52 protein-coding genes (2 of these 52 cut by a window edge) are annotated in these 57,671 nt (G+C 54.7%); 35 read left to right on the forward strand and 17 right to left on the reverse strand.

Annotated elements, in window-relative coordinates:
- The 5 genes from agaR to ogt all read left to right on the forward strand — a co-directional run.
- Positions 1–158: the 3' portion of a transcriptional repressor AgaR gene (gene agaR, locus N6G83_RS34665; RefSeq protein WP_024530976.1), read on the forward strand. 613 nt of this gene lie to the left of the window's left edge; the window shows 158 of its 771 coding nt (coding positions 614–771); its start codon lies beyond the left edge, outside the window; its stop codon occupies positions 156–158.
- Between the two features lie 415 nt (positions 159–573).
- Positions 574–1,737: an SIS domain-containing protein gene (locus tag N6G83_RS34670; protein ID WP_211135769.1), complete on the forward strand. Its 1,164-nt coding sequence runs from the start codon at positions 574–576 to the stop codon at positions 1,735–1,737.
- 9 nt (positions 1,738–1,746) lie between these two features.
- Positions 1,747–2,601 (forward strand): tagatose bisphosphate family class II aldolase, encoded by an 855-nt coding sequence (locus N6G83_RS34675; RefSeq protein WP_024486999.1) that lies wholly within the window; start codon positions 1,747–1,749, stop codon positions 2,599–2,601.
- A 342-nt stretch (positions 2,602–2,943) separates the two neighbouring features.
- Positions 2,944–3,255, forward strand: coding sequence for a hypothetical protein (locus N6G83_RS34680; RefSeq protein ID WP_211135768.1), 312 nt, complete (start codon positions 2,944–2,946; stop codon positions 3,253–3,255).
- Between the two features lie 211 nt (positions 3,256–3,466).
- On the forward strand, positions 3,467–3,991 hold the full coding sequence (ogt, locus tag N6G83_RS34685) for a methylated-DNA--[protein]-cysteine S-methyltransferase (RefSeq protein WP_074029120.1): 525 nt from the start codon (positions 3,467–3,469) through the stop codon (positions 3,989–3,991).
- Here the strand turns inward: ogt and N6G83_RS34690 are convergent.
- Entirely contained in the window at positions 3,988–4,935 is a 948-nt protein-coding gene (locus tag N6G83_RS34690; protein WP_024530141.1) for a sugar-binding transcriptional regulator, read from the reverse strand. The two genes, ogt and N6G83_RS34690, sit on opposite strands and share 4 nt — an antisense overlap.
- Positions 4,936–5,123: 188 nt before the next feature.
- Here N6G83_RS34690 and dalD point away from each other — a divergent pair, with 188 nt between their 5' ends.
- From dalD to uspE, 5 genes are all read left to right on the forward strand, one after another.
- On the forward strand, positions 5,124–6,509 hold the full coding sequence (dalD, locus tag N6G83_RS34695; protein ID WP_211135767.1) for a D-arabinitol 4-dehydrogenase: 1,386 nt from the start codon (positions 5,124–5,126) through the stop codon (positions 6,507–6,509).
- Between the two features lie 12 nt (positions 6,510–6,521).
- Entirely contained in the window at positions 6,522–7,985 is a 1,464-nt protein-coding gene (gene xylB, locus N6G83_RS34700) for a xylulokinase (RefSeq protein ID WP_260524109.1), read from the forward strand.
- A 57-nt stretch (positions 7,986–8,042) separates the two neighbouring features.
- A complete protein-coding gene (locus N6G83_RS34705; protein WP_024486037.1) occupies positions 8,043–9,332 on the forward strand; it encodes an MFS transporter in 1,290 nt (429 codons plus the stop codon).
- Between the two features lie 409 nt (positions 9,333–9,741).
- The gene (locus N6G83_RS34710) at positions 9,742–10,506 is read left to right on the forward strand and encodes an FNR family transcription factor (protein WP_021177882.1); all 765 of its coding nucleotides are present in this window, start codon (positions 9,742–9,744) and stop codon (positions 10,504–10,506) included.
- A 125-nt stretch (positions 10,507–10,631) separates the two neighbouring features.
- Positions 10,632–11,594 carry a universal stress protein UspE gene (gene uspE / locus N6G83_RS34715; protein WP_024530144.1) on the forward strand — a complete coding sequence of 321 codons (963 nt, stop codon included), beginning with the start codon at positions 10,632–10,634 and terminating at the stop codon, positions 11,592–11,594.
- A 65-nt stretch (positions 11,595–11,659) separates the two neighbouring features.
- Here the strand turns inward: uspE and fabV are convergent, their stop codons facing one another.
- Both fabV and N6G83_RS34725 read right to left on the reverse strand, forming a co-directional pair.
- Entirely contained in the window at positions 11,660–12,853 is a 1,194-nt protein-coding gene (gene fabV / locus N6G83_RS34720; RefSeq protein WP_021177880.1) for an enoyl-ACP reductase FabV, read from the reverse strand.
- Between the two features lie 155 nt (positions 12,854–13,008).
- Positions 13,009–13,827 (reverse strand): IclR family transcriptional regulator, encoded by an 819-nt coding sequence (locus N6G83_RS34725; protein ID WP_024530145.1) that lies wholly within the window; start codon positions 13,825–13,827, stop codon positions 13,009–13,011.
- 374 nt (positions 13,828–14,201) lie between these two features.
- Here N6G83_RS34725 and N6G83_RS34730 point away from each other — a divergent pair, with 374 nt between their 5' ends.
- The 12 genes from N6G83_RS34730 to araD all read left to right on the forward strand — a co-directional run bounded on the left by N6G83_RS34730 (position 14,202) and on the right by araD (position 26,677).
- Complete coding sequence (locus N6G83_RS34730; protein WP_211134622.1) at positions 14,202–15,743, forward strand: sugar ABC transporter ATP-binding protein; 1,542 nt, start codon at positions 14,202–14,204, stop codon at positions 15,741–15,743.
- Entirely contained in the window at positions 15,733–16,818 is a 1,086-nt protein-coding gene (locus N6G83_RS34735) for an ABC transporter permease (protein ID WP_074029130.1), read from the forward strand. Before N6G83_RS34730 ends, N6G83_RS34735 begins: the two co-directional genes overlap by 11 nt.
- 14 nt (positions 16,819–16,832) lie before the next feature.
- Positions 16,833–17,933, forward strand: coding sequence for a substrate-binding domain-containing protein (locus N6G83_RS34740; protein WP_024530148.1), 1,101 nt, complete (start codon positions 16,833–16,835; stop codon positions 17,931–17,933).
- A gap of 13 nt (positions 17,934–17,946) precedes the next feature.
- Positions 17,947–18,795 (forward strand): SMP-30/gluconolactonase/LRE family protein, encoded by an 849-nt coding sequence (locus tag N6G83_RS34745; protein ID WP_074029132.1) that lies wholly within the window; start codon positions 17,947–17,949, stop codon positions 18,793–18,795.
- 256 nt (positions 18,796–19,051) lie between these two features.
- The gene (yiaK, locus tag N6G83_RS34750; protein ID WP_024530149.1) at positions 19,052–20,050 is read left to right on the forward strand and encodes a 3-dehydro-L-gulonate 2-dehydrogenase; all 999 of its coding nucleotides are present in this window, start codon (positions 19,052–19,054) and stop codon (positions 20,048–20,050) included.
- A 10-nt stretch (positions 20,051–20,060) separates the two neighbouring features.
- Positions 20,061–20,540 carry a YhcH/YjgK/YiaL family protein gene (locus N6G83_RS34755; protein WP_024530150.1) on the forward strand — a complete coding sequence of 160 codons (480 nt, stop codon included), beginning with the start codon at positions 20,061–20,063 and terminating at the stop codon, positions 20,538–20,540.
- Between the two features lie 61 nt (positions 20,541–20,601).
- On the forward strand, positions 20,602–21,582 hold the full coding sequence (locus N6G83_RS34760; protein WP_211134621.1) for a DUF4862 family protein: 981 nt from the start codon (positions 20,602–20,604) through the stop codon (positions 21,580–21,582).
- 96 nt (positions 21,583–21,678) lie between these two features.
- Positions 21,679–22,977, forward strand: coding sequence for an MFS transporter (locus N6G83_RS34765; RefSeq protein WP_211134620.1), 1,299 nt, complete (start codon positions 21,679–21,681; stop codon positions 22,975–22,977).
- The gene (locus N6G83_RS34770) at positions 22,974–24,467 is read left to right on the forward strand and encodes an FGGY-family carbohydrate kinase (protein WP_211134619.1); all 1,494 of its coding nucleotides are present in this window, start codon (positions 22,974–22,976) and stop codon (positions 24,465–24,467) included. Before N6G83_RS34765 ends, N6G83_RS34770 begins: the two co-directional genes overlap by 4 nt.
- Entirely contained in the window at positions 24,464–25,120 is a 657-nt protein-coding gene (gene ulaD, locus N6G83_RS34775) for a 3-keto-L-gulonate-6-phosphate decarboxylase UlaD (RefSeq protein WP_074029137.1), read from the forward strand. Before N6G83_RS34770 ends, ulaD begins: the two co-directional genes overlap by 4 nt.
- Before the next feature lies 1 nt (position 25,121).
- Positions 25,122–25,982 (forward strand): L-ribulose-5-phosphate 3-epimerase, encoded by an 861-nt coding sequence (locus N6G83_RS34780; protein ID WP_211134618.1) that lies wholly within the window; start codon positions 25,122–25,124, stop codon positions 25,980–25,982.
- Positions 25,976–26,677, forward strand: a complete 702-nt coding sequence (gene araD, locus N6G83_RS34785) for an L-ribulose-5-phosphate 4-epimerase (RefSeq protein ID WP_211134617.1) — start codon at positions 25,976–25,978, stop codon at positions 26,675–26,677. Before N6G83_RS34780 ends, araD begins: the two co-directional genes overlap by 7 nt.
- A 170-nt stretch (positions 26,678–26,847) precedes the next feature.
- Here araD and pntB read toward each other — a convergent pair whose 3' ends face one another.
- Positions 26,848–28,239 carry a Re/Si-specific NAD(P)(+) transhydrogenase subunit beta gene (gene pntB, locus N6G83_RS34790; RefSeq protein WP_021177867.1) on the reverse strand — a complete coding sequence of 464 codons (1,392 nt, stop codon included), beginning with the start codon at positions 28,237–28,239 and terminating at the stop codon, positions 26,848–26,850.
- Between the two features lie 12 nt (positions 28,240–28,251).
- Positions 28,252–29,778, reverse strand: coding sequence for a Re/Si-specific NAD(P)(+) transhydrogenase subunit alpha (gene pntA / locus N6G83_RS34795; protein WP_024486776.1), 1,527 nt, complete (start codon positions 29,776–29,778; stop codon positions 28,252–28,254).
- 538 nt (positions 29,779–30,316) lie between these two features.
- Here pntA and ydgH point away from each other — a divergent pair.
- Entirely contained in the window at positions 30,317–31,267 is a 951-nt protein-coding gene (gene ydgH, locus N6G83_RS34800; protein WP_211134616.1) for a DUF1471 family protein YdgH, read from the forward strand.
- A 229-nt stretch (positions 31,268–31,496) separates the two neighbouring features.
- Positions 31,497–32,888 carry an amino acid permease gene (locus tag N6G83_RS34805; protein WP_024530158.1) on the forward strand — a complete coding sequence of 464 codons (1,392 nt, stop codon included), beginning with the start codon at positions 31,497–31,499 and terminating at the stop codon, positions 32,886–32,888.
- Positions 32,889–32,918: 30 nt separating this feature from the next.
- Here N6G83_RS34805 and N6G83_RS34810 read toward each other — a convergent pair whose 3' ends face one another.
- Positions 32,919–33,335: a hypothetical protein gene (locus tag N6G83_RS34810; RefSeq protein WP_024530159.1), complete on the reverse strand. Its 417-nt coding sequence runs from the start codon at positions 33,333–33,335 to the stop codon at positions 32,919–32,921.
- 120 nt (positions 33,336–33,455) lie between these two features.
- On the opposite strand from N6G83_RS34810, the gene folM reads away from it, so the two are divergent.
- The 7 genes from folM (at position 33,456) to N6G83_RS34845 (ending at position 40,496) form a co-directional block, all read left to right on the forward strand.
- Positions 33,456–34,178, forward strand: a complete 723-nt coding sequence (gene folM, locus N6G83_RS34815; protein WP_024530160.1) for a dihydromonapterin reductase — start codon at positions 33,456–33,458, stop codon at positions 34,176–34,178.
- A 71-nt stretch (positions 34,179–34,249) separates the two neighbouring features.
- Positions 34,250–34,978 carry a two-component system response regulator RstA gene (rstA, locus tag N6G83_RS34820; RefSeq protein ID WP_199062585.1) on the forward strand — a complete coding sequence of 243 codons (729 nt, stop codon included), beginning with the start codon at positions 34,250–34,252 and terminating at the stop codon, positions 34,976–34,978.
- Positions 34,975–36,279 carry a two-component system sensor histidine kinase RstB gene (rstB, locus tag N6G83_RS34825; RefSeq protein ID WP_211134615.1) on the forward strand — a complete coding sequence of 435 codons (1,305 nt, stop codon included), beginning with the start codon at positions 34,975–34,977 and terminating at the stop codon, positions 36,277–36,279. Before rstA ends, rstB begins: the two co-directional genes overlap by 4 nt.
- 46 nt (positions 36,280–36,325) lie before the next feature.
- Complete coding sequence (locus N6G83_RS34830; protein ID WP_074029152.1) at positions 36,326–37,822, forward strand: carboxypeptidase M32; 1,497 nt, start codon at positions 36,326–36,328, stop codon at positions 37,820–37,822.
- Between the two features lie 71 nt (positions 37,823–37,893).
- Positions 37,894–38,694: an MBL fold metallo-hydrolase gene (locus N6G83_RS34835; RefSeq protein ID WP_211134614.1), complete on the forward strand. Its 801-nt coding sequence runs from the start codon at positions 37,894–37,896 to the stop codon at positions 38,692–38,694.
- Positions 38,695–39,090: 396 nt separating this feature from the next.
- Positions 39,091–39,381 (forward strand): acid resistance repetitive basic protein Asr, encoded by a 291-nt coding sequence (gene asr / locus N6G83_RS34840; protein WP_024530164.1) that lies wholly within the window; start codon positions 39,091–39,093, stop codon positions 39,379–39,381.
- A gap of 293 nt (positions 39,382–39,674) precedes the next feature.
- Positions 39,675–40,496 (forward strand): trypsin-like serine peptidase, encoded by an 822-nt coding sequence (locus tag N6G83_RS34845; RefSeq protein WP_199062592.1) that lies wholly within the window; start codon positions 39,675–39,677, stop codon positions 40,494–40,496.
- Here the strand turns inward: N6G83_RS34845 and N6G83_RS34850 are convergent.
- The 7 genes from N6G83_RS34850 to N6G83_RS34880 all read right to left on the reverse strand — a co-directional run bounded on the left by N6G83_RS34850 (position 40,479) and on the right by N6G83_RS34880 (position 46,907).
- A complete protein-coding gene (locus tag N6G83_RS34850; protein WP_211134613.1) occupies positions 40,479–41,201 on the reverse strand; it encodes a nucleoside/nucleotide kinase family protein in 723 nt (240 codons plus the stop codon). The two genes, N6G83_RS34845 and N6G83_RS34850, sit on opposite strands and share 18 nt — an antisense overlap.
- Positions 41,179–41,706 carry an MltR family transcriptional regulator gene (locus N6G83_RS34855; RefSeq protein WP_211134612.1) on the reverse strand — a complete coding sequence of 176 codons (528 nt, stop codon included), beginning with the start codon at positions 41,704–41,706 and terminating at the stop codon, positions 41,179–41,181. The genes N6G83_RS34850 and N6G83_RS34855 overlap by 23 nt, the downstream gene beginning before the upstream one ends.
- A 16-nt stretch (positions 41,707–41,722) precedes the next feature.
- The gene (glpX, locus tag N6G83_RS34860) at positions 41,723–42,694 is read right to left on the reverse strand and encodes a class II fructose-bisphosphatase (RefSeq protein WP_211134611.1); all 972 of its coding nucleotides are present in this window, start codon (positions 42,692–42,694) and stop codon (positions 41,723–41,725) included.
- A 6-nt stretch (positions 42,695–42,700) separates the two neighbouring features.
- Positions 42,701–43,969 carry a zinc-binding dehydrogenase gene (locus tag N6G83_RS34865; RefSeq protein WP_199062596.1) on the reverse strand — a complete coding sequence of 423 codons (1,269 nt, stop codon included), beginning with the start codon at positions 43,967–43,969 and terminating at the stop codon, positions 42,701–42,703.
- On the reverse strand, positions 43,966–45,360 hold the full coding sequence (locus N6G83_RS34870; protein ID WP_074029158.1) for a PTS mannitol transporter subunit IICB: 1,395 nt from the start codon (positions 45,358–45,360) through the stop codon (positions 43,966–43,968). The genes N6G83_RS34865 and N6G83_RS34870 overlap by 4 nt, the downstream gene beginning before the upstream one ends.
- Before the next feature lie 25 nt (positions 45,361–45,385).
- Entirely contained in the window at positions 45,386–45,832 is a 447-nt protein-coding gene (locus N6G83_RS34875) for a PTS sugar transporter subunit IIA (RefSeq protein WP_024530171.1), read from the reverse strand.
- Positions 45,833–46,118: 286 nt separating this feature from the next.
- Entirely contained in the window at positions 46,119–46,907 is a 789-nt protein-coding gene (locus N6G83_RS34880; protein ID WP_211136728.1) for an AraC family transcriptional regulator, read from the reverse strand.
- Between the two features lie 94 nt (positions 46,908–47,001).
- On the opposite strand from N6G83_RS34880, the gene N6G83_RS34885 reads away from it, so the two are divergent.
- A complete protein-coding gene (locus N6G83_RS34885) occupies positions 47,002–48,138 on the forward strand; it encodes an MFS transporter (protein ID WP_248006701.1) in 1,137 nt (378 codons plus the stop codon).
- Here N6G83_RS34885 and hrpA read toward each other — a convergent pair.
- On the reverse strand, positions 48,123–52,010 hold the full coding sequence (gene hrpA, locus N6G83_RS34890; protein ID WP_211136727.1) for an ATP-dependent RNA helicase HrpA: 3,888 nt from the start codon (positions 52,008–52,010) through the stop codon (positions 48,123–48,125). The genes N6G83_RS34885 and hrpA overlap by 16 nt on opposite strands.
- 313 nt (positions 52,011–52,323) lie before the next feature.
- Here hrpA and azoR point away from each other — a divergent pair, with 313 nt between their 5' ends.
- Positions 52,324–52,929 (forward strand): FMN-dependent NADH-azoreductase, encoded by a 606-nt coding sequence (gene azoR, locus N6G83_RS34895; RefSeq protein ID WP_024530177.1) that lies wholly within the window; start codon positions 52,324–52,326, stop codon positions 52,927–52,929.
- Between the two features lie 118 nt (positions 52,930–53,047).
- On the opposite strand, the gene N6G83_RS34900 is transcribed toward azoR, so the two are convergent.
- The 3 genes from N6G83_RS34900 to N6G83_RS34910 are packed head-to-tail and all read right to left on the reverse strand — an operon-like array spanning position 53,048 to position 56,186.
- Positions 53,048–53,371, reverse strand: a complete 324-nt coding sequence (locus N6G83_RS34900) for a YdbL family protein (protein WP_074029164.1) — start codon at positions 53,369–53,371, stop codon at positions 53,048–53,050.
- Between the two features lie 8 nt (positions 53,372–53,379).
- Complete coding sequence (locus tag N6G83_RS34905; protein WP_024531400.1) at positions 53,380–53,577, reverse strand: YnbE family lipoprotein; 198 nt, start codon at positions 53,575–53,577, stop codon at positions 53,380–53,382.
- Positions 53,574–56,186, reverse strand: a complete 2,613-nt coding sequence (locus N6G83_RS34910) for a YdbH family protein (protein ID WP_260524110.1) — start codon at positions 56,184–56,186, stop codon at positions 53,574–53,576. Before N6G83_RS34910 ends, N6G83_RS34905 begins: the two co-directional genes overlap by 4 nt.
- Positions 56,187–56,453: 267 nt before the next feature.
- Between N6G83_RS34910 and N6G83_RS34915 the strand changes: the two genes are divergently transcribed.
- Together N6G83_RS34915 and hslJ are read left to right on the forward strand one after the other, a co-directional pair.
- Positions 56,454–57,446 carry a 2-hydroxyacid dehydrogenase gene (locus N6G83_RS34915; RefSeq protein WP_024486550.1) on the forward strand — a complete coding sequence of 331 codons (993 nt, stop codon included), beginning with the start codon at positions 56,454–56,456 and terminating at the stop codon, positions 57,444–57,446.
- Positions 57,447–57,507: 61 nt separating this feature from the next.
- A protein-coding gene (gene hslJ, locus N6G83_RS34920) for a heat shock protein HslJ (protein WP_074029168.1) crosses the window boundary here: on the forward strand, positions 57,508–57,671 show its start. The gene runs 268 nt beyond the window's last position; only the first 164 of its 432 coding nucleotides appear in the window; its start codon is at positions 57,508–57,510; the stop codon falls past the right edge of the window.

Raw genomic sequence — 57,671 nt, forward strand, 5'->3', positions numbered from 1 at the left:
TTGCGGTGGTTGACGCCAGCAAGTTTGGCCGCAGCAGCTTCTGCATGATCCGCGAGATCGGCCAGATCCACCGATTGGTTACCGACAGCCGCATTCCGGCCAACTACCTGCATGCACTGCAAAATCTGGGGGTCCAGGTGATTATCGCCGACCAATGAATCGCCCCTCACCCCAACCCTCTCCCGCAGGGAGAGGGAGCTGGTACGGAGCAGCCATCAGGTACTGAGGCTACTTCGAAAGCAGGCATTTATACGGCATGAACGGTGGTCAGGTCCAGGAGTATTAGGCATCCGTGTTCGCCCCCTCACCCCAACCCTCTCCCTCAAGGGAGAGGGAGCTGAAACGGAGCAGCCGTCAGATGCTGAGCGACTCTGGAATAAAAGGAGTGGGTACAGAGTAATAGCCAGTTACAGAAGCTAATTAGTGGCGAGCGCAGGAGTTGGCTGGTGGCACGGTTCGATCCCCTCTCCCTGTGGGAGAGGGTCAGGGTGAGGGCTAGCAACAGCACCGGATCATCCGCATCCACAGGTATTTATAGCGTATTAACCGTTTTATTTTTAAGGAGTTACCATCATGACAGGTTATTTTTCTTACGATGCGGACTGGCTGGAGCAACATCATGCGCTGCATACCGCCCGTGAGATTTGGCAGCAACCGGATCTTTGGGCTGCCTTGCACCAGCAGTTGGTCGCCCAACAGGAGCAATGCTCCGCTTTCCTGACGCCGCTGCTGCAAAACCCGCGCCTGCAGATTGTGCTGTGCGGTGCTGGCAGTTCAGCCTTTGCCGGTCGGGCCTTGGCCCCATGGCTAAGGGAAAAAACCGGCCGAGATGTTGCGGCCTATGGCACCACCGATATCGTCGCCAATCCGCAGCAGTTTCTCGATCCATCACGCCCGACGCTGCTGGTCTCTTTCGCCCGTTCCGGCAACAGCCCGGAAAGCGTCGCCTCGGTGGCGCTGGCAGATCAACTGCTTCCCCAATGCTATCACCTGATGCTGGTGTGCAACCCGGACAGCCAGTTGGCCAACTACGCGCACGGCCGTAAGAACGTCTGTGCCCTGGTGATGCCACAGGGCTCAAACGACCAGAGCTTTGCCATGACCTCCAGCTTCAGCTGCATGATGCTCAGCACCGCGCTGCTGTTAGGCCCCTATTCCCTGGACGCCGCCAAGCAACCACTGGTGCAAATGATCGAGCGCTGTAGAGAACTGCGTGAAACGCTGCAATCCCAAGTAAAAACCCTGGCCAGCAGCGGCTTTAGCCGTTACATCGTGCTCGGCAGTAGCTGTTTCACCGGCCTGGCGGAGGAAGCCTCGCTGAAAATGCTGGAACTGACCGCCGGGCAGATCGTCACCCGCTACGACTCGCCACTGGGCCTGCGTCACGGCCCTAAATTTATGGTCGATCCACAGACGTTGGTGCTACTGATGCTCTCCAGCAACCGCTATACCGAGCGTTATGAGCAGGATCTGTGGGACGAACTCCAGCGCGACGGTTTGGCCAAGCAAATGGTTGGCCTTGGTAATTCGCCAACAGAGAAAACGGACCAGTCCGATTTGCATCATGCCGACGACGATATCTGGCTGTTATTCCCCTACCTGCTGTTCGCCCAAATGCTGGCGTTTGAAACCTCGCTGGCGCGCGGCCTGACGCCGGATAACCCTTGTCCAACCGGAGAGGTCAACCGAGTGGTAAAAGGCGTGACCATTTATCCCTACTCTGCTACCGAGCTGTAAGGAGCCGTTATGTACCTGATATCCAACCGTGAAATGCTGTTGAAAGCACAAAGGCAGGGCTATGCCGTACCGGCGTTCAACGTCCACAATCTTGAAACGGTGCAGGTAGTGGCAGAAACCGCCGCCGAACTGCAATCCCCGGTGATCATGGCCGGGACACCAGGCACCTTCAGCTATGCGGGTACCGACTATCTGGTGGGAATTTGCCGTTCGGCAGCCCAGCGCCATGACCTGCCGCTGGCACTGCATCTGGACCATCACGAAGAGCTCGAGGATATCGCCACCAAGGTCAGAGCCGGGATCCGTTCGGTAATGATCGATGGCTCGCACCTGCCTTTTGAGCAGAACATCGCGTTGGTTGCGCAAGCCGTCGCGTTATGCCATCGCTACGGGGCTAGCGTAGAAGCGGAGCTGGGCCGCCTGGGTGGCCAGGAAGACGATCTGATTGTCGATGCAGCAGACGGCTTTTATACCGATCCAAAAGCCGCCCGCGAGTTTGTCGCGGCGACCGGGATCGACTCCCTCGCCGTCGCCATTGGTTCGGCTCATGGGCTGTACCACGGGGAGCCCAAGCTGGATTTTGACCGTCTGGCGCTGATCCGCGAACAGCTGGAGATCCCGTTGGTGCTGCACGGTGCCTCCGGTATCCCGGAAGCGATGGTCAAGCGAGCCATCTCGCTGGGGGTGTGTAAAGTGAACGTGGCGACCGAACTCAAAATCGCCTTTGCCGATGCGGTGAAGAGCTATTTCTCGCAGCATCCGGAGGCCAACGATCCGCGTAAATACATCGTCCCGGGTAAATTGGCGATGAAAGAAGTGGTAGCAGAAAAGATCCGTATCTGTGGCAGCGCAGGTATGCTGTAACTCTAAAGAGTAGGATTAAGGGCCGCAGAATAACCATGAATATGCGGCCTTAACATTAATATCGCCATTTAAAGTCACACCCGTTATTATAAGCAGTATCAAAAGTAATAATTCTCACATTAACCCCTAAATTCCCTCCACTATGATCTAAATCATGGTTTTACTGCCTGCCCATCTCTACTATTAAATTCAATTAACGAACGATTGCTGTTATTATTATTTACTCAATACATTATAGTAACGTTGGAAATTAAATCATCAGGCAATGGAAGTTTATTTTTTAGACAATAATCGACTTTTTTGTTAATGGATGGTTTTACTTTATGCTAATAGGAATAGCTTATGAAATCTATTATTACTGCTTTGGCCATACTGGCAGCTTTACCACTTTTTGCCCATTCAAAACAAGATGTTAGCCACAACGCCATCTCAGGGAGCATCCAGTTTTCCGGCAAAATCAGCGCCCCAACCTGCGAGATTTCGCGCAATAATGGTCAGTATATATCCAGTTGCTATCGTGAAACCGCCTTCAATACCAATGAATTTATCCAAATGCCATTGGATAATATGGGTTCGGAATTAATGGGCAAACCTATTCGTGAATCGGTGTTTAATGACCCTTCTCTACAACGAATTACGTTAATTTACAATTAATCCTAATCGACGTAACTATGTCATACAATTAGCCAGCGAAAATGACCTTGTTATTTTATAAACATTTTGGCGTTTCGCCTTTCGGGGTATACCTACTTGGGTGTACCCCGTTTTTTCCTATAGCCCCTCCCCATCAGCATGTCCGAAATCCGCCATCACATCCGGCTCTTTCATGTAATAATCGCCCTATCAAACGCAAGGAGTGAACAACATGCTGACCTTTTTTATTGATCGTATGCCGACGCCGGTCGGTGAACTGGTGTTGATCGGAGATGAGCAAGGACGGATGCGCGCGCTGGACTGGACCGATCACGAGGCTCGCCTGATGAAGCTGCTCAACAGCCACTATCGAGCCTCACCCTTCGTGATACAGGAGCGAGCCAACCCGGGCGGCCTGACGGAAGTGATGCAGCGCTATTTTGCTGGCGAGTTGGCAGCCATCGACACTGTGCCAGTGATGACTGCGGGCACCGAGTTCCAGCGCACCGTCTGGCAGCAACTGCGGCAAATTCCCTGTGGGGAGATCATCACCTACGGTGAATTGGCCAAGCGCATTGGCAGGCCAACCGCATCACGCGCAGTTGGCATGGCAAACGGCACTAACCCAATCAGTATCGTGGTGCCCTGCCACCGAGTGATCGGTTCACAGGGAGCGCTGACCGGTTACGCCGGAGGGGTGCAGCGCAAGCAATGGCTGCTGAAACATGAAGGTTTCCTGCCCCAGGATCTGATTTAATCGGCCAGCAGCGCCAACGCGCTCTCCTCATCCGTCACCAGGCCGTTGATCCAGCGGCCCAGCAAGGCGGCACGAATGGCCTGATGCTTTTCCGCGCCACCGGCTAGCGCAATCACCGGCTTTTCCGGCCGCTGGCGCAGATTGACGCTGGTCAGCCGCCGATCGAGTTCGCTGGCCACCCGCTGGCCTTGCGGATCGATAAAATGACCCAGCATTTCTGCCACCGCGTTAGATTCGCACAGGCGATCGACATCTTCTGCGGTGATAAACCCATCCTTGTGCAGCGGGCAGTGATATTCGATGGTACCAATACCGATAAAGGTCACATCGGCCTGGCTGGCCTTGTCGTTCACCGTGCGGTAAATGCGGTGGTTGCACCACAGGGCGCGATCCTGTTCGCTATCGGCAAACAGCGGTGCGGGCAGGATAAAGTAGCGTCCCTGGGTTTTCTCTGCCATCCATAGCGGTACGTCATAACGGGTACAGGAGCCATCAGCCGCGATCGCACCAATCAGCGAGACGCAGCTATGCTGTGGCCGCTCCAATTCCGGCAGCTCATCGATCGCCGCCTTCAGGCTGCGGCCTGAACCAACCCCAATGTTCAATGGCTGTTCACTGCGCAAAAACTGCGCCATCACTTCAGCCCCGGCCACCGCCACCGCACGGTTTATCCCGGCACTCTCCATTCCTTGGCTAGGCACCACCTGGCAAAGCGTTAAGCCATAGCGTGCGCTAAGACGGGCCGATAACTCCATGCAGCGCCCTACCGGGTGGGAAATATTGACGCTGATCAGACCGCTGTCGATCGCCAATGCCACCAGCCGCTGCGCAACCTGGCGCGATACGCCCAACGCCTCGGCAATTTCATTCTGAGTCTGTCCGGCCACGTAATACATCCAGGCGGCTCGTGCCGCCTGATCCAGCTTCTTATCGTGTTTGACCATGTTATTTCACCCGCTACCCCTGATGGCCCCATTTTACTGGCATTCCTGCTGCTCGCAGAGGTCGATTTGCACATTTGTGAGCTAAAGCCCATTTAAAGGGCAAAAGTTTATTTACTCTATCGCCATTAACGGAGCAAATGCCCTACTAAAGGGCTATTGCCCTACAATAACCTTTAGTGGAGAACCTTATGAGCAAACCCGTGAACTCTTCTCAGGCCATTTGGCTGCATATCGGCGCCGGATCTTTCCATCGAGCTCATCAGGCGTGGTATCTACACCGGCTGATTGCAGCGGGCGATAGCCGCTGGTCAATTGCGCTTGCCAACATTCGCGATGACGCCACGCCGTTACTGGATACGCTGGCTGAGCAACAAGGCCAATACGTGCTGGAGACCGTCACTCCACAGGGCGTACGCCAGTATGAAACCATTACCTCCATCAGTAAGGTCATTCCCTGGGATAACGAACTGGCCGCGTTGACCGAACAGGGGGCCAAACCAGAAACCCGCGTCATTTCCTTCACCGTCACCGAAGGTGGCTATTATCTGGATAACCAGTTCAACCTGGATCGTGCTAACGCCGATATTCAGGCCGATCTGCTGGGCGCCTGCCGCACCATTTACGGCACCATGGCACAGCTGTTGTCGCGCAGAAAGCAGCTCAACGGTGACACTGTCACGTTATTGAACTGCGATAACCTGCGCCATAACGGTGAACGCTTCCGTCACGGCCTGATGCAGTTCCTGCAACTGCGCAAAGAGCCAGAGCTGATCGCCTGGATCGATAGCCACACCCGCTGCCCCAATACCATGGTTGACCGCATCACGCCACGGCCAGCGCCGGAAGTTGCCGAGCGCGTTGCCGAAGCCACCGGCTTCCAGGATCGTGCGCCAGTGATGGGCGAAGCCTTTATCCAATGGGTGATCGAAGATGATTTCATCAACGGACGGCCAGCATTAGAGAACGTCGGCGTCGAAATGGTTGAATCAGTGCTGCCCTATGAAGAAGCCAAGATCCGCATCCTCAACGCCAGCCATAGCTGTATTGCCTGGGCTGGCACGCTGATTGGCCAAAGCTTTATTCATGAAAGCACCGGCACCCCGGCCATCCACAAGTTGGCTTATGACTATGTGACCCAGGACGTGATCCCGTCCCTGACGCCTAGCCCGCTCGACTTGGCCGCCTACCGTGACGTGGTTCTGGAACGCTTTATCAACCCCTATATTCGCGATACCAACCAGCGCGTCGCCGCCGACGGTTTTTCCAAAATCCCCGGTTTCATTACCCCAACGCTGCAAGAGTGTTATCAGCGCGGTCAGGAGCCGAAAGCCACGGCCATGCTGCCTGCTCTGTTCTTTGTCTTTATGCAGCGCTGGCACCAAGACCAACTGCCTTATGAATATCAGGACGGCATTCTGGACGCCGCCGCAGTCCACCAGATGTTCGAAGCGGCCGATCCGGTGGCAGTATTTGCCTCAGATGAGAAATTGTTCAGCACCTTGGCTCACAGCAGTGCCTTTAGCCAACTGCTGCGCCAATCCATCGATCGGGTTAACCACTGGCTGGCGCAATAAAGGGAGCGAACCATGTATCTAGGACTCGATTTAGGCACCTCAGAAATCAAAGCCGTGGTGATTGATGACCACGGCACTCTGATCGCCAGCGCCGGTGAACCGCTGGAAGTACAACGTCCGCATCCTCACTGGGCAGAGCAGGATCCGGCCGATTGGTGGCGAGCAACGCAGGCAGTGGTGAGCCGTTTACGCGCCAAAATTCCACACCAATGGCCGCAGATCCGCTCGCTGGGGCTTTCCGGCCAGATGCACGGTGCGGTACTGCTCAACCGTGATAATCAGGTTTTGCGCCCGGCGATTTTATGGAATGACACTCGCAGCGCCGAACAATGTAAACAGTTGACGCAGAACGCACCAGAGTTGCATGACGTTGCCGGTAACCTGGCGATGCCGGGTTTCACCGCACCCAAGCTATTATGGGTTGCCAAGCATGAACCAGATATCTTCGCGCAAATCGCCACCGTGCTGCTGCCCAAGGACTTCCTGCGCTGGATGATGAGTGGCGACAAGGTTTCGGATATGTCGGACGCGGCAGGTACGCTGTGGCTCGACGTCGGCAAGCGGGACTGGTCAGATTCCTTGCTTGCCACCTGTGGCCTCAACCGCGATCAAATGCCACGTCTGGTAGAAGGCAGCGATATCTCCGGCCAGTTGAAAGGCGATATTGCCCGCTCCTGGGGCCTTGCTGACAATATTATTATCGCCGGTGGCGGTGGAGATAACGCAGCCAGCGCGGTGGGCATTGGCGCGGTTAATCCAGGCGACGCGTTTATCTCGCTGGGGACGTCCGGCGTGCTGTTCGCCGTTAACGATCGCTTCCGCCCCAATCCACAATCCGCCGTCCATGCGTTTTGCCATGCCCTGCCTGAACGTTGGCATCAGATGAGCGTGATGCTTACCGCCGCCAGTGCCCTGCGCTGGTTCTGCCAACTGGTGGGCAGCAATGAACCCACGCTGTTGGCCGAAATCGCCCAGATGAACCTGGCGGAACAGCGCCTGGCCCCGGTCTTTCTGCCCTACCTGTCCGGTGAACGGACGCCGCACAACGATCCGCTGGCGACCGGGGCGTTCCACGGCCTGACCCACAGCCATCAGCGTGCGGCAATGGGCTATGCGGTGCTGGAAGGCGTGGCATTCGGCATGGCGGACGGCCTGGACGTACTTTCGCAAGCCGGAACCCGGCTGGATCAATGCTCACTGATTGGCGGCGGCGCTCGTAGCGAGCATTGGGCGCAACTGATGGCTGACGTGCTCGATCTGCCGGTGGTCACCCATCTTGGCGGAGAAGCCGGTGGCGCTTTGGGCGCGGCGCGGTTGGGATGGCTGGCAGCGGGTGGAACGGTGGATCAGGTTTGCCACAAACCCGCCATCGATCGGCGCTACTTGCCCGACGGTGAACGCCAACCTCTGCTCGCGGAACGTCTTGCCACCTACCGTCAGCTCTATCAACAACAATTGAACCTGCGCCGGGCATGATCCCGGCGCGGTAAAAAATAATAAGACTGTACCCTTACACCTATCCTGGAGTTTGTTATGCCACAAACACATAAACACTGGTTCGGCCTGCCGATGAACCTGTTCTGGGGCTACATCGCCATCGCCATTTTCATGAGCGGCGACGGCTTTGAGATGGCTTTTCTGTCTAAACACATCACCGATATGGGGTTCACTCCGGCACAGTCGGCGCTGGTGTTTACCGTGTATGGACTGGCAGCGGCGCTGGCGGCCTGGAGCTCCGGCGTGGTGGCCGAAATCATCACGCCACAAAAGGCAATGCGCATCGGTTTTATCCTGTGGCTGGTGATGCACGTGCTGTTTATGCTGTTTGGCCTTGGGATGCGTAACTACCCGCTGATGTTGCTGTTTTACGGCATTCGTGGCCTGGCCTATCCGCTGTTTATCTATTCGTTTGTGATGTTGGTGGTACAGAACGTCCCTAAGCAGCAACTCTCTTCCGCGATGGGCTGGTTCTGGGCAATGTATTCGATCGGCATCGGCTGTGTCGGCAGCTATCTGCCCAGCTTTACCATTCCGTTGATGGGCGAAACCGGCACCCTGTGGTTTGCCATTGCATGGGTGGCGGCCGGTGGCTTGATGGCGATGTTCCTGCTGCGCAACGTGGGTGAGGCCAGCCCCAAGGCCGATCTGTCACCGCAGGAGAAACTCAAAGAGCTTTCCCGCGCGGTGACGATCCTGTTCACCAACCGCAATATCTTCCTCTCCTGCCTGATCCGTATCATCAACACGCTGTCGCTGTTTGGCTTTGCGGTGATTATGCCGATGCTGTATGTAGGCCGGCTGGGCTTTAGCATGTCAGAGTGGCTGCAAATTTGGGCGGTGTTCTTCTTTGTCACCATCTTCACCAACATTATGTGGGGCATTCTGGGGGAGAAAATCGGTTGGCTGCGCCAGGTGCGCTGGTTTGGCTGCATCGGTTGCGCCATCTCCAGCCTGGCGTTTTACTACCTGCCGGTACATTTTGGCCATAACTTCTGGATCGCGCTGGTGCCAGCAGTCATGCTTGGGATCACCGTTGCGGCCTTCGTCCCCATGACCGCAGTATTCCCGGTGCTGGAACCCAACCATAAAGGTGCAGCCATCTCGATCTATAACCTTTCCGCTGGCCTGAGCAACTTCGCGGCCCCGGCCATCGCCTCTATAGTGCTGCCCTTCTTTGATATCGAAGGCGTGGTGTGGGTATATACCGGTTTGTATCTGGTGGCGGCGGTGTTGACGCTGATCGTCAAAGTCGACCAGCCAGGACATAACAACGTCCCGCGCTATGTTCCGGCTAATGATGCTTTGGCTAAAAATAGTGCCTGATTTTAAAGCTGGGCGCAGCATGCTGCGCCCGTTCGCTCCTGCACAGTTCCGTCACAACTGACGGGCTCATTCACCACACAGCTTTGTGTAGAAATATTTACTCGTTAACCTACGTTACCATCACGGATGAAAGCTATTCGCCCATTAATGCCCCCACAATCGATAAGACTAATCGCAGAAAGCCGATGATAATGCGAGATTTATTCGTTTTTCATATGGTTTTAGTCAATATCAGCCAGGCTTTTCCGAAGTCAATAAATCACTAAACATCAGTATGCTACGGAATGATGAGCAAGAGACCTGTTTAAAAAAGACACAAAATGTCGCCATTGTTGTTCTTGCTGTACTTATCACCTGCCGCAAAAGATGTTAAAATTGACTCATATCAATTATTGCGTGAGCTTAATCTATGATCCCGGAAAAACGCGTGATTCGTCGTATCCAGTCTGGTGGTTGTGCGATCCATTGCCAAGACTGTAGCATCAGCCAATTGTGTATTCCTTTTACGCTGAATACGCATGAGCTGGACCAACTCGACAACATCATCGAGAGGAAAAAGCCGATCCAGAAAGGCCAAACGCTGTTTAAAGCCGGTGACGAACTGAAATCACTGTATGCCATCCGCTCCGGGACCATCAAAAGCTACACCATCACCGAACAGGGTGACGAACAAATTACTGGCTTCCACCTGGCGGGCGATCTGGTAGGCTTTGACGCCATCGGTGGCCTGAAGCACCCAAGCTTTGCTCAGGCGCTGGAAACGTCCATGGTCTGTGAAATCCCGTTTGAAACGCTGGACGACCTCTCGGGCAAAATGCCTAATCTGCGCCAACAAATCATGCGTTTGATGAGCGGTGAGATCAAAGGTGACCAGGATATGATCCTGCTGCTGTCGAAGAAGAACGCCGAAGAGCGCCTGGCCGCTTTCGTGTATAACCTGTCGCACCGCTTTGCCGAACGTGGCTTCTCACCGCGTGAGTTCCGTTTGACCATGACCCGTGGTGATATCGGCAACTATCTGGGCCTGACGGTGGAAACCATCAGCCGCCTGTTGGGGCGTTTCCAGAAAAGCGAAATCCTCAGCGTGAAAGGCAAATACATCACCATCGAAAACGCAGACGCCCTGTCACAACTGGCGGGTGCCGCACGCATCAACGTCTCCGTAAGCGCCTGACCCCTACTGGGCCAATAATTCGCTGAAATTGTTGGCCTAGCCCCCCTCTGCCGCTGTTCTGTTTTTCAATGTTGGGTTACTCTGTATGTGAACAGACTGTTGATCTACAGCTGTAAGGAGGCCCTATGGCGAAGTATCAGAATCTACTGGTGGCTATTGACCCCAATCAGGACGATCAACCGGCACTGCGCCGGGCAGTTTACCTGATCAAGCGGAACGGTGGGCGGATTAAGGCCTTCCTTCCTATCTATGATTTCTCTTACGAAATGACCACCCTGCTTTCCCCTGACGAAAGAACGGCAATGCGGCAAGGGGTGATCAGCCAACGGGCGGCGTGGATTAAAGAGCAATGCCGCTTCTATCTTGAAGACGGTGTCCCCATTGAAATCAAAGTGGTATGGCACAATCGGCCCTATGAGGCGATCATTCAGGAAGTGCTGAGCGGCAACCATGATTTACTGCTGAAAATGGCCCATCAGCACGACAGACTGGAGTCGGTGATTTTCACCCCGACAGACTGGCATCTGCTGCGCAAATGTCCTTGCCCGGTGTGGATGGTCAAAGACCAACCTTGGCCAGAAGGAGGTAAAGCGTTGGTGGCGGTTAATCTATCCAGCGAAGAACCTTATCATGACCCACTCAATATCCGGCTGGTGAAGGAAACGCTCGAGCTGGCGCAAAACGTCAATCAAACCGAAGTGCACCTGGTGGGTGCCTACCCAGTCACCCCAATCAACATCGCCATCGAACTGCCCGATTTTGACCCCAGCATCTATAACGACGCGATCCGCGGACAGCATCTGATCGCCATGAAGGCGTTAAGGCAGAAATTCCACATCAACGAAGAATTCACCCACGTGGAGAAAGGCCTGCCGGAGGAAGTGATCCCGGATTTGGCCGAGCATTTGCAAGCGGGCGTAGTGGTGTTAGGTAGCTTGGGGCGCACCGGTATTTCTGCCGCGTTTATCGGCAATACCGCGGAACAGGTGATCGACCATCTGAAATGTGACCTGCTGGTGCTCAAACCGGATGACTTCGACTGCCCGATCGTAATGGATGAAGACGACGAGCACGACGATGAGGATTGATTTCGGTACGTTATAAAAACAAACAGGGCCCAATCGGGCCCTGTTTTACATTCTAGGGGTAGAAATTAAAGCTCTACCACATCGAAACGCACGTCTGGATTAACGTCCGCGTCATAGTCCACTTCTTCCAGACCAAAACCGAACAGGCGCAGGAACTCCTGCTTGTAGCCGGTGTAGTCGGTCAGTTCACTCAGGTTTTCCGAAGTGATTGACGGCCACAGATCGCGGCAGGCCTGCTGCACATCATCACGCAGTTCCCAGTCATCCATACGGATACGGGCATGATCGTCCAGCGGCATCTCTTCGCCGTACAGACGGGTGTGCATCAAACGAGAAACCTGTTCCATGCAGCCTTCGTGGATGCCCTTCTCTTTCATGATCTTGAAAGCCATGGAGATATACAGCGGCATTACCGGAATGGCTGAAGAAGCCTGGGTGACCACGGATTTCAGCACGGCAACGTGTGCGGTGCCGCCCTTGGCAGCCAGATCGCCACGGATAGCGGTTGCTGCACGATCCAAATCTTCTTTGGCGCGGCCCAAAGTACCGTGCCAGTAGATTGGCCAGGTCAGGTCGGTACCGATATAAGAGTAGGCAACAGACTTGGCCCCTTCGGCCAGCACGCCCGCTTCTTCCAGCGCCGACATCCACAGTTCCCAATCCTGGCCGCCCATCACGGTGATGGTGTTCTGGATTTCTTCTTCACTCGCCGGTTCAACAGTGGCGGTGATGATTTGGTCTTTGTTGGTGTCGATAGCGGTGGTGGTGTAAACCTCACCGATTGGCTTCAGCGCGGAACGCACTACTTCGCCAGTATCTGGCATTTTACGCACCGGCGAAGCCAGCGAGTAAACCACCAAATCGATCTGGCCCAGGTCGGCTTTGATCAGCTCAATTACCTTGGCGCGGCATTCGTTGGAGAAAGCATCACCATTGACGCTTTTCGCGTACAGGCCAGCTTCTTTAGCGGCTTTGTCAAAAGCGGCCGAGTTGTACCAGCCAGCGGTGGCGGTTTTGCTTTCGCTGCCCGCTTTCTCGAAGAATACGCCGATGGTGGCGGCGTCGCTGCCAAAGGCGGTGGCAATACGGGAAGCCAGACCATAACCGGTAGATGCACCGATCACCAGCACACGTTTAGGGCCATTGGCAATCTTGCCCTGCGCCTTGGTGTAGGCAATCTGACGACGAACATTGGCTTCACAACCGACCGGATGAGTGGTGGTGCAGATAAAGCCGCGAACCTTAGGTTTGATAATCATATGGGTCTAGGATCCGTTAAAGGGATGAAATCGGGACATAAGATAACTCATTGTGTCCCTTTTTTGTGATCTGATGTGTTGGATTGCACAAATGTTGCGCAAATCTTGTTAAATTAAGCACAAATTCCGTCTGGGATCTGTCTTGTTAAGCAAAATCACCCCTGCGTCACAAACCCCAACTCCTGAGAGATGCGCCGCGTTGTCTCCAGCAGCGGTTTCATCAACGACTGCACGCCAACCTGTTGCAGCTTGGCCGTAGGCAGCGAAACCGAAACGGAATAAGGCACCCGCTGCTGAATATCGAACACCGGGGCAGCAATACAGGACACGCCCAGCTCATTTTCTTCGCGATCCATCGCCACGCCCTGCTTGCGGATATCCGCCAACTCCTCATACATCTTCGGCAATTCGGTAATGGTGTTACGCGTCAGCACCTGGATCTCCTGCTGGTGGGTTTGCCAATAGTGATCCGGATAGTCGCTCTTGCCATAGGCCATGAAAATTTTACCCATCGCCGAACAATACAGCGGCATATGTTGGCCGATATAGGCGCGGGTACGCATCATGCCGGTGGTCGGTTCCAGCTTGTAGATCAAGATCACGTGATCGTCTTCCCGGCTGGAGAAGTTGACCGTTTCCCCCACTTCCAGGTTCAACTGCTCCAAATGCGGCGCAGCGACATGGATAATATTCAGTGAAGAAAGCGCCTTTTGACCAATAGAAATGAATTTGGTGGTCAGGCGGTAACTGCCTGGGGAAGGCGCCTGCGTAACATAACCGCTGGTATGCAGCCCTTGTAACAGGCGATGCACGGTGCTTTTGTTCATCTCTGCCAGCTCGGACAGGTGTGCCAGCGGGCAGCCATTAGGGAAATTGCTCAATATTTCAATCAGCTGCAAACCACGAAACAGGCTTTGGCTGCCAAGGGGTTTATCTTTTTTGTCATCTTTTTCGTCAACAGCTTTCAGGCTCATAGCGAAGTCTCTCCATTGTTGAGCCGCCAGCCGTTGCCACGGCGTAAGAAGCGGACCTACTGGAGGAGAATGTTACTCCATGGGCCGCATCAGGTGAAGTTGGAACGCCGTATCATTTTCAGTAACAGGGTTAAAACCCGCAACATTCCGGTAACCTTATAAGTGAGTTGTGCGTCACAAATTGACAAAATTAAAAATAATCCATTGTTTATTAAAGAGAATTAAAACCGTCCCGGCTTTGCTTTAGCACGACGTTAGGCATATCATTTTTGAAATCTGATTTCGCATAATGAAATTTAGGGTTGTTTTAAACAGCAGCGGTTTACTTATTGGCATCGCGCTAATTGCGCGAACCGACACAGGGGCGCATCACAATGACTCAAGGCAATGCGGATCAACCCATTCTTACGCTCAGCCATATCGTCAAGCGTTTTGGCGGCAACATCGCAGTTAACGACGTCAGCCTGCAGGTGATGCCCGGCGAAGTGCTGGCGCTGCTAGGAGAAAACGGCGCAGGTAAATCTACGTTGATCAAAGTCCTGGCCGGAGTGTATCCGCGCGATGGCGGTGACATCCACTTTCAAGGTAACAGCATTGCCTCGGCCGCGGCGATTAAAAGTGATAGCCGCCAGCCGATTGCCTTTATCCATCAGGATCTGGGCCTGATTGAATGGATGACGGTAGCGGAGAACATGGCGCTGGTAATGGGATTTCCCCGCCGTTTCGGGCTGATCGACTGGCGTGCCATTCGCCGCCGTGCGCTGGAAGCCTTGCAGGACGTTGGGATTGCCCTGGACCCAGACGCACGCGTATTTGAGCTTTCCCGCACGGAGAAATCGTTGCTGGCCATTGCCAGAGCGGTGGCGGTGAATGCTGAACTGCTGGTGCTTGATGAGCCCACCGCTTCCCTACCCGCCAACGACGTACGCCACCTGTTTGCGGTGATCAACCGTCTACGCGCCAAAAAGGTCGGCATGATTTACGTCACCCATCGCCTGGATGAAGTGATTGAAATTGCCGATCGGGTTTGCGTGATGCGTGATGGCCGCTACGTTGCCGGAGGCAACACCGCCGACTATTCCCTGCGCGATCTGGTGCAGATGATCGTGGGTGAAGCGATGGCGGAAGATCAGCGTGAACCGCTGCCGCAGCACCAGCCACCGGTGTTGCAACTGCATAACGTCAGCGTCGGGGATATCGGCCCGGTCAGCTTCGAATTGCAGCCGGGTGAAATGCTCGCTCTTGCCGGGCTGCGCGGTGCTGGTCAGGAAGAGATTGGCCGCCTGCTGTTCGGCCTGCGCCAGCGAGACAGCGGCGAAATCGAGTTCCGCGATAAACCTTACTCCGCCAGCACCCCACAGCAGGCAATGGCATGTGGCGTGTCTCTGGTTGCAGGCGATCGCACCGGCGAAAGCCTGGTGATGTCGATGAGCGTACGGGAAAACCTGTTTATCAACCCCTGTGCCAGCGGCCATAAGCTGTTCTCGCGCTATAGCCGCCGCGCCGAAATCGGTGCCAGTTGGTGGAAGGTACAACTGTTCGACGTGCGGCCAAAGGACGTCAATATCGATATCAGCGCCCTGTCCGGCGGCAATCAGCAAAAAGTGGTGATGGCCCGCTGGATGCATCTTGCGGCACCGTTGCTGATCCTGGAAGACCCCACCGCCGGGGTTGACGTGGGTGCCCGCGCCGAAATCTATCATCTGTTAAATAAATCCCTGGCAGCCGGCGTGGCGGTATTGGTGATCTCCAACGATTTTGAAGAGATCGCGCATATCTGTAACCGCGCCCTGGTGTTTAACCGGGGGAAAGTGATGGGCGAGTTGAAGAACCAGCAGGTCTCGTTCGCCAATTTATTGGAGCTGGCCTCTGCCAGCGCCGGGGAAGCCGTTGTGGAGGAATACCATGTCGAATAAAACGTCCGTCAAATCAACGGCGCTGGAGCAGCGTGTCAGCCTGGGGCAGGACGGCCTTGGCCCATGGCTGATGCAAATCATCACCCGCTACGGCCTGCTGCTGCTGTGTATTGCACTGGTGATCGTCTTCTCACTCACCACGCCGTCGTTCGCCTCGATGCTGACGGTACAGGCGATCCTCTCCAGCAAGGCCAAGATCGCCCTGCTGGCGCTGGCGGCTACCATTCCGATGATCGTCGGCAAGATCGACCTGAACGTCGGTTTCGGTATCGTGCTGTGGCACATCCTGGCGATCACCTTGCAGGTGGAATATGGCTTCTCCTGGCAGATGGCGGTGCTGACCGTGCTGGTCATTTCCGCGCTATACGGCCTGCTTAACGGCATCCTGGTGGCGCTGGCGGATATCGACAGCTTCGTGGCCACCCTGGGTTCAGGCACCGTGCTGTATGCGGTGGCGCTGTGGCACTCCGGCGGGCGGCAGATTGTCGGCGACTTGCCTGACGCCTTTATCGCCTTGCATCACACCGAAATTGCCGGGATCCCGATTGTGGCCTTTTACGTGCTGATCGTCGCCGTCATCCTGTGGCTGATCACCGAACACACCCCGCTGGGCCGCTGCATGTATGCGGTAGGCGGCAATCCGGCTGCGGCGCGGCTCAACGGTATTTCGGTCAATCGCTTTACCATTGGCGCCTTTATCGCCTCGAGCGTGCTCACCGGTTTTAGCGGCGTGCTGATCGCTGCCGAACAGGGCGTAGGCCAGGCCAGCGTCGGGATGGATTATCTGTTACCCGCCTTGGTGGGCGCATTCCTCGGTAGTACCACTATTCGCCCAGGGCGGGTGAACGTCTGGGGCACCGTGGTCGGCATTGCCATTCTGGCGATCGGCATCGCGGGGATCCAGCAGTTTGGTGGGGAGTTCTGGGTCGAACCGTTATTCAACGGCGCCACGCTGCTGCTGTCCATCACGCTGGCGGGCTATGCCCAACGCCGTCGGTTACTCAATCAGAAAGCAGTACAACGCAGTCAGGCGGCATCTGCCGACAACAACAACCAAAATGCGATCAATCCTTAATCAGGAGCACAGCCATGAAACATTGTTGGATTTTGCCCGGGATCACCACTCTGCTGTTGGCCACCTCACCGGCCTGGGCAGATGCCTATCTCGATCAGGCTACGGCCGCGGTAGCCAAAGCCACGGCCAGCAGTACCCAATGGGATGGCCCTACCAGCGGGCCGCAGCTGCAGGCGAACAAGAAAATCATCTTTATTGCCTCCGACATGAAGAACGGCGGCGTGCAGGGAGTGCAGCAAGGGCTGAGCGAAGCGGCCAAGGTGGCAGGCTGGCAGTTGGAAACGCTGGACGGTGGCGGCTCGGTTAAAGACCAACTGTCGTCGCTGAATCAGGCCATTGCCCAAAAGCCAGACGGGATCGTGATCGGCGGCTGGAACCCTAACGTGGCTAAAATCCCGCTGAAAAAGGCGGTGGCTCAGGGGATCGTTCTGACAGCCTGGCATGCTGTGCCAGAGCCTGGCCCCATCGCCAAATACGATGTGTTCTATAACGTCACTTCCGATTCCAACGAGGTAGCGCGCATCGCCGCACAATATGCGGTAGTGAAGTCCGATGGGCAGGCCAACGTGCTGATCTTTACCGATTCGCTGTACCAAATCGCTCTGGACAAAGCCAACGTGATGAAAGAGGAAGTGGCTAAATGCAGCGGCTGTAAACTGGTAGAGTTTATCGACACCCCGCTGGCAGACACCGCCAGCCGTATGCCAGCCATGACCTTCAGCCTGTTGCAGAAATACGGTGACAAGTTCCAGTACGCACTGGCGATCAACGATCTGTATTTCGATTTTATGGCCCCGGCGCTGAAAACAGCCGGTAAAGGCGGCAGCAATGCGCCGTTTAATATCTCAGCCGGTGACGGCTCCATTTCTGCCTATCAACGCATTCGTTCCGGTGACAGCCAGTCTGCCACCGTGCCCGAGCCGCTGAAGCTGCACGGCTGGCAGTTGTTGGATGAGTTTAACCGTGCCTTCGCCAAGCAGGCACCTTCCGGTTACGTGACTCCGGCCCATCTGGTCACCCGCGAGAACATCGCCAATGACGGTGGCCCGAATAATATGTACGACCCTCAAAATGACTATCAGGGACATTACAAAACCATTTGGGGCGTGAAGTGATCGGGAGGTTGAGATGATCGAACAACAACTGGAACGTTTGTGTTCCCCCGCCGTCTGGGCTGAAGGCCCGGTATGGCTGCCGCAACAGGATGCAGTGGTATTCAGCGATGTAAAAGGCAACCGCATGTTCCGTTGGGAACGCAATGGCGAGCTCAGCGTATGGCGTGCTGCATCCAACTATGCCAACGGTAATGCCCGCGATGCCGAGGGGCGTGTCATCAGCTGTGAACATGGGCGGCGGGGTATCAGCCGCACCGAACACGACGGCAGTGTCCAACTGCTGGTCGACCGGGTGGACGGCAAGCGTTTCAACTCACCGAATGACATCGTGGTGCGTTCCGACGGTACATTATGGTTTACCGATCCGCCGTACGGCATCATCGGCGATGAAGAGGGCTACAAGTCTGAAAGCCAGGTGATCGGCTGTTATCTGTATTGCTACGATCCCCGTGATGGCTCGCTGAACATTGCCGCCAGCGATCTGCAACGGCCCAACGGCCTGGCTTTCTCGCCGGATGAAAGCCTGCTGTACGTGGCGGATATGTCGATTATTGACTTTCCTACCCTTGGGCGTCGCGAGCTGCGGGTGTATCAGGTTGAAGGGCGGGAGTTAAAGGCTGGCAGGCATTTCGCTCAGGTCACACCGGGGATCCCAGATGGCTTTTGCCTGGATAGCGCCGGTAATCTGTTTTGCAGCTGTGCCGACGGCGTGATTATCTTTAATCCGCGTGGGGAGCAAATTGGCAAAATTCCGGTACCGGAGTGCGTTTCCAACTGCACCTTCGGCGGGCCAGAAGGCAATGAGCTCTACATTACTGCCACCACATCGTTGTACCGCATTGTCCTGAATACCCACGGGTAATCATGGGCTGATCATCACGCAGGGGGAGTTTACCTCTCCCTGCTTCGTCACGTCTGTAGCACGCCAACCCCCTCAAACTGTGTTGCCGATCACATAATCGTCAGGTTAATTTAACCATCTGTTTTTACGAGATAATTTCCTACACTCCAGCTTTGACTTCGTCCCAACAGGGGTATAGCATTTATTTGAAATGCAATTTCGCATATTGAAATTAAAAGAACACAAAACATTCGATTCGCCATAGGGGAGCAGTAGTATGAGAGTGAGCTATACCGAGTTAAAACAGCAATTCAAACGCGTGTTGCTGGCACGGGGAGTGGCGGAACCGACGGCGGATGAGTGTGCCACTCTGTTTGCCGATACCACCGAAAGCGGCGTCTATTCCCACGGGGTCAACCGCTTCCCACGCTTTATTCAGCAGTTGGACGCAGGTGATATCGTGCCTGACGCCGAACCGAGCAAGCTGCTTTCGTTAGGCGCAATCGAACAGTGGGATGCCCATCAGGGCATTGGCAACCTGACCGCCCGCAAGATGATGGATCGCGCTATGCAGTTAGCGGATCAACACGGGATTGGCCTGGTAGCATTGCGTAATGCCAACCACTGGATGCGTGGCGGAGGTTACGGCTGGCAAGCGGCAGAGCAAGGCTATATCGGCATTTGCTGGACCAACTCGATCGCCGTCATGCCACCTTGGGGGGCTAAAGAGTGCCGCATCGGCACTAACCCGCTGATCGTCGCCGTGCCGAGTAACCCGATCACCATGGTAGATATGTCGATGTCGATGTTCTCCTACGGCGCGTTGGAAATGAATCGCCTTGCGGGCAAAAAACTGGCGGTAGACGGAGGTTTCGATAACGACGGTAACCTGACGCGCGATCCGGCTACCATCGAAGAAAATCGGCGTATCTTGCCGATGGGCTATTGGAAGGGGTCTGCGCTGTCGATAGTGCTGGATATGATCGCTACCCTGCTCTCTGGCGGTTCATCGGTCGCTGAAGTTACCGAAGATAACCACGATGAATACGGCATTTCGCAGGTGTTTATCGCCATTGAGATCGACCGCCTGATCGACGGCAAAACCCGTGATGAAAAGCTGCAGCGCATTATGGATTACGTGACCAGCGCCGAGCGTGATAACCCAGAGGTCGCCATTCGCTTGCCGGGCCACCGCTTCCCGCACGTCCGCGCCGAAAATCAACGCGATGGCATCCCGGTAGACGATCGCGTCTGGGCCCGCATTCAGGCACTTTAAGGAGCAATTTATGATCTTCGGCCATATTGCCCATACGGCAGCAGAACACTATCCCCCGGCGATTGCCAAAGCCGTGGCCTATTTGCAGAACACCGATTTTACCCCCCTGTCTGCCGGGCGTTATGAGGATCCGGCAACCGGTTATGTGGTGCAGGTACTGGATCTGCACACACAACATAAAGATGAGTTGCGCCCTGAAGTGCACCGTAAAAATATCGACGTGCAGTTCCTGGTAAGCGGCACTGAGTTAATAGGCGTTGCGGCGGACAGAGGAAATAACGTTATTCATCAGGAGTTATTAGCACAACGCGACATTATTTTCTATCAGGATGTGGAAGACGAATCCTGGTTAACCATGCAGCCCGGTAATTTTGCGGTATTTTATCCGCAGGATGTCCATCGCCCTGCCTGTATTAATCAAACGCCCTGCGACATCAGAAAGGTGGTGGTGAAAATACCGATAACATTACTTTCCAGCACGATGAAATAAAGACTGTCTCATACCGTGAATTTAGCCGTTTCATTGATTGCGATAATATCAGGTGAAAAATATGGAAAACACAACGCCGGGCTTTATTATTGGTGCTTATCCTTGCGCCCCTTCATTTCATCAACTCGAACGTGAAAAGGAAGTTCAATTCTGGGATCGGCTGGCTGAACTGCCGCTGATCCGTGGGCTGGAGCAACCTTGTCTGGATGACCTGCATCCTTATGGTGACGATTTCTTGCTTAAGCAGATCCCCAACCACTGGCAACTGGTGCTTACCGCGGTGATGGGGACTATGCAACGACGCAGTAGCGGGCGGGATTTTGGCCTCGCCGCCCGTAATGAAGAGGAGCGCCAGGCTGCGGTGGATTATATCCGCTCAATACATGACAAAGTTAAGCGCACCAACGATCGCGCCGGTCGCCAACAGGTGGTAGCCCTGGAGCTGCAATCCGCCCCCAACCGGCAGGAAATAGACAGTGCGGCGGCGCGGCAGGCCTTCATTGCCTCGTTGGAAGACATTGCCGGTTGGCACTGGGAATGCGATTTGGTGATTGAGCACTGCGATGCGCTGACCGGGCCCATGCCACGCAAGGGTTTCCTGACGCTGGAAGATGAGATCATCGCGGCGCAGGCGATTAACCACCACTTTGGCGATACGCTAACCCTGGCCATCAACTGGGGCCGTTCTGCTATTGAGGGGCATAATGACCATTTGCCTTTGCAACAGGTGAAACAGTGTCAACAGGCAGGGTTATTAAGCGCCCTGATGTTCTCCGGCACCGCCAGCCACGGAGCTTATGGCGAATGGGAGGATACACATGCGCCCTTTGCCCCATTCGATGGCAGTCATTATGTTTGTCATGAATCATTAATGACGCTGGACAGTGCGCGGCAATTATTTAATCAGGCTCCGCTGGCAGAATTAAACTATGCCGGTATCAAATTACTGTCCACCTCGGCACAAGAGAGCGTCGAGCAACGGATCGCTATTATCAAGGATGGTATCAATGCCCTGGCGTTAAGCAGTGGCCTAATATCATGACGTCCAAAAGATAGAACATCAAATAATACCTATAAAACGGTAAACAATAATACGGATTTATTCCGAGCCCCCTATTTATGCGAAGGTATCAATAACATGAATACTGCTTCTGTTGCTGTTAGCCAAAGTCAGGCCATACCCAAATTACGCTGGCTGAGAATTGTGCCGCCAATTCTGATCACCTGCATTATTTCTTATATGGACCGCGTTAATATCGCCTTCGCCATGCCTGGCGGCATGGATGCCGAATTGGGGATCACCGCCTCAATGGCCGGATTGGCGGGCGGCATCTTCTTTATCGGTTATCTGTTCCTGCAAGTGCCCGGCGGTAAGCTGGCGGTTAACGGTAACGGCAAGAAGTTTATTGGCTGGTCGCTGCTGGCCTGGGCGGTGATCTCGGTGCTGACCGGTTTGGTGACCAATCAATACCAACTGCTGTTTCTGCGCTTTGCCCTCGGCGTTTCAGAAGGCGGTATGCTGCCGGTGGTGCTGACCATGATCAGCAACTGGTTCCCGGACAAGGAGCGTGGCCGTGCCAACGCCATCGTGATCATGTTCGTACCGATCGCCGGTATCCTCACCGCCCCGCTATCCGGCTGGATCATCACCGCCTGGGACTGGCGCATGCTGTTCCTGGTGGAAGGTGGCTTGTCACTGGTGGTGATGGCGTTGTGGTGCTTCACCATCAGCAACCGCCCGCAGGAAGCCAAGTGGATCTCGCAGGCCGAAAAAGACTACCTGATCAAAACCCTGCATGATGAGCAACTGCTGATCAAAGGCAAAACGGTACGCAATGCTTCACTGCGGCGCGTGCTGGGCGACCGGATCATGTGGCAACTGATCCTGGTTAACTTCTTCTACCAAACCGGGATCTACGGCTACACCCTGTGGCTGCCCACCATTCTGAAGGGTCTGACCAACGGCAATATGGAACAGGTGGGCTGGCTTGCCGTACTGCCCTACATTGGTGCCATTCTCGGCATGCTGATCGTTTCCACGCTGTCCGACCGCACCGGTAAACGCAAAGTGTTCGTTGCCCTGCCGCTGGCCTGCTTTGCTATTTGCATGGCGCTTTCCGTGCTGCTGAAAGATCACATCTGGTGGTCTTATGCCGCGTTAGTCGGCTGCGGCGTGTTTATTCAGGCGGCCGCAGGCGTGTTCTGGACTATTCCCCCCAAATTATTCAACGCCGAAGTGGCCGGTGGTGCACGTGGTGTGATCAATGCCTTAGGCAACCTCGGTGGCTTCTGCGGCCCCTATATGGTCGGCGTGCTGATCACGGTGTTCAACAAGGACGTTGGCGTCTATAGCCTGGCTGCCTCACTGGCGATCGCCGCACTGCTGGCGCTGATGTTGCCAAATAAATGCGACCAGGTCGCCGGGAGCGAGCAATGAAATACTGGCTAGGGCTCGATTGCGGCGGCACCTTTATCAAGGCCGGTTTGTATAACGCCGAGGGTAAAGAACTGGCCATCGCCCGCCGTAATCTGGCAATCGTTGCCCCGCAACCTGGCTGGGCGGAGCGGGATATGCCCACACTATGGCAAACTGCCGCCAGCGTGATCCGTGAGGTGTTGGAACACAACGGTATCGCCGCGTCTGCCGTTCAGGGGCTGGGGATTTCAGCCCAGGGCAAAGGCGTGTTCCTGTTGGATAAACAAGGGCAACCGCTGGGTAACGCCATTCTGTCCTCCGATCAGCGGGCATTGACCCAGGTGATGGCCTGGCAACAAGCGGGCATGCCGCAAGCCCTGTACGAGCAAACTCGCCAAACTCTATGGACCGGCCATCCGGTTTCACTGCTGCGCTGGATCAAGCAGCATCAACCCGAGCGCTATGCCCAGATCGGCAGCGTGCTGATGGCGCATGACTACCTGCGGTACTGCCTGACGGGCGAACTGGCCGGTGAAGAAACCAATATCTCCGAATCCAATCTGTATCAGATGGAGCGCGGCTGTTATGACCCGGCGCTGGCACAATTGCTTGGCATCGGCGAGATCGTGCCAGCCCTGCCGCCGATTGTCGGTTCTGCCGAGATCGCCGGGCGCGTTAGTGCGGAAGCAGCGGCGCTGACTGGCTTGCAAGTCGGCACCCCGGTGGTGGGCGGTTTGTTTGACGTGGTATCCACCGCACTCTGTGCCGGATTGCAGGATGAAACCCGACTCAACGCGGTAATGGGCACCTGGTCTGTCACCAGCGGGATCACCGCAACGATAGCTTCCGACTCCAGCTATCCATTCGTTTATGGCCGCCATGCCGAGCAAGGCAAATACATCGTCCACGAAGCCAGCCCCACTTCCGCTGCGAATCTGGAGTGGTTTTGCCAGCAATGGGGCCTGCACGATTACGCGCAGCTCAACCGCTGGGTGGCTGACCTACCCAAGGCTGGCAGCCAGTTGCTGTTTGCCCCCTTCCTTTATGGTTCCAACGCCGGGCTGGGGTTAAGTGCCAGCTTCTACGGTATGCAGGCCTTCCATCAGCGCGAACATCTGGTACAGGCGATTTTCGAGGGCGTGGTGTTCTGCCATATGACCCACCTGAACCGTATGCGGCAACGTTTCCCTCAGACCAAGGCACTGCGCGTCACCGGCGGACCGGCTAAATCGGCCCCCTGGATGCAAATGTTTGCCGACGTCAGCGGCTTACCGGTCGAACTGCCGCAGGTGGAGGAAACCGGCTGTTTGGGCGCTGCGATGGCTGCCATGGTGGGCACCGGCGCTTTCAGCGACTTTGCCGCCGCACAGCGGGCATTGGCTCCACGTATCGAAACCGTTCTGCCGGATCCCGCCGCTCAGGATGCTTACCACCGTAAATACCAACGTTATCAGGCACTGGTTGCCACGCTACAAACGCTGCAACACGGCGACTTTCAGGAGGCTTTATGACCATCAAACCGCGCCTGCAACTGGCGCTCGATCACACCCGGCTGGATGCCGCTCTGCAAACGGTCGACCGTCTGCATCCGTACGTCGACATCATCGAGGCGGGCACCATTTTATGCATCAGCGCCGGGATCCAGGCAGTGAAAGCCCTGCGTGAACGTTGCCCGCAACATACGCTGGTCGCCGATCTGAAGGTGGCCGATGCCGGAGCTACCCTGGCCGAACAGGCTTTTTCGCAGGGGGCCAACTGGATGACCGTGATATGCGCAGCCCCCCTGGCCACCATGGCTAGTGCGCTGGAGGTGGCCGAGCGCTACCGGGGTGAAATCCAGATTGAGCTGTTTGGTCGCTGGACGCTGGAAGATGCCAAGGCATGGCGCGATCTGGGCATCAAACAGGCGATTTACCACCGTGGCCGCGATGCACAAGCCAGCGGACAAACCTGGGGCCAACCGGATCTGGATACCATGAAGGCGCTGTCCGATCTGGGGATTGAGCTTTCGGTGACCGGCGGGATCGTCCCGGCCGATTTGCCGCTGTTTAAAGACATTGCCGTGACGGCGTTTATCGCCGGGCGTGCGCTGGCCGAGGCTGCCGATCCGGTGGTGGCCGCACGTCAGTTCCGTACCGCCATTGATGACATTTGGAGATCTTGATATGCGCCAGCATCCGTTGGGAATTTACGAAAAAGCGCTGCCGAAACACCTGAGTTGGCCGGAGCGGCTGGCATTGGCCAAGGCCTGCGGTTTTGATTTTGTCGAGATGTCGGTCGATGAAAGTGATGAGCGTTTATCACGTCTGAGCTGGAGCAAAGAGCAGCGTCTTTCGCTGGTCAGCGCCATGTTGGAAACCGGCATCAGCATCCCCTCGATGTGCCTTTCCGGCCACCGCCGCTTCCCGTTCGGCAGCCATGACGAGGCTACGCGGCAACAGGCTTATCTGATCATGGAACAGGCGATCCAGTTGGCCAAAGACGTTGGCATCCGCACCATTCAGTTGGCGGGCTATGACGTGTATTACGAACAGCAGGATGAAGGGACTCTCGCCCGCTTTACCGAGGGGATGCAATGGGCGGTGGAACGTGCCGCTGCCGCACAGGTGATGCTGGCGGTCGAAATTATGGATACCGAATTCATGAGTTCCATCAGCAAGTGGAAGACTTGGGACTCCCTGCTGGCTTCCCCATGGTTCACGGTATATCCGGACGTTGGCAACCTCAGCGCCTGGGGTAACGATGTAGCGCAAGAATTGCAGCTCGGTATTGACCGCATCGCGGCCATTCACCTCAAAGACACCTTCCCGGTCACTGAGACGTCACCCGGCCAGTTCCGCGATGTGCCATTTGGTGAAGGCTGTGTGGATTTTGTCGCCCTGTTCCACACGCTGAAACAGCTCAACTATCGTGGCGCATTCCTGATTGAAATGTGGACCGAAAAGGCCGACGAACCGGTTGCCGAGATCGTGCAAGCCCGCCGTTGGATTGAACAGCAAATGCAGCAAGGAGGAATGACATGCTAACTTTGTCACAGCTCAAACAGCAGGTATTGGAGGCCAACCTCGACCTCCCACGCCACAAGTTGGTGACCTTTACCTGGGGTAACGTCAGCGCCGTTGACCGCGAACGCGGGTTGGTGGTGATCAAGCCTTCCGGCGTGGAATATGCGCATATGCAGGTGGAGGATATGGTGGTAGTCAACCTGGCCGATGGCCAACGTGTTGAGGGCAGCAAGAAGCCCTCTTCGGATACCGCTACCCATCTGGCGCTGTACCGCGAGTTTGCCGATATCGGCGGCATCGTGCATACCCATTCACGCCATGCCACCATCTGGGCGCAGGCCGGGCTGGATATCCCTGCCTGGGGCACCACGCATGCCGACTATTTCTACGGTGCGATCCCTTGCACCCGGTTGATGACCGCAGATGAAATCGAGCATGATTATGAACTGGATACCGGCAAGGTGATTATTGAAACCTTCCGCCAGCGCGGCATCAGCCCAAGCGCCATCCCGGCGGTGCTGGTCAACACCCACGGGCCGTTTGCCTGGGGCAAGGATGCGCATGACGCGGTTCACAATGCGGTCGTACTGGAAGAAATTGCTTATATGGGGATTTTTTCACGGCAGTTGACGCCGGGGATTGGCAACATGCAGCAGGTGCTGTTGGATAAGCATTACCTGCGTAAGCACGGCAAGAACGCCTATTACGGGCAATAGCCCCCTCATCCCAATCCTCTCCTACTGGGAGAGAGCTGTTAGCCTCTGCGCTTTTGGAAGTAAAGAGGTCATCTCAGCAAACTCGATCGGTCCTCGCTCTGAGAAAGGGTTCGATAAAAAAATGCCAGCCACTGAGAAGTGGCTGGCATTGTGTTTTTCCTACGGTGATATTACAGCGCGCGCAGGATCGCTTCCACGCTGGCCTTGGCATCGCCAAACAGCATCTGGGTGTTCTCTTTAAAGAACAGCGGGTTCTGCACCCCGGCATAGCCGGTATTCATCGAACGTTTGAACGCGATAACGTTTTGCGCTTTCCACACTTCCAACACCGGCATGCCGGCGATAGGGCTGCGCGGATCTTCCAATGCCGCCGGGTTCACCGTGTCGTTGGCACCAATGACCAGGACGGTATCGGTGTCCGGGAAGTCATCGTTGATCTCGTCCATTTCCAGCACCACATCGTACGGCACACGGGCTTCCGCCAGCAGCACGTTCATGTGGCCCGGTAAACGACCCGCCACCGGGTGAATACCAAAGCGCACCTTGATGCCACGCGCACGCAGCTTCTCGGTGATTTCCGCTACCGGATACTGCGCCTGCGCCACCGCCATGCCGTAGCCTGGGGTGATGATCACCGAGGTGGAGTTACGCAGCTGTTCAGCCACTTCTTCCGCCGTGGTTTCGCGGTATTCACCCATTTCTTCTGCGTCGCCGGTCGAGGAACCATCGGTACCAAAACCACCGGCAATCACGCTGATAAACGAACGGTTCATCGCCTTACACATGATGTACGACAGGATCGCACCGGAAGAACCGACCAGCGCACCGGTCACGATCAGCAGGTCGTTGCTCAGCATAAAGCCTGCCGCCGCCGCTGCCCAACCGGAGTAGGAGTTCAGCATTGATACCACCACCGGCATGTCTGCCCCACCGATTGACGCAACCAGATGCCAGCCGAAGCCAAGAGCAATCACGGTCATGATCAACAGTGCGAACACTTCCCAACCAACACTGTTGGTACGTACGAACAGCACCATCAGCAGGAAGGAAACCACCAGGGCAGCCAGGTTCAGCTTGTGACGGTTAGGCAACATCAGCGGCTTGGAAGAGATGATGCCGCGCAGTTTGCCAAAGGCCACGATAGAACCGGTAAAGGTCACCGCACCGATAAAGATGCCGAGGAACACTTCGGTAAGATGGATATTTTCCATCACCGGTTCCATGGCCACCGTACCGTGATCCAGGTAGCTGTTGAAGCCGACCAGCACCGCAGCCAAACCCACGAAGCTGTGCAGTACCGCCACCAGTTCCGGCATTTCGGTCATTTCGACCTTCTTGGCCAGATACACGCCGATGGAACCACCGATGATCATCGCGATAATGATCCAGCCCACGTTACCGGAGTCCGGCCCGAGGATGGTGGCGATCAGCGCGATCGCCATCCCGGCCACGCCGAACAGGTTGCCCTGCTTGGACGTCTCATGGCGCGAAAGGCCGGCCAGGCTGAAAATAAACAGAATAGCGGCAACAATGTATGCAGCTGTAACTAATCCACCAGACATTTTTGCTACCCCTTAGTTTTTGCGGAACATCTTCAGCATGCGCTGAGTGACGGTGAATCCACCAAAAATGTTGATGCTGGCGATCAGTACCGCGACAAAGGAGAGGAAACTCACCCAGCCGCCATGACCAATCTGCAACAACGCACCGACCACGATAATCCCTGAGATCGCGTTAGTGACCGACATCAACGGGGTATGCAATGCATGGCTGACGTTCCAGACCACGTAGTAACCCACCACGCAGGCCAGCGCAAACACGGTAAAGTGAGACAGGAACTCTTTCGGTGCCGAATTGGCAAACCAGCCGAACAGGATGATCGCCAGCGCGATCAGGCCGTATTTCACCATCGGTGAGGTTGGTTTCTTTTCAACTTTCTCGATTGGTGCAGCAGCAGCCTGCTTCGGCTGGGCGGATACCTGGATCGGCGGTGCTGGCCAGGTAACTTCGCCATCGCGCACCACGGTGACACCGCGGATCACGGTGTCTTCGAAATCGATATCGATTTCGCCGTTTTTCTCTTTCGACAACAGCTTCAGCAGGTTCACCAGGTTGGTGCCGTAAAGCTGTGAGGACTGGGTCGGCAAGCGGCTCGGCAGATCGGTATAGCCGATAATCTTCACGCCGTTTTCGGTGATGGTCACCTGGTCGGCCACGGTCAGCTCACAGTTACCACCGGTTTGCGCGGCCAGATCGACAATCACGCTGCCCGGCTTCATGGAAGCCACCATCTCTTTGGTAATAAGCTTTGGTGCCGGGCGGCCAGGGATCAGCGCCGTGGTCACGATGATGTCCACTTCCTCTGCCTGGGCGGCGAACAGCGCCATTTCCGCTTTGATAAAGGCTTCAGACATCACTTTGGCATAGCCATCACCGCTGCCTGCTTCTTCCTCAAAGTCCAGCTCGAGGAATTCTGCGCCCATACTCTGCACTTGCTCTTTCACTTCCGGGCGGGTGTCGAAGGCGCGAACGATCGCCCCCAGGCTACCAGCCGCACCGATAGCGGCCAAGCCAGCAACCCCAGCACCAATGATCATCACTTTGGCCGGGGGAACTTTACCGGCTGCGGTGATCTGGCCGGTGAAGAAACGCCCGAACTCATGCGCTGCCTCAACGATAGCGCGATAGCCAGCGATATTGGCCATTGAGCTCAGTGCATCCAGGGACTGCGCACGTGAAATACGTGGCACGGAATCCATGGCCATAGCGGTCACGTTACGGGCCGCCAGCTTCGCCATCAATTCTGGATTTTGTGCAGGCCAGATAAAGCTGACTAACGTACTGCCTTCACGCATTAACGCAATTTCTTCCTCAAGAGGTGCGTTAACCTTCAGGATCAGATCCGATTGCCACACATCGGCTGTATCGGTAATTGTCGCCCCTGCGGCTTGATAAGCTGCATCTTCAAAGCTTGCCAGTTTTCCCGCCGCGCTTTCGATCGCGACGGTAAAGCCCAGTTTCAGCAGTTGTTCTACCGTTTTCGGCGTTGCTGCAACTCGGGCTTCATTGGCCAACCGTTCTCTTGGTACACCAATACGCATAATGTTCCCTTCTCACCTGTTCTGATGATGTTTATTATCGTCTTACCCATAGCGATAGCACCGGCTGGCAAGTTTTTTATCAGCCTTGCCTGTCTGCAAATTAAGGTGCCACCTATAACCTACTGAAAATGTGATCGATGATCCATAATTGCTTACGTTTACCCGTCAGTTTTTACATAAAAATGCAGCTAAGGCCATGACAAATCTCAAATCTGGATGCAAAAACTGCCCTGAAGCCCCTTTTCAGCGCACTATTGTGCAGAACCTGGCCTAGGCCATTTCCTGTCAGCCGGGGACAGCGAGCATAAAAGTTATAAAATTGTGAATAATTAACATTAATGAGATTAAACGCTTTATTATTGAAACTTATAACCTGTTGGCCCAATGTGGTTCAGCTAGTGCGGCTCAGCTTTGTCGCATCGCATCACATAAAATGCTGAGACACCTGCCAAGGTTACATGGCATAATCTGCGGCTGAATTACACCTAAACTGTTCAGCACGTTATAAACGTTACTGCGCTTGGCGAAAGGATTTTTTATGAAGCTGAAGACCACGATCATCGCATCAGCCTTGTTATCACTTACTGCGCTGTCTGTGCATGCCGCGCAAGAGTTAACTCCTGAGAAAGCAGCGGCCATCAAGCCGTTTGATCGCATCACCATTACCGGCCGTTTCAACGCTATCAACGAAGCTGCCGATGCCGTATCCCGCCGTGCAGATAAAATGGGGGCCGACGCCTTCTATATCCAGGATATCAACAACGGTAATAACGGCGGCAACTGGCGCGTCACCGCAGACGTTTATCATAAAGATGCGCCAGAAGTCAGCAAAGAGACCAAGTACCGCGTGATTAACGGCGTGAAAGAGCTGCCAAAAGACGAGGCCTTCCTGCTTGAACCTTACGATACCGTGACCGTCAGCGGCTTCTACCGCAGTCAGCCAGACATCAACGATGCCATCACCAAAGCCGCACAGAAGAAAGGCGCTGCCTCGTTCTTTATCGTGCGTCAGGTGGATGCCAACCAGGGCGGCAACCAGTTCATCACCGCGTTCATCTATAAAGCCGATGCGCCGAAACGTGTGGTGCAGAGCCCGGATGCCGTGCCTGCCGATTCTGAAGCCGGTAAAGCCATGCTGGCTGCTGGTGGTGCAGAAGCCGCTAAGGTCGAGATCCCAGGCGTCTCCTCTTCCGGCTCGCCAGCCCGCGACGTTGGCCGCTTCTTCGAAACTCAGACGTCTACCGGTCAGCGTTACACTGTAACCTTGCCGAACGGGACCAAGATCCAGGAAGTGAATAACGTCACCGCCGCGCAGATGGTGCCGTTTGATTCCGTGACCTTTACCGGCCACTTCAACAGCATGACCGACGTTTCCACCGAAGTGGCGAAGCGTGCCGCTGAGAAAGGCGCCAAGTATTACCATGTGACGCGCCAGTGGCAGAACAAGAGCGGCGGCAACCTGACCGTCAGCGCCGATCTGTTCAAATAATCCCTGCTGTCACCTCGATCGAAGGGCTGCCACTGTGCAGCCCTTTTTTATACCGCTGCTGAATAAGTTTTTACTCATCGCGCATAACCAATCATTGCATCCGCAAGCATCTCCCCTTAGAATTTGCGCCAATTTTTAGCTCCATTGCCTGCCCTTGCGGTAATTGCCATGACGTTATGGCTGGCCTGCACGGAACGCATAGTTGTTTATTCTGTCTCGGGATCCATCATTGGAAAGAAAACTTGGTCTTACCGCGTTAACCGCCTTGGTGCTCAGCTCAATGCTGGGCGCAGGCGTCTTTAGCCTGCCGCAGAATATGGCCGAGGTTGCCAGCCCGGCGGCCTTGCTGATTGGTTGGGCCATCACCGGCGTCGGCATTCTGTTCCTGGCGTTTGCCATGTTGTTACTGACCCGCCTGCGCCCCGACCTGGATGGTGGCATCTTCACCTACGCCAAAGAAGGCTTTGGCGAACTGGTGGGCTTCTGCTCTGCGTGGGGTTACTGGCTGTGTGCGGTGATCGCCAACGTTTCTTATCTGGTGATCGTGTTTGCTGCACTGAGCCTGTTTACAGACCGCAGCGGCACGGTGATCCTGGGCGATGGCAATACCTGGCAAGCGCTGATCGCCGAATCCTTGTTGCTGTGGATCGTTCATGCCTTGGTATTGCGCGGCGTGCAAACGGCGGCCAGCATCAATCTGGTGGCCACCCTCGCCAAGTTGCTGCCGCTCGGCCTGTTTGCCGTGCTGGCCGCTATCGCGTTCCGCATGGATACCTTCACGTTGGACTTCCACGGCGTTGCCCTTGGTACGCCAGTCTGGCAGCAGGTTAAAGACACCATGCTGATCACCCTGTGGGTGTTTATCGGTGTTGAAGGTGCTGTGGTGGTTTCCGCCCGTGCCCGGCAGAAAAAGGACGTTGGCCGCGCCACCATGTTGGCCGTGATTTCCGCTTTGGCGGTGTATCTGGTGATCACCCTGCTGTCGCTCGGCGTGGTGCCGCGTAGTGAGCTGGCGGAAATGCGTAACCCGTCAATGGCGGTGCTGATGGTTGACCTGATCGGCCCTTGGGGTGATGTGATCATCGCCACCGGTCTGATCGTTTCGGTTTGCGGAGCTTACCTAAGCTGGACCATCATGGCGGCTGAAGTGCCTTTACTGGCCGCTCAACACGGCGCTTTCCCCAAAATTTTCCGCAAGCAAAACCGCAACCATGCCCCGTCCGCCTCTTTGTGGTTAACCAACGGTGCAGTGCAAATTGCGCTGGTGATTATCTGGCTGACCGGCAGCAACTACAACTCGTTGCTGACCATAGCTTCCGAGATGATCCTGGTGCCGTATTTCCTGGTGGGGGCCTTCCTGTTCAAGGTAGCCCGTCAGCGGCAGGACAAGCGTCTGATTTTCGCTGCCAGCGGTGCCTGCCTTTATGGGCTGTGGCTACTCTATGCTTCAGGCCTGATGCACCTGTTGATGTCGGTACTGCTGTATGCGCCTGGCTTGCTGGTGTTTATGTATGCCCGCAGTGGGCATCAGGACGTGAAATTGCTCAACCGGCTAGAGAAAAGCACCGTTATGCTACTGCTGGCCGCAACCCTCCCTGCCGGATGGTTTATGTTGCATTGATAGCCCTAATTAACCGGGTGATTCACCCGGTTAATTTCCCCCCATCGGTTGGGCGTTAATGGTGATCCGCTCACCGACCTGCATCACCACTATCGATTCACCACACTCTTTCTCAATGGCAGCCAACTGCTCCGCCGCCAGCGGATACGGCAGTTGAATATCAAACACCACCAACTGCTGTTGCCGGGCCAGATCGATCAGGCGAATAATGTTGACCTCATCGCTGACCTGCGTCGAAACCACCTGTAACGCCAACTCTTTCAACTGATCCTGGCGCGAGCGTGAGTCTGTCACGCGCGATTTCACTACCATGCCAAAGATGGGCATCACCCCATAAATTGCATCGATAAAGCGCCACTGCTTCTTGCAGGAGGCCGATAAAAAATGGGTATAGTCAAAACAGACTCTCTCACTGCGCGCGACGAATGCAAGATGATCGTTGTTCATCTTCGTTACCCTTCTGGTGGCCAGTGCTGAAATGTCATCGATGGCAAGCGTTATCCGCTTTCTGACGTATAATGGCATAATTCCTTTAATGTTTGCCAGTTTGCTCAGGAGCTTTACTCGATGGTCTCTCACAACTCGGCCCCTGTGTTGATCACCGGCGGTGCCCGCAGAATTGGGCTGGCTCTGGCCAAGTCGTTCTTACAGCGTGGCGTTCCAGTCATTATTGCCTATCGCAGTGAATACCCTGCATTAGCCGAACTCCAAGACCTTGGCGCGATCTGCCTGCAGGGCGATTTCTCTGCCCATGAAGGGATCTATCGTTTTGCCGATCAGGTAAAACAGGTTGCCCCAAAGCTACGCGCCGTGATCCATAATGCCAGCGCCTGGTTGGCAGAATCGACGGAAACGCCACCGGAACAGGTGATGGCTTCAATGCTCCAGATCCACGTCTACACTCCTTACCTGTTGAACCAACTGCTGGAACCCTGCCTGCTTGGCCAGGGGCAAGCCGGTGCCGATATCATCCATCTGACGGATTATGTAGTAGAAAAAGGCAGCGACAAGCACATTGCCTATGCCGCCAGCAAGGCCGCGCTGGATAATATGACCCGATCCTTTGCCCGCAAATTGGCCCCCGACGTCAAAGTGAATGCTATCGCACCGGCATTAATTATGTTCAACACCGGTGACGATGAAGCCTATCGCCAACAGGCATTGACCAAATCCCTGATGCAGATCGCCCCAGGGGAAAGTGAGGTAGTCAACCTGGTGGATTATCTGATGGGCAGCCGCTACGTTACCGGACGCACTCACGGAGTAGATGGTGGGCGACCACTGCGTTAAATAATGGGCATGGCGCAACACCGAGCAGCGCGCTATGCTGAATGCCGTTTTTCCTATAAAACCACCCTATTATGACTAAAATTGTGTTTGTAGAAGACGATCCTGAAGTAGGCAAACTGATTGCCGCCTATTTAGGTAAACATGACATCGACGTCATCATCGAACCCCGCGGCGATACGGCACAGGCCTGTATTGAGCGGGAACAGCCAGACCTGGTGCTGCTGGATATCATGCTACCCGGCAAGGACGGCATGACGCTATGCCGCGATCTGCGCCCGGTTTATCCCGGCCCGATCGTGTTGCTCACCTCACTGGACAGCGATATGAATCACATCCTGTCATTGGAAATGGGTGCGCATGACTACATCCTGAAAACTACACCACCTGCGGTGCTGCTGGCTCGCCTGCGTTTACACCTGCGCCAACACGGTGGCAACCAGCCAAAAGAAGAGCAAACACAGAACATCACCCAGCATAATGCCGTGCATTTTGGCTTGCTGTGCATCGACCCGGTCAACCGCCAGGTGACGTTGGGGGAAGAGATCATCACCCTTTCCACCTCAGATTTCGATCTGCTATGGGAACTGGCGACCCATGCAGGGCAAATCATGGCCCGTGAAGCGTTGCTGCAAAACCTGCGCGGCGTCAGCTACGACGGTATGGATCGCAGCATCGATGTGGCCATCTCACGCCTGCGCCGCAAGCTGTATGACAATGCTCTGGAACCGTTTCGCATCAAGACCGTGCGCAACAAGGGCTATCTTTTTGCTCCTAACGCCTGGGCATCGGTGCAACAATGAGAAAACTGTTCGTGCAGTTCTTTTTACTGCTGTTCGTCTGCTTTCTGGTGATGGCGATGCTGGTTGGCCTGGTATACAAAGTCACCGCCGAACGTGCCGGGCGCCAATCGATGGACGACCTGATGAAGAGTTCGTTGTATCTGATGCGCAGCGAGCTGCGGGAGATCCCGCTAAAAGACTGGAACAAAACCATCGCCACCCTGGATTTAAACCTGTCGTTCAAACTGCATATCGAGCCGCTCGGCAAGCAGAACCTGAGTGAGGACCTCACCAAGCGGCTGCGCCTTGGAGAGATCATCGCACTGGACGATCGCTATACCTTCATGCAGCGCATCCCACGCAGCCATTACGTGCTGGTCGTTGGCCCCATCCCTTATCTTTTTTATCTGCACCAGATGCGCATCCTGGATTTGGTGCTGCTGATTTTTATCGGCATGTCGCTGGCCCTACCGGTATTCCTGTGGATGCGCCCGCATTGGCAAGACTTACTGAAACTGGAAAATGCCGCCCAACGTCTGGGGGCCGGGCATCTCGATGAACGTACACACTTTGTCCCCACCTCAAGCCTTTACCGGCTTGGCGTCGCCTTTAATCAGATGGCCGATAACGTCAACACGCTGATCGTCAGTAAAAAACAGCTGATTGACGGTATTGCCCATGAGCTGCGGACTCCGCTGGTACGTCTGCGCTACCGGTTGGCCATGAGCGATAACCTGACCGAAGGCGAACAGCAGGCGTTAAATCGGGATATCGGCCAGCTAGAATCCCTGATCGACGAGCTATTAACCTATGCGCGTCTGGATCGACCACAGGTAGCCTTGAATATTGAGCCAATCGATTTGCCCAGTTGGCTACAGGATAAGGTGGCCGATATCCAGTTGATCCACCCAGAGCGCGAGATTGAGCTGAATATCCCGCATGTCGGTGACTTTGGCGGTGTCGATCTGCGGCTGATGGAGCGCGTGTTAGACAACCTGGTCAACAATGGCCTGCGCTATTGCGAACGGCGTTTGCGCGTCGGCCTGTGGTTTGACGGCGATGCTGCATGCCTGCAGGTGGAAGACGACGGCCCAGGCATTCCCCCAGAAGAACGCGAGCGGGTGTTCGAACCCTTCGTCCGTCTCGATCCCAGCCGCGATCGCGCTACCGGCGGCTGCGGGCTTGGATTGGCGATCGTGCATTCCATCGCCGTGGCCTATCAAGGCCAGGTCTTTGTGGAGGCCAGTTCGCTGGGCGGCGCCAGTTTCCGCTTCTGCTGGCCGATTAAACCCCTTTTTGATACCAAAACAGAGCCGGCATAACGATCCGGCCCCGTTGGCTCAACGGATCCACTATGGAGTTGAACAAATGACATCTGCATCATCCTCTACGGCCTACGGCCAACTTCGCGCCCTATTCACCCGCCTTTCGCGTTTTGATCACCTATCGGCCATCAGCGGCTGGGATATGCAAACCATGATGCCGCCGGGTGGCAATAAGGCGCGTTCCGAAGCCTTGGCGGAGTTGAGCGTGTTGAAGCATCAAATCCTGACGGCACAGAAAACGGGTGAACTGCTCGACCGCGCGCAACAAGAAGCGCTAGATGAATTTGACCGTGCCAACCTGCTCGAAATGCGCCGCCAGTACGATAATGCCGTGCTGGTGCCAGAAGCGCTGGTCGAAGCCAAATCCCTTGCAGGTGCGCGCTGCGAACATGCCTGGCGAGTACAACGCCCGGCCAACGACTGGGAAGGCTTTAGCGATAATCTGCGCCGGGTGGTTACACTGAGCCGTGAGGAAGCGCAGATCCGCGCACAGGCGGCGGGCGTCAGCCGTTATGATGCGTTGCTCAATCTGTATGAACCAGGAATGCGCAGCAGCGATCTCGACCGTATCTTTGGCGATTTGAAAACCTGGCTGCCCGATTTATTGCAAAAGGTGGTCGCCAAACAGCAGCAAGAACCTTGCCTGATCCCGCAAGGTCCGTTCGATGTCGACACCCAGCGTAAGCTGAGCCTGAGCGTGATGAAGCTGCTCGGCTTTGACTTTGATGGTGGCCGGGTTGACGTTAGTGCTCATCCGTTCTGCGGCGGCGTGCCGGAAGACGTACGTATCACTACACGCTACAACGAGAAAGAGTTCCTTACCGCGCTGCTTGGCATCGTGCATGAAACCGGCCACGCCCGCTACGAACAGAACCTGCCACGTGAGTGGCTGGGCCAGCCCGTGGCACAAGCTCGGTCGACGGCGATCCACGAATCACAAAGCCTGTTCTTTGAAATGCAGCTGGCTCGCGGTAGTGACTTCCTGAAAGTCCTGCGACCGCTGATCGTCAATCAGTTTGGAGAACAACCGGCCCTGGAAGAGAGCAACTTTATTCGCCTTAATCAGCGGGTGAAACCTGGCCTGATCCGCGTCGATGCCGACGAGGTCAGCTACCCTGCCCATGTGATATTGCGCTATGAAATCGAGCGTGCGTTGATTGAGGGCGAGATCGAGGTAGAAGATATTCCGGCACTGTGGAATGAGAAGATGCACAGCTACCTTGGCCTGGATACCGTGGGCGATTATCGCAACGGCTGTATGCAGGACATCCACTGGACGGACGGTGCCTTTGGTTACTTCCCAACTTACACCTTGGGTGCCATGTATGCGGCTCAACTGTTCGACAGTGCACGCACCGCAATGCCAAAGCTGAGCGAAGATATTGCCGCCGGTAATTTGAGTGCGCTATTCCATTGGTTACAGCAAAATATCTGGCGTCACGCCAGCCGTTACCCTACCGATACGTTGATCACTAACGCCACGGGTAAAACGTTAGACCCAAGCTATTTCCGCCGGCATCTGGAAAGCCGTTACCTGTAATCTCCGAACCCTCCGTACGTTAAGGCGTTGCTGGTATAGCTTAACGTACGGTTTTGCAAAACAGAGTCCACATGGCCTTAACCATCAATGTGTTACTTGAAAACCGTCGAGCTACCGAGGCGGATAAAACGTTAATCGCCAAAGCCGGGTTGAGCCTGTTAGTTCAGGATGAATCAGACAGCGTGCTTTTTGATACCGGGCCGGACGGCAGTTTTTTACAGAATGCTGCCCAAATGGGGATTAACCTCGACAACCTGACCGCTACCGTGCTCTCTCATGGCCATTACGATCACAGCGGTGGCGTACCCTGGTTGCCCGATAACAGCAGAATAATTTGCCACCCCGGCGTGCAAGAGGTGCGCTATGCCGCCGTTAATCTTCTGGGCCGCGTAAAGAAAATCAAACGTTTATCGCCGAAAGTGGATTACTCGCGCCACGCCATGGAGCTGACCCGAACCCCGGTGCAAATCAGTGAGCGGTTCTTCTGGTCCGGTGAAATCGAGGTGCCTGCCCCCAAAGCCTACGGCATTATTGAAAATGCCCAACAGTCCCCTGATTACGTCGCTGATGAAGGAGTGCTGATTTATAAATCAGACCGCGGTCTGATTATCATCACTGGCTGCGGCCACCGGGGAATAATCAATATTGTGCGGCACTGCCAGAAGATCACCGGTATCGATAAGATCCACGCGCTGATTGGCGGCTTTCACCTGAGATATGCCTCTCCGCTACGCTTATTGCAGGTACAGCGTTTTCTCAAGCAAATCAAACCCGAGAAAGTAATGGGCTGCCATTGCACCGGTTCTTGGGGGCAATTGTGGTTGCCTAATACGATTAGCCCGGCGACGGGGGATAGGATTACGTTAGCGTAAATCTTCCGGGGCATTGCGCCCCGGCATGCCTGCCGTAATAGTATCCTGCCCTATTTCTACCTACTAAGCCTGCGGATGTTCCATAGTGTACGTTCTCTCCTACAGCACTGGTGCCTCAGGAGAGAAGTTTGCACAACCATCAATGTATGTTGTAACTAATTTAGTTTATTTTGATACACGCACTGCGTGGCGGTGTTCAGCATCATCCGTGACAGCAGCACAAATATGCTAGCTATCACGGCCTGCAAAGCAGCAACGCTCCCTCCCCCAGGCACTCGTACATTAGGTTACACGCCGAAACCAATCACTCACGGAAAGTAATCCTCGGTTTGCATAAGATTATTTCAACGGCCCCGCAGTGGGGTTACAAACCAACAGACATTTGAGGATCTACCGATGAAAAAAGTATTAGCTCTGGTTGTTGCCGCTGCAATGGGCTTGTCATCTATCGCGTTCGCCGCTGAAGCTGCCGCTCCTGCTGCTGCACCAGCCGCCACTACTCAGACTGCGCCGGCCAAAACCACTCACGTGAAAAAACATCACGCGAAGAAAACCACCGAGCAAAAAGCTCAAGCAGCCAAAAAGCACCACAAAGCCAGCGGCAAAAAAGCCCCGGCCCAGAAAGCTCAGGCAGCTAAAAAGCATCACAAAAAATCCAGCAAGAAAGCAGCAACCCCAGCTGCCTGATAGTCAACCGGTGTGAGGCACCCCTCACCTGTTCTGGTAAGATTTGTCCGACACCCGGTTCGCCGGGTGTTTTTTCATCGGGGGTTGTCTATGCTGCGTCGCTATCGGTTCGAAATCATCCTTGGCACCCTGATCGTTTGCGGGCTCATCGCCAGCTTTTTTTATCTGTAATCTCCGATTTTTCTCAGGAAATTATCGGAAAATCAATCGCCGACCATCTACACAGCGGCTAAATCAGTCTATAGTTAGCATTCAGTGTGACTATGGATGATCCGAATTTGTCAGGCAAACCTATGCGCATCCCTGTTTTAATGTTGTTGTGCTCATTTCCTTTGGTTTTATCCCATTCTGCGCATGCTGATAGCCCTTCCGAGGCGTCCGCGGCCGATCAAACCCGTCTGTTTTTTGGCAAAGACGACCGTATTAAAGTGACCGAAACCAGCGGTTGGCCGTGGCAGGCCATTGGTCAGGTAGAAACCGCCAGTGGTAATCTGTGTACCGCTACGCTGATCTCTCCCCATCTGGCGCTCACCGCAGGCCACTGCGTACTGGCCCCTCCCGGCAATCTTGATAAGGCCGTTGCGCTGCGCTTTGTTTCCGGCAGTAAAGGTTGGCAATACCAGACGGAAAATATCGAAACGCTGGTTGATAAGTCATTAGGCAAGAAGCTGAAGGCGGATGGCGACGGCTGGATCGTGCCACCGGCGGCGGCAGCGTATGATTTTGCGTTGATCAGGTTAAAAGATAACAAGCCGCTGGCGATTAAACCGTTGCCATTATGGCAAGGTGACGGAAAAGCGTTAACGCAAACCTTAAAGCTGGCAAAGCGCCTGGTCACCCAGGCCGGTTATCCGGAAGATCATCTGGACGATTTGTACAGCCATCAAAATTGTAAAGTCACCGGTTGGGCGCAACAGGGCGTGCTATCACACCAGTGCGATACCTTACCCGGTGACAGTGGTTCTCCATTGATATTGAAGACCGCCGAAGGTTGGCGACTTATCGCTATCCAGAGTTCTGCACCCGCCGCACAAGACCGCTACCGTGCCGATAACCGCGCGCTGTCAGTTACCGGCATTCGCGATGCTTTAGATCTGTTAGCCGCCGGTAAATAACCCCTCCCAGCGCAGGCCACCGTTATCCCACAGGAGGGTAATGGTGGCAGGCAAACTGTGCTGCAATACCCTATCAACGTTTGGCCCATCGGTTTGCTGGTAAAAAGTACTGGCCTGCTCCAGTGTTGAACCACCACGCATTTTACGCTCGATCAGCCGTGCCCGCAGTTGCTGTGCTGGTGCCTGAATAAATAACGTTAAGTCGCTGTGGCGTGCCAGATCGCGCCAACCTGGTTCATCAAGCAATAACCAGTTACCTTCTACGATCGTTACCGACGCAGTCACCTCAATAGCGTTGGGCACCGGATCGTGCAACACGCGATCGTAGTTAGGCCAGAATGGACGTGGTTGATCGAGTGCAGCCAACGCCAACTCGAGCTGCTGACGATCAAAGGTTTCTGGCATTCCCTTCTTGCTGCGCAACCCTTGCGCATCAAGCCAGGAGTTAGGACGGTGAAAGCCGTCCATCGGCAGAGTTTGCAATGCCGGTAATTCATCACACTGTGCCGATAAATGCTGCCAGAAGGCCGTCAGCGTCGATTTACCACTGCCGGGAGGTGCCGCCAGAAATACCACCAGGCGCGCCCCCTTTTGCTGCTGCTTTTGGGCCAACAGGCGCAGTAAAGGTAAATGTACCTGCTCGACCTCCTCATCGGTAAAAAAGGCATCGATCGTCAGCCCATTAACAGTTAGCGCTATTTTCATTGGTCAGTTCCTTTAACAGCGAAGTCACCGCCAGCGTTAATCCGGTTTTAATCATGTTGCCGTAGCGCTCGGTATTAAAAACCTCAAAGCTGGAAAACTTCATCTTTCTTATCGCACTGAAAAGCTGTTCGTTTTCCGTAATGGCATTAAGGTTGGCAATAAAATCAAAGGTCATTTCATCATGAAAGCTCAGTGAGCTATTTTCCGCCTGCACATGCTGGCTAAATTGTGAAAGACAGATGATATCGGCATAAACGGTTTTTTTGATTTTCCCCAACGCGTACAATAAGCGCAGGGAGACATCCATATTGTCCAAAGGGCCAGATTTTGCCAGCAATGGCTTTACCGCATATTCGAGTATATCGGGATCGTTATTGACAAACACCTGTGGCAAATAGGTTTTGACAGCAGAAAATAAAATCTCATTTGCCTTCTGTAACCAATTGATCAACTGTTCCTGCTCGTCCAGTTGTTCAATTATTTCATCTTCTGTCAGCGTTTTCATTCGTCCTGCGATACCATCAATGCAAGTGTAATGTATGAATTTTATTACACGATCCGTCGGTACCATTAATCATAAGGGTTTCTGTGCTCAAGTACCCCTCTTTTTGTTTTATTCCGCCGATAATGTCACCTTTGGTTATCCCGGTTGCCGAAAAAATCACCTCATCGCTGGCGATCAGGACATTGAGCGGCAAAATGGTGTTAATCTCAATCCCCATGTTGCTGCAACGCCGCCGTTCTTCCTGCGCCAGTATTCTATGTTCTGGCGTATCGCCTTTCGCCTGGCAGAAATCGATCAGCTCGGCTTGCATATCTCCCCCCAGCAGACGCACCGCACAGGCCGATATGACCCCTTCTGGCGCGCCACCCAAAGTATACATGATGTCGGCTTCACCACCTGGTAGGCAGGTCATCAGGCTAGCGGCAACATCACCATCAGGAATGGCAAAAATCTTCACCCCCAGCGCCTGCGCCTGTTGGCGAATCAGTTCATGGCGTGGTTTATCCAGCGTGATCATGCGCAGTTGATGCAATGGCTTACCCAACGCCTGCGCTACTTGCCGCAGATTTTGCTCCAGAGGCAACCGTAAATCGATAGACCCTTTAGCGCCTGGCCCCACCACCATCTTGCGCATATACATGTCTGGGGCATGCAACAAGGCATTGTGTGGGGCAAAGGCGATCACGGCCAGCGCATTATATTGGCCCATGGCCACCATCCGCGTGCCTTCGATAGGATCAACAGCAATGTCCACAGCCGGACCATGCCCGCTCCCCAGCCGTTCACCGATATACAGCATGGGGGCCTGATCGATTTCACCTTCACCGATCACAATCTGCCCCTGCATGGCCATGCCGCTCAGTTGCTGACGCATGGCCGCGACGGCCACCCCATCAATTTGATTTTTATCACCACAGCCCAGTAGCGGCCAGGCAGCCAATGCAGCCTGTTGAGTGGTGCGTACAATGTCATAAGCCAGCGATTTCATCGGCAGTTATACCCCTGTTTCCACGCCAAAATGTTGCAGCAGGAAACGCTCGGCCTGTTCGTTCCACACGCCGTGGCTTTCAGCCACCAGTTCCGCCAGGCGGGCATAGAATGGGTCTGTTTTCCCGAGCTCTGGGAAGTCGGTAATTGCGGTTAACGGCATGGTGGCAAAGTTATAGATCAGCTTTTTCCCGCCGGGGATCGAAGGCAGGTTGATGATGGTTTCCGGCACGGCATCCAGCCCACCAATATGGGTGATCATCACCGAAGGATTAATGCGGCCTTCAGCGGTCAGTTGCAGCGCCTCCAACATATCCCCCGTCGATCCACCCGAAGTGCCCACAACATGTGTGGATGCGTAATGCACGTTGTAAAAGTTAAACGGCACTTTGAATTCACTGTCGGTTGGGCCCGCAAAGAAATTCAGGCAACCGTCTTCAGCCAGCAGGTCATCCCCCAACACCAGCACATCGGCCACCGCAGCATAAACGAAGACATCGTCAAAGCCGTGGCCCTGTGTCAGATCCCGTAAGGCAGCTACCGGGTCGGCAGCCTTGCTGCTGTTGAAATACACCAGTTCAACGCCTTTTTCACGCGCTACGCTTTCCGGCAATAGCAATCTGGCCCGCGCCAAACGTGCCTCGTCGATATCCACAACCACTACCCGCGCAGGGCGGATGTTGCCGTTGATGGCATAATCGATCGCACCAATGCCCATCGGCCCGGCACTGGCCAATAACGCCACGTTGCCGCCGGGTTTGATCCCCATGCGGTGCTCATAGACATATTGCGTCGTATGGTAATTGGCATGATAGGCACCTATGATGCAGCACATCGGTTCTGCCAAAGAGGCCGCCGCAAAATAGCTGCCTTCATACGGTAATACACAGCCTAGCTCCACAGCCTGCTGTGGAATAATCATATAGGTGGCATTGCCGCCGAAATACTCGTAGCTGTAACCCGCCGAATAACCACTCGGCAATCCCATCGCCGGTTGCAGCACAAAACGTTGCCCAGCCCGGTAGCGTTGCTGCAGATTTTTGCCCACCTGCTCAATGATCCCGGCACATTCATGGCCGGTGATCGCCGGGTGTTCGGCAACATTATCAGGCACCCGCTTGTGGTTAGCCCCCAATTTGGCAGCCTTCCAGGTAGACAGGCACACACTGTCGGAAATGACCTTAACCAACAGTTCATCATCACCTAGCGGCGGTAATTCAAACTCACGCAGGCGAACGTCGTTTTGGCCATAAATAGCGGCGGCTTGGGTTTTCATACGGCTTCCTTTTCTGAGTGTGTGGCAACCAGTTGTTCCAACAAACGATCGAGATTGCTGTCACCGAGATAATTGCTGATCAATACTTTGGGCTTATCGCTCACCCGGTCGGCTCTCCCTTCCAGGCTAGAGTGCGTCACGATCAGGTCGGCTTCCGGCGGAATATTTTCAATGGCGTAGTGCTTCACACTGATCGGCACCCCGGCTTTCTCCAAACGTTTACGGAAGGTGGTTGCCCCCATCGCGCTAGAGCCCATACCTGCATCACAAACAAACGCGATGTGGCGGATCGGCTGTGACGGCCCCTTGCCCGCAGCTTTCAAGGCTTTCACCTGCCGCTGTGAGTCATCAAAACTGTCTTCGGTCGCCTGCTTTTTCTCGGTTTTCAGGATCAGTGCGGCAATCAGGAACGAAACCAGTGTCCCGGCGGCGACGCCTGCCAAGGTGCCAGCAAAACCACCCCGCGGCGTCAGAGCCAGATAGGCAAAGATTGAACCCGGGCTTGGCCCGGCAACCAAACCGGCACCCATCAGATCAAACACGTAGATCCCCGCCATCCCGCCGGCAATCATGGCAATGATCATCAGCGGCTTCATCAGCACATACGGGAAGTAGAGTTCGTGAATCCCCCCGAGGAAATGGATAATCATCGCGCCTGGTGCCGATTTTTTGCTCATACCCTGGCCAAACAGCGAAAACGCCAGCAGGATACCAAGCCCTGGGCCAGGGTTAGAGGCCACCATAAAGAACACCGAGCGGCCGTTGACCGCCGTATCCTGCATGCCCAGCGGGTAATACACCCCCTGATCGATGGCGTTATTCAGGAAGAGCACCTTCGCCGGTTCGTTGATAATCGACAGCAGCGGCAGGTATCCAGTGGCTACCAGAGATTCAATGCCGGCACGAACCAAATGGTTAGCCTGTTGTACCGCTGGGCCGATCACCTCGTAGGCAAACAGGCACAAGAACATGCCGACAATCCCCAGTGAGAAGTTATTGACCACCATCTCAAAGCCAGCGGGGATACGCTTATCCAGCTTGGTGTCGATATATTTGATGATCACCCCGCCCAGCGGCCCCATCACCATCGCGCCGATAAACATGGGAATATCGGCCCCCACAATCACGCCGATGGTGCCAATCCCCCCCATCACCGCGCCACGTTTTTCCGCGATCAGGTAGCCACCGGTGGAACCGATCATCAGCGGTAGCAAATAGGTGATCATCGGCCCCACCAGTTGCCCAAAGTGGGCGTTAGGCATCCAGCCGGTGGGAATAAACAGTGCCGTAATAAATCCCCACGCAATAAATGCGCCGATATTAGGGATTACCATAGCCGTCAGGAACCCGCCAAAAGCTTGCACTCTGGCTCGCATTGTTTTATTGGCCATTATATTGATCCTTGAGTGTGTAAAATCAGAAGCGCTGAATGATTTCTTTTATTTCTGATATCTTAGCTGCATGAGTAAGCTGTTTAATTGCCTGGTCATCACAGAACATTTCACTCAATAGCTGGATAGCATTGATATGGCTGTCGGCATCTTTCGCCGCCAGGCCAATTAACACTTTCACCTGTGGATTGTCATCATTGAAATAAACCCCCTTAGGCAATACCGTTAGGGTTAATGCCGTGCCCAAAGCCCCTTCTTCCGGACGTGCATGGGGCATAGCCACTTCCGGCGTAAGAATATAATATGCGCCATTATTTTGCGTGCTGTGTTTTATTGCCGCCACATAACGCGGCTCAACGATATTATTTTCCAGCAGACAGCGCATCGATAAATCAATAGCCTGCTGCCAGTCGCAATCTTGCTGGTGAACGGTAAATGCATTTTCCGGGAAGTAATCTATCAATCCATTCATGTTTTTTTCCTATCGTTATTCCAAGAGGATTGGGAATTGCTTTGCAGCTTATGGAGTAATAACGGGAAACGCAATCCGATGCTATTTCGTGATTGAAATCACTTTTAATGTGAAATACATTGCAATTGAAGATCTGGCTCACAAAAAAATGATGATTATTTTACAATTATAAATTTGTCAATATGGAAAATGTGATTCATGTTGCATTTAATTAATTTTATAATAATCACGAAATTGTGATTTAAATCACTTTACCGGTATTGCTAAGCAATAAAAATCACAATCATTACTCAATACCTCGTTCCCCTCCCGCCATAAACCGCTTGGGCGTGGTGCCGGTATACTGACGGAAAAAGGCGATAAACGCGCTGTCGCTAGAGAAGGCCAACCGCTGCGCAACCGCGCTTACGGAAGGCATTTGCGCCAGTAGCTCAATGGCGTGCATCAAACGCCATTGCTGGCACCACTGCTGATAGCTCAACCCGGTTTCCCGCAGGAAAATTCGCGTTAATGTTTTAGGATGGAGATTGATCGCCTTGGCCAATACCACCAGCCCGGGTAGCTGGTCAACGCCGTTTAGGCCGTCAATCCAAGCCGCTATACGAGGATCGCTCGGCAGCATCAAGCTGGTTTTTTCCTGCTCCGCCACGCTCAATTCGTTGCGCAAGACTCGCAACAGATCTTCCGCCTGGGGGTGCCGCTGCGCGTAGTCAAACGGCCAATGTGCGATGCGTTCTATCACCGCTGCCAGTAACGGGTTGGCGGCCAACACCGCACTGTGCGGCATTGCCAACATCGTTATATCCGCAAAATAGAGCGAGCGGTAAGCCACCTGCCCGCGCAGTTGCACGCGATGCTTCACGCCGCTCGGTATCCAGATAATGCGCGTAGGCGGCAGGATCAGCCAGCGTTCGGCTAACGTCACCGTCATGCAACCACGTGGAGCATAGAGGATCTGGGCTCGTTGATGCTGATGTTCGCCAGAATCATGATCCGCCAGTTCGGCACTAATCCCCACCACCGGAGCGGAGTAACTATCCGGATCAAAAAGCTGATTTTGTAAAATCAACGCCATGCCACAGTCCCATTTTCATTGTTTTTTGTCCTGATGATTGTAATCGAACAATCGCTATCTCCCTATACTGGCGACACTTATTTGGGAGAACGTTGTGTCCGTCAAAAATCTGCCTCTGCCGCTGATCATCATGATGATCATGGCACCACAAATCCTGGAAACGCTCTATAGCCCGGCGTTAACCGCTATCCGCTTTGATTATCAGATCGATGCCACGCAGGCCAGCCACACGCTATCGGTCTATTTTTTCGCCTTCGCTTTTGGCGTGGCGTTTTGGGGAACGATCAGCGACAAATATGGCCGTAGAACCGCCATGCTCGCCGGATTGGTGTTGTATACGGCCGGGGCCTTGCTGGCTTTGCTGAGCGCTTCTTTCCCGTTGCTCATCGTCTCGCGCGCCGTTATTGCCTTTGGTGCCGCCGTTGGTTCTGTGGTGACGCAGACCATGCTGCGCGATGTCTATCAGGGGCAAGCGTTAGGAAAGATGTTTGCGGTAATTGGCATGGCATTGTCGATAAGCCCGGTGTTGGGTATGTTTAGCGGCGGAATACTGGTGTTTTGGGGCGGTCGTATGGCCATTTTCTCTGCGCAAGCAGGATTGGCGCTGTTGCTGCTGATCTGGTGTTGGCGAGCGCTGCCAGAAACCCGCCAACACACCAGCGGTATCGCTTTACTCCCCTGTTTGCAGGAGATGCTGCGCGATAAGCAAATCTGGTGCTCGGCGTTGCTGGTTGCGAGTTTTAACATCATGGCGTTCAGCTACTTCAGTCTGGCCCCGTTTATTTTTGAGAACTTGGGGCTGACCAGCGAGCAGTTTGGCTATTCGGGGATTGTTTTAGCCTTTGGCAGCCTGTGCGGCGCAGCGGCAAACCGTTACCTTCTGCAAAAAGGATTATGCGCTTACCGGCAGATCCAAATGGCCAGTCTGCTAGCCCTGTTGGCCGCTGTTGCTGCATGGTATTGGCAGGCAAGTCTGATGATCTTGCTGCCCTGTATGGCGGTGACCGTGGCCTTTGGCTTGGCCATTCCCAATATTCTCAGCCAGGCGCTGAAGTATTACCGCAACCGGCTGGGTGCTGCCGGAGCGGTATTGGGGTTACTCTATTATCTGCTGATCGCTGGCGGCCTGGCACTGGCCGCCATGGGCCAGCACCTGCCGTTAACGCTGCTGGGATGCAGCCTGTTAAGCCTCGCCTGTTCTGCAAGGCTTAAAGGTTACGCAGAAAGCTGATCGATGGTCTGCAAGATACGCTTCTCAGAAATCGGGTAAGGCGTGCCCAGTTGCTGAGCGAACAGGCTGACGCGCAGCTCCTCGATCATCCAGCGTACTGACTTCACCTCTTCATCCTGCTGGCGTTTTGGCGGCAGCTTGTTCAGCCACTGCTGCCACGCTTGTTGAACCTGCTCCACCCGGATCATCTGAGCGCGATCGCGGTGCGGATCGATCGCCAGCTTCTCCAGACGGCGCTCAATCGCTTGCAGATAACGCAAGGTGTCCGGCAGGCGGCTCCAACCATTATTGGTGACAAAGCCACGGTAAACCAGGCCGTTAAGCTGGGCCTTGATATCGGACAGTGCCAGCGCCAACGAGATATCAACACGCCCTTTCAGGCGTTTGTTGATGTTGAAGACCGTCGTCAGGATCTGTTCAACCTGCTTGGCCACGCCCACCACGGTTTCGTTCAGCTCGGCCCGTACCAACTCTTGCAGCCGGGCAAAGTTCTCTTCCGCCCACACCGGCCCGCCGTGTTCAGCAATCAGCTTGTCGATGCCGCAGGAGATACAGTCGTCGATCAGATCCAGTACCTTGCCATACGGGTTGAAATACAGCCCAAGCTTGGCCTTGTTCGGCAACTTCTCATGCAGATATTTGATCGGCGACGGAATGTTTAACAGCAACAAACGGCGCGTACCTTGCCACATGGCCTGTTGCTGCTCCTGCTCGCTGTCAAACAGGCGGATGGCTACGCTATCTTTTTCGTCCACCAATGCAGGGTAAGCCTTGACCGAGTAACCGCCACGCTTCTGCTCATAAAATTCGGGCAGTTTGCCAAAGCTCCAGATATGCAGATTGCTCTGTTCCAGGCCATCATCAGCCACGGCCGACAGCGTCTCTTGCACCTTGTCTTTGAGCTGGACCCTCAGCGCGGCCAGATCTTTACCTTCACGCAGGGTTTTGTGTTTCTCGCCCACCACGCGGAAGGTCATTTTCAGATGTTCGGGCACCTGATCCCACTGCCAATCTTCACGTGACACCGTCACACCCGTGATGCGGCGTAGCTCACGCTCCAGCGAATCCAGCAGTGGCATTTCCAACGGCGTAGCCCGGGCAAGGAAAGCTTCAGCGTAGTTCGGTGCTGGCACAAAATTGCGACGCATCGGCTTAGGTAACGATTTGATCAGCGCGATCACCAGTTCACGGCGGATACCGGGGATCTGCCACTCAAAACCGGTCTCTTCCACCTGGTTGAGGATCGGCAATGGGATGTGCACAGTCACGCCATCGGCGTCGGTACCCGGCTCAAACTGGTAGGTCAGGCGCAGCTTGAGGTTGCCCTGATACCAGTAGTTGGGATAATCCAGTGCGCTGACCTTGTTGGCCCCGTCCTTGATCAACATCTCTTTTTCGAAGTTGAGCAGCTCAGGATTCTGCTTACCGGCGATTTTCCACCATTGGTCAAAATGACGCCCGGACACCACGTCGCTGGGAATACGCTGATCGTAGAAACTGAACAGGGTCTCGTCATCCACCAGAATGTCGCGGCGGCGCGATTTGTGTTCCAGCTCTTCCACTTCGGCACGCAGCTTCAGGTTGGCAGCGAAGAACGGGTGCCGCGTTTGCCAGTCACCTTCTACCAGCGCATGGCGGATAAACAGTTCACGGCACAGCAGCGGATCGATAGTGCTGTAATTCACCGGGCGAGCTGCGACGATCGGCAACCCAAACAGCGTGACCTTTTCGCTGGCCATCACTGCCCCCTGGGATTTGGACCAGTGCGGTTCGCTGTAATGATGTTTGACCAGGTGCTGAGCCATCGGCTCGATCCATTCTGGTTCGATCCGTGCGGCTATACGGCCCCATAGGCGGCTGGTTTCCACCAGTTCTGCCACCATCGTCCATTTCGGCGGCTTCTTGAACAACCCGGAGCCCGGGAAGATGGAGAAACGGGCGTTGCGCGCACCGGTAAACTCTTGCTTATCCGCATCCTTCTGGCCAATGTGCGAAAGCAGGCCGCTCAGTAGCGCGGTGTGTACGCTGCGGTAGTCCGAAGGCACGCTGTTGACCGGCAGGCCCAACTCTTTCACCACCTGGCGCAGTTGGGTGTAGATATCCTGCCATTCACGCACCCGTAGATAGTTGAGGAAATCGTTGCGGCACAGGCGGCGGAACTGGCTGGAAGAGTTTTCCTTCTGCTGCTCTTTCAGGTAATCCCACAGGTTGACGAACGCCATAAAATCGGAGTCTTTGTCGGCGAAGCGGCGGTGTTTTTCATCGGAGGCCTGTTGCTTATCCATTGGCCGCTCACGCGGATCCTGGATCGACAACGCCGAGGTGATGATCATCATCTCGCGTACGCTACCACTCTTCTGGGCCTCCAACACCATCCGTGCCAAACGTGGGTCGATTGGCAACTGCGCTAACTGACGGCCCTGCGGTGTCAGCTGATAGTGACCGTTTTCCGCGGTTTTGATCGCCCCCAACTCTTCCAACAGGCGCACGCCGTCTTGAATATTGCGATTATCCGGCGCTTCGACAAACGGGAACGCGGCAATATCGCCCAACCCCAGCGAGGTCATCTGCAAAATGACCGAGGCCAGATTGGTTCGCAGAATTTCCGGATCGGTAAACGCCGGGCGCGACAGGAAATCCTGCTCCGAGAACAGACGGATGCAGATACCGTCCGAAACACGCCCACAGCGGCCCTTACGCTGGTTGGCCGAAGCCTGCGAAATCGGCTCGATCGGCAAACGCTGCACTTTGGTACGGAAGCTGTAGCGGCTGATGCGCGCCGTACCTGGGTCGATAACGTATTTAATGCCCGGCACGGTCAGCGAGGTTTCCGCGACGTTGGTCGCCAACACGATGCGGCGGCCGTGGTGCGACTGGAACACCCGATTCTGTTCACTGTTAGACAGGCGGGCATACAGCGGCAGCACCTCGGTGTGAGGCAGATTGAGCTTGGTCAGCGCATCAGCGGTGTCACGGATTTCACGTTCACCGCTCATAAAGATCAGAATATCGCCTGGCCCTTCACGCCCAAGTTCATCCACCGCATCGAAGATGGCCTGAAGCTGATCGCGTTCGGTATCGTCGGCGTCGTCTACCACCGGCCGATAACGCACCTCCACTGGATAAGTCCGGCCAGAAACCTCAATGATCGGCGCATTGTTGAAGTGACGAGAAAAGCGCTGCGGATCAATGGTGGCCGAGGTGATGATCACCTTCAGGTCCGGGCGTTTTGGCAACAGTTCCCGCAGATAACCCAAGATGAAATCGATGTTCAGACTGCGCTCGTGCGCCTCATCGATGATCAAGGTGTCGTACTGCATCAGCAGGCGATCCTGCTGGATTTCGGCCAGCAAGATCCCGTCGGTCATCAGTTTGACCAGGGTATTTTCACCCACCTGATCGTTGAAGCGCACCTTATAGCCTACGCTGCCACCCAGCGGGGTTTCCAGCTCATCGGCAATGCGGTTGGCAACGGTGCGTGCAGCCAGGCGGCGCGGTTGCGTGTGGCCAATCAGGCCTTTGACGCCGCGCCCTAACTCCAGGCAGATTTTCGGTAGCTGAGTGGTCTTGCCTGAGCCGGTTTCACCCGCCACGATCACCACTTGATGATCGCGGATGGCGGCCAGAATGTCCTGCTTCTTCTGGCTGACGGGCAGGCTTTCCGGGTAAGTGATTTTCGGGCACGAGGCCGCACGGGAGCGCACCTTCTGCAAGGCTTGCTCAATATCACCCGCTATTTCTGCGGCAACCGCCTGTTGAGCTTCGGGGCTTTTGACTTTGCGCGCACCTTGCAACCGGCGTTGCAGGCGCTGCTGATCACGGAGCATCAAATCACCCAGTTGGGATGACAATGCCGCGAGCGTAGATTTCACGTTCGGTGTTCCTTGTTTCTTCGCGGCTACTAGTTAACGTCAGGGACTAGGGTTTGATGTTATAGCTGACGTGTAGGTGCCAATAACTGCGTTTTTTAAATTAGGTTTATCGATTTTTGACTTAGCGGCACAGGATACCACAATGGTATTTCTCCCCATAATCCATCCGCTTAGCCTGGATTTTCTTGTTCAATAAAATCGAACGTAGATCTCGAAATATTCCGCTATCCCTGTTGGAACAATATGAATAGAGTGTACCTCATGCAACGGGCAACCAGCCCTGATGTCACAGTCAACACGAAAGGAATTAGCGATGAGCAAAGTATTGGTTCTAAAATCCAGCATCCTGGCAACTTATTCTCAGTCTAACCAATTGGCTGATTTCTTCGTTGAGCAGTGGGCCAATGCTCACAGCAACGATACCATCACCGTGCGTGACCTGGCTGCACAGCCAATCCCGGTGCTGGATGGCGAGCTGGTTGGCGCAATGCGTCCTTCAGATGCCCCACTGACTCCACGCCAGAAAGAAGCGCTGGCCCTGTCAGACGAACTGATTGCCGAGCTGCAAGCCAACGATACTATCGTTATCGCCGCTCCGATGTACAACTTCAACATCCCAACTCAGTTGAAGAATTATTTTGACCTGATTGCCCGTGCCGGCGTCACCTTCCGTTACACCGAGAACGGCCCGGAAGGCCTGGTTAAGAACAAACGCGCCATCATTCTGACCAGCCGTGGCGGCATCCATAAAGGCACCCCGACCGACCTGGTAGAACCTTACCTGCGTCTGTTCCTGGGCTTTATCGGCATTACCGACATTGAGTTTGTCTTTGCCGAAGGGATTGCCTACGGCCCAGACGTTGCGACCAAAGCCCAGGCCGATGCCAAAGCGTTACTGGCCGAAGTGATCGCCGCTTAAATAGCGATACCAGGGCGTAGAGATTGCGCCCTGGTAAGTCACACACCTGCAAAATCCGTTTTACCCTCATGACAATAAGCCGTTTAAATTCCGTTGCGCGCCCTAGGGCGCGCTTTTTTTATTTCTGCAACCACTGGCCGTTAATCCCGCGGACATACTCCCCCGCAGGCGCTCGTGTCACCAGCTTCTGCCCGGCCATTCGCGCGACTTCATCGATAGCGATATGATTGCTTGCAGCCACCTGTTGGTATTTCTCGGCGCGCCCGGCATTGATTTTTTTCACCAACGCCTGGGTCTCTGCGTCCTGCTTCACCGGAGCGATATATCCACTGAGCGTTTCGCCCACCCGCCCCTGCTGCTTGGCTTCATCCAGCGTCAACGCCTGAACCATCCCGCTGAATAACCAACCGGCGGCAATCAACCACAGATAATGTTTTTTCATGCGGGCTCCTAGAACAGACCACTTTGGTCTTTCAACAGGTTCTCAACGTCCTTATCTACTTTGATATGGATCTCATGCTCAATTTTGACGTTCATATTGATGGTGATGGGATCTTTAGGTGTCGCCACCTCAATGCGCGGTACGCAACCGCTCAGCAAGGATGCGCCCAACACGGCTACCAGCAATGGTATGGTCGCGTTCTTCATCGTTGTTCCTCGGGTTTAGAGAGCGCCTGCTCCAGCCACTCTTGTAAATTGTCGCCAAAGCGCAGGCTGCGCCACAGCTGAAACACGTTTTCCTGATGGCTATAGTTAAGGATAACCTCACGCTTGGCACTTTTCTGCGGATTTACGCCATCGATATGTGCCTTTAGCGTCAGCTCGCCGAGGTTATCAAGATCGACCCGCGCCTTTGAACGGTTGATTTCCATGTAGCGTAGCCAGTCGATAGCAGCACCGGTGGCTAAGTTATTGCTGCCAATGGCATCTGCCATATCTTTATCCAGCCGCAGCGTCATGACCCCCGCATTGGCGATCCAGCCGTTTTGTACCAGCCATTTTGGGTGGTTCAGGAAGAGCGGTAGCTCTCCGTTGATGCGGCCAGACATGGCGAACTGCTTCGGTTTGAGCGCGGTAAACAGTGCACTGAGGTCGATTTTCTCCAGTTTGAGCACCGCCGCATCATGCTGCGGCATACGTAATGCCGACAGGCTGATATGACCGTTCAGCATATCCACGCCGATATTGCTCAACGTCAACGGATACGCCTCGCTGTAGGGATAGGTACCTTGCAGATCGGCGGTAATATTCTGCATCTCAAACAGCGTCTTGATGGATTTGATGCGCAGCATGATCGGCCTTTTGGCCCCAAGCTGCCACAGGTGGTTGTTAAACCGATAGGGCAAGACAAAGTCCAGACCGCTCAATTCGCCATCTTGCAGCCACATGCCGCCATTGCGCACCACCCAGTGGCCACCAGCTTCAAATCCCTGCACTCGCGCCGCCGAGAATGCCGACTGTGCATAGAACTCACCTGCGCGCAGTTTGATGTTCAGATCGGGTGAAATCAGCGGTTGGAATACCGTTAATGACTGTTTTGGCCACCAGCCTTCACCACGCAGACGCTCACCATCCCAGCGGCCACGCAACTTGATTGGCCCAATCTGCTCGGCCTGCAACGCGCCTTGCCATTGAAAACTGTCTGGCCCCGTACCTTGCAACTGTAAATCCAGCACCGAAGGCGGTAAATAACTGCCTGCACCAAAACTGGTTTTGTCAGCCACCAGTTGCACACCGCCGGTAAGGCTCGGTGCTTTGACATCCCGCTGCCACTCGATCGGCTGGCTGAGCGTCATACGTGGCGTCGCAACCGTGACCATGCCGTATTTCAACCGATCAAAACCGGTGGAAAGACGATCCAGGGTGATGCTGGTGTCCTGCCAACGCCCACTGCCTGCAACATCCCAGGCGGCCTGCAGCGGTGGCAACTTGCCGTTCCCCCAAGAGCGCCATTGCCACTGACCATGGTCTGGCCAGAAATCTTGTGCCTGGCCGTCCAGATGCACCTTGAAGCGCCCCCAGTAACTTTCGCTGGCGCTGATAATTGCCTGCAAACGGCCTGTGATCCCAAGCGCTGTGACTTTTACTCCAGCCAGCGGCAGCCGAGCCTCTTCCAGCTTCATGTCCGGTGCCGGGCTACCCCAGGCGCGCAGTAAAGATCCCGGCTGTAGCACCAGCGTTGGGTTAAGGATCGAGCCGCTGATAATGCCGGGGATTGACGCCGTAAACGAGAGATTGGCCAGGTTTGCCTGCCCGGTAAGCTGGAATCCCAGATCGCTGTTGGTCAGGCTCAGGCTACCTGGCCCCAACGTCAGCACCGCGTTGCCCTTGCCGTTGTGCCCTGCGGTGATCACGTTCAAACGCGCGGTAATTTGGGTTTCGTCAAACCCCTGGCTCCAATCATGCAACGCCACATTTAAACCACCTCTGAGCGGTTGCTCCAGGTAAGGCCAACGCCATTCCCCTTTTTCGATGCTGATCTGTTTTGGCGTTAGTGCCCAAGGGAGCGTAGCCAACGGTTGGTCGCTGCCCTTTTCCGTCAGGGTCAACACCCCCTGCTGCTGTTGCCAATGTAAATCCAGCAGCAAGGGTTTTTCCAGATAGGCGGTTTGTATCTCACCTTGCAACGCCCCCTGGGTTGGCAAACTGTCCATATCCAGCGGTACGGTGACTTTGCCCGTCAGTTGTACCGGAGCCGTGCTGTTGGGTGGCGTAATGCTGAGCTTGTTTATCGTCAGTTGTTGATGTTCATCCAGTTGCGCCTCAGCGATGACGTTCTTGCCTTGATAATGCAACCGTTGGCCAGTGGCCACAGATGACAGCTGCAATTTACCGGCATAAGCTTGCCATGGGGTGAGCGTGAGAAGATTGATGTTCAGATCAAATGGCGGCAGCATCGCTTGCAGTTGGTCTAGCGCTAACGGCGCGCTGTCCCCCTCGGAGGCGGGCAATTTTGACAGGCAGGCGGTATCTACGTCCGCTCGTTCACCCTTTAAATGCCAACTGCCCATTTGGTAGGCGAGTTGCAGTTCACTGACATTGGCGATGGCGCAGCCTTGGGCGCTGAACTTCAGCCCATCAAGATGCAACGCCCCCTGCTGCCAACGCAAGGGCCCTTGCAAGACCAACTGGCTACCCTGCGGTAACCAAGGGGCTATCACACGCGGCAACCAACGAGGCAGGGTTTGCCACAGCGCGATGATCAACAGGATGATGCCCGCCACGATCGCTACGAATACTTTTAATCTCTTTGTCATTAAGCGCAGGTTTAGTTCCTGATTAACATCGATTAGCCAGGTGCAATGATGACACGGATCCCCTGGCAGGTGAAGGTGAACCCATCTCATCATTTATAGAGCAGGTTTCTCATTTTTGATATTTATCCGGTGAATACGGTAAGCGGCTAATACACTGATTATCAGCATAAAACCCTAAATGAGCGCTGCCGCCATAGGACGCTAAACCATTGTCGTATTTGGCAAAATATGTTAATTTGATCACATAATCACGCGGGAGAAACCACGATGAAAATGGCGATTTACAGCACCAAACAGTATGACCGTAAGTATCTTGAATTGGTAAATCAGCAGTTTGGTTATGAGCTGGAGTTTTTCGACTTTCTGCTAAGCAAGAAAACCGCCAAAACGGCTATCGGCTGTAAGGCCGTATGCATCTTCGTCAATGACGACGGCAGCAGGGAAGTGCTGGAAGAGTTGGCAGCGCTTGGGGTTGAAATCCTCGCCCTGCGTTGTGCCGGGTTCAATAACGTCGATCTGGATGCGGCGAAAGAGCTGGGTATCAAGGTGGTGCGCGTTCCGGCTTATTCACCTGAAGCCGTAGCCGAACACGCTGTGGGTATGATGATGTGCCTGAACCGCCGCATTCATCGGGCCTATCAACGCACCCGTGATGCCAACTTCTCGCTGGAAGGGCTGATCGGCTTCAATATGCATAACCGCACTGCCGGGGTGATTGGCACCGGTAAGATCGGCGTAGCTACCATGCGTATTCTGAAAGGCTTTGGCATGAAGCTCTTGGCCTACGACCCCTACCCAAGCGCGCAAGCGTTAGAGCTGGGTGCCGAATATGTCGATCTTAAAACGCTGTATGCCCAGGCGGATGTGATCACCCTGCACTGCCCGTTAACGCCGGAAAACCATCACCTGCTGAATGCGGACGCGTTCTCCATGATGAAGGACGGCGTGATGGTGATTAACACCAGTCGCGGTGCCTTGATCGACTCTTCCGCCGCTATCGATGCGCTCAAACAGCAAAAGATTGGTGCGCTGGGGATGGACGTATACGAGAACGAACGCGACCTGTTCTTTGAAGACAAATCCAACGATGTGATCCAGGATGACGTTTTCCGCCGCCTGTCCGCCTGCCATAACGTGCTGTTTACCGGCCATCAGGCGTTCCTGACGGAAGAGGCGTTGACCAGTATTTCGCAAACTACGTTGAAAAATATTGAACAGCTTGCGCGGGGTGAAGCCTGCCCTAATCAGCTTAATGCCTGATACTTTGGGGCGCGCTTAGCGCCCCTAACTCTTCCGACAAAACCTAAACAGGTTCGTAATAATGAAAAAACTGATCCCTTTAGCCATGGCTTGTGCGCTATTGGCTGGCTGTGGTTCCGCTCAAACCAAACAACACACCGTAGTAGAAAGCGATCTGCTGCATCATAACTTTGTGCTGCAAAGCGTGGATGGTGTGGCGGTTGAAGCAAAACAAGGCAGCGGCCC

Source organism: Serratia sp. PL7, assembly GCF_945957435.1.

Coding starts and splice junctions, on each gene's coding strand:
- ydgH (WP_211134616.1), top strand. CDS start 30,317: ATGAAGCTGAAGACCACGATCATCGCATCAGCCTTGTTATCACTTACT.
- N6G83_RS34870 (WP_074029158.1), bottom strand. CDS start 45,360: ATGGCCAATAAAACAATGCGAGCCAGAGTGCAAGCTTTTGGCGGGTTC.
- N6G83_RS34735 (WP_074029130.1), top strand. CDS start 15,733: ATGTCGAATAAAACGTCCGTCAAATCAACGGCGCTGGAGCAGCGTGTC.
- N6G83_RS34770 (WP_211134619.1), top strand. CDS start 22,974: ATGAAATACTGGCTAGGGCTCGATTGCGGCGGCACCTTTATCAAGGCC.
- N6G83_RS34690 (WP_024530141.1), bottom strand. CDS start 4,935: ATGGTCAAACACGATAAGAAGCTGGATCAGGCGGCACGAGCCGCCTGG.
- N6G83_RS34830 (WP_074029152.1), top strand. CDS start 36,326: ATGACATCTGCATCATCCTCTACGGCCTACGGCCAACTTCGCGCCCTA.
- N6G83_RS34680 (WP_211135768.1), top strand. CDS start 2,944: ATGAAATCTATTATTACTGCTTTGGCCATACTGGCAGCTTTACCACTT.
- uspE (WP_024530144.1), top strand. CDS start 10,632: ATGGCGAAGTATCAGAATCTACTGGTGGCTATTGACCCCAATCAGGAC.
- N6G83_RS34845 (WP_199062592.1), top strand. CDS start 39,675: ATGCGCATCCCTGTTTTAATGTTGTTGTGCTCATTTCCTTTGGTTTTA.
- N6G83_RS34780 (WP_211134618.1), top strand. CDS start 25,122: ATGCGCCAGCATCCGTTGGGAATTTACGAAAAAGCGCTGCCGAAACAC.
- N6G83_RS34755 (WP_024530150.1), top strand. CDS start 20,061: ATGATCTTCGGCCATATTGCCCATACGGCAGCAGAACACTATCCCCCG.
- pntB (WP_021177867.1), bottom strand. CDS start 28,239: ATGTCTGGTGGATTAGTTACAGCTGCATACATTGTTGCCGCTATTCTG.
- N6G83_RS34905 (WP_024531400.1), bottom strand. CDS start 53,577: ATGAAGAACGCGACCATACCATTGCTGGTAGCCGTGTTGGGCGCATCC.
- ogt (WP_074029120.1), top strand. CDS start 3,467: ATGCTGACCTTTTTTATTGATCGTATGCCGACGCCGGTCGGTGAACTG.
- ulaD (WP_074029137.1), top strand. CDS start 24,464: ATGACCATCAAACCGCGCCTGCAACTGGCGCTCGATCACACCCGGCTG.
- rstB (WP_211134615.1), top strand. CDS start 34,975: ATGAGAAAACTGTTCGTGCAGTTCTTTTTACTGCTGTTCGTCTGCTTT.
- N6G83_RS34675 (WP_024486999.1), top strand. CDS start 1,747: ATGTACCTGATATCCAACCGTGAAATGCTGTTGAAAGCACAAAGGCAG.
- N6G83_RS34705 (WP_024486037.1), top strand. CDS start 8,043: ATGCCACAAACACATAAACACTGGTTCGGCCTGCCGATGAACCTGTTC.
- N6G83_RS34810 (WP_024530159.1), bottom strand. CDS start 33,335: ATGAACAACGATCATCTTGCATTCGTCGCGCGCAGTGAGAGAGTCTGT.
- xylB (WP_260524109.1), top strand. CDS start 6,522: ATGTATCTAGGACTCGATTTAGGCACCTCAGAAATCAAAGCCGTGGTG.
- N6G83_RS34725 (WP_024530145.1), bottom strand. CDS start 13,827: ATGAGCCTGAAAGCTGTTGACGAAAAAGATGACAAAAAAGATAAACCC.
- N6G83_RS34730 (WP_211134622.1), top strand. CDS start 14,202: ATGACTCAAGGCAATGCGGATCAACCCATTCTTACGCTCAGCCATATC.
- yiaK (WP_024530149.1), top strand. CDS start 19,052: ATGAGAGTGAGCTATACCGAGTTAAAACAGCAATTCAAACGCGTGTTG.
- pntA (WP_024486776.1), bottom strand. CDS start 29,778: ATGCGTATTGGTGTACCAAGAGAACGGTTGGCCAATGAAGCCCGAGTT.
- N6G83_RS34880 (WP_211136728.1), bottom strand. CDS start 46,907: ATGGCGTTGATTTTACAAAATCAGCTTTTTGATCCGGATAGTTACTCC.
- N6G83_RS34900 (WP_074029164.1), bottom strand. CDS start 53,371: ATGAAAAAACATTATCTGTGGTTGATTGCCGCCGGTTGGTTATTCAGC.
- folM (WP_024530160.1), top strand. CDS start 33,456: ATGGTCTCTCACAACTCGGCCCCTGTGTTGATCACCGGCGGTGCCCGC.
- N6G83_RS34670 (WP_211135769.1), top strand. CDS start 574: ATGACAGGTTATTTTTCTTACGATGCGGACTGGCTGGAGCAACATCAT.
- N6G83_RS34710 (WP_021177882.1), top strand. CDS start 9,742: ATGATCCCGGAAAAACGCGTGATTCGTCGTATCCAGTCTGGTGGTTGT.
- N6G83_RS34910 (WP_260524110.1), bottom strand. CDS start 56,186: ATGACAAAGAGATTAAAAGTATTCGTAGCGATCGTGGCGGGCATCATC.
- N6G83_RS34875 (WP_024530171.1), bottom strand. CDS start 45,832: ATGAATGGATTGATAGATTACTTCCCGGAAAATGCATTTACCGTTCAC.
- rstA (WP_199062585.1), top strand. CDS start 34,250: ATGACTAAAATTGTGTTTGTAGAAGACGATCCTGAAGTAGGCAAACTG.
- azoR (WP_024530177.1), top strand. CDS start 52,324: ATGAGCAAAGTATTGGTTCTAAAATCCAGCATCCTGGCAACTTATTCT.
- N6G83_RS34865 (WP_199062596.1), bottom strand. CDS start 43,969: ATGAAAACCCAAGCCGCCGCTATTTATGGCCAAAACGACGTTCGCCTG.
- N6G83_RS34850 (WP_211134613.1), bottom strand. CDS start 41,201: ATGAAAATAGCGCTAACTGTTAATGGGCTGACGATCGATGCCTTTTTT.
- araD (WP_211134617.1), top strand. CDS start 25,976: ATGCTAACTTTGTCACAGCTCAAACAGCAGGTATTGGAGGCCAACCTC.
- N6G83_RS34855 (WP_211134612.1), bottom strand. CDS start 41,706: ATGAAAACGCTGACAGAAGATGAAATAATTGAACAACTGGACGAGCAG.
- N6G83_RS34765 (WP_211134620.1), top strand. CDS start 21,679: ATGAATACTGCTTCTGTTGCTGTTAGCCAAAGTCAGGCCATACCCAAA.
- N6G83_RS34745 (WP_074029132.1), top strand. CDS start 17,947: ATGATCGAACAACAACTGGAACGTTTGTGTTCCCCCGCCGTCTGGGCT.
- N6G83_RS34740 (WP_024530148.1), top strand. CDS start 16,833: ATGAAACATTGTTGGATTTTGCCCGGGATCACCACTCTGCTGTTGGCC.
- asr (WP_024530164.1), top strand. CDS start 39,091: ATGAAAAAAGTATTAGCTCTGGTTGTTGCCGCTGCAATGGGCTTGTCA.
- fabV (WP_021177880.1), bottom strand. CDS start 12,853: ATGATTATCAAACCTAAGGTTCGCGGCTTTATCTGCACCACCACTCAT.
- dalD (WP_211135767.1), top strand. CDS start 5,124: ATGAGCAAACCCGTGAACTCTTCTCAGGCCATTTGGCTGCATATCGGC.
- N6G83_RS34915 (WP_024486550.1), top strand. CDS start 56,454: ATGAAAATGGCGATTTACAGCACCAAACAGTATGACCGTAAGTATCTT.
- glpX (WP_211134611.1), bottom strand. CDS start 42,694: ATGAAATCGCTGGCTTATGACATTGTACGCACCACTCAACAGGCTGCA.
- N6G83_RS34760 (WP_211134621.1), top strand. CDS start 20,602: ATGGAAAACACAACGCCGGGCTTTATTATTGGTGCTTATCCTTGCGCC.
- N6G83_RS34835 (WP_211134614.1), top strand. CDS start 37,894: ATGGCCTTAACCATCAATGTGTTACTTGAAAACCGTCGAGCTACCGAG.